Annotated in this window: 46 protein-coding genes (2 of these 46 cut by a window edge); 20 read left to right on the top strand and 26 right to left on the bottom strand. The window is 41.4% G+C overall.

The features are described 5' to 3' along the window. Positions 1–1,518 carry the 5' portion of an insulinase family protein gene (locus tag HWV03_RS16995; RefSeq protein WP_255546887.1) on the bottom strand. The gene continues 1,281 nt to the left of window position 1, outside the view, so the window shows 1,518 of its 2,799 coding nt (coding positions 1–1,518); it begins with the start codon at positions 1,516–1,518; its stop codon lies off the left edge, out of view. A gap of 339 nt (positions 1,519–1,857) precedes the next feature. Between HWV03_RS16995 and sixA the strand changes: the two genes are divergently transcribed. Next, on the top strand, positions 1,858–2,310 hold the full coding sequence (gene sixA / locus HWV03_RS16990; RefSeq protein WP_255546885.1) for a phosphohistidine phosphatase SixA: 453 nt from the start codon (positions 1,858–1,860) through the stop codon (positions 2,308–2,310). 159 nt (positions 2,311–2,469) lie between these two features. Continuing rightward, entirely contained in the window at positions 2,470–2,667 is a 198-nt protein-coding gene (locus tag HWV03_RS16985; RefSeq protein ID WP_211672671.1) for a DUF1107 family protein, read from the top strand. A 105-nt stretch (positions 2,668–2,772) separates the two neighbouring features. Here the strand turns inward: HWV03_RS16985 and HWV03_RS16980 are convergent, their stop codons facing one another. Further along, complete coding sequence (locus tag HWV03_RS16980; protein ID WP_211676961.1) at positions 2,773–3,039, bottom strand: hypothetical protein; 267 nt, start codon at positions 3,037–3,039, stop codon at positions 2,773–2,775. A 7-nt stretch (positions 3,040–3,046) separates the two neighbouring features. Continuing rightward, positions 3,047–3,676: an endonuclease SmrB gene (gene smrB / locus HWV03_RS16975; RefSeq protein WP_211676960.1), complete on the bottom strand. Its 630-nt coding sequence runs from the start codon at positions 3,674–3,676 to the stop codon at positions 3,047–3,049. A 77-nt stretch (positions 3,677–3,753) separates the two neighbouring features. Between smrB and prmB the strand changes: the two genes are divergently transcribed. Together prmB and aroC are read left to right on the top strand one after the other, a co-directional pair. Further along, positions 3,754–4,683 (top strand): 50S ribosomal protein L3 N(5)-glutamine methyltransferase, encoded by a 930-nt coding sequence (prmB, locus tag HWV03_RS16970; protein ID WP_211672668.1) that lies wholly within the window; start codon positions 3,754–3,756, stop codon positions 4,681–4,683. Positions 4,684–4,870: 187 nt separating this feature from the next. After that, entirely contained in the window at positions 4,871–5,959 is a 1,089-nt protein-coding gene (gene aroC, locus HWV03_RS16965; RefSeq protein ID WP_211676959.1) for a chorismate synthase, read from the top strand. A 108-nt stretch (positions 5,960–6,067) separates the two neighbouring features. On the opposite strand, the gene gcvA is transcribed toward aroC, so the two are convergent. The 4 genes from gcvA to HWV03_RS16945 all read right to left on the bottom strand — a co-directional run bounded on the left by gcvA (position 6,068) and on the right by HWV03_RS16945 (position 11,603). Next, a complete protein-coding gene (gcvA, locus tag HWV03_RS16960) occupies positions 6,068–6,949 on the bottom strand; it encodes a transcriptional regulator GcvA (RefSeq protein ID WP_211676958.1) in 882 nt (293 codons plus the stop codon). 250 nt (positions 6,950–7,199) lie between these two features. Further along, entirely contained in the window at positions 7,200–8,741 is a 1,542-nt protein-coding gene (locus HWV03_RS16955) for a CoA-acylating methylmalonate-semialdehyde dehydrogenase (protein WP_274609796.1), read from the bottom strand. A gap of 78 nt (positions 8,742–8,819) precedes the next feature. Beyond that, positions 8,820–9,983, bottom strand: coding sequence for an iron-containing alcohol dehydrogenase (locus HWV03_RS16950; protein WP_211676957.1), 1,164 nt, complete (start codon positions 9,981–9,983; stop codon positions 8,820–8,822). A 60-nt stretch (positions 9,984–10,043) separates the two neighbouring features. Continuing rightward, positions 10,044–11,603, bottom strand: coding sequence for a BCCT family transporter (locus HWV03_RS16945; protein WP_255546883.1), 1,560 nt, complete (start codon positions 11,601–11,603; stop codon positions 10,044–10,046). A 480-nt stretch (positions 11,604–12,083) separates the two neighbouring features. Between HWV03_RS16945 and HWV03_RS16940 the strand changes: the two genes are divergently transcribed. Beyond that, entirely contained in the window at positions 12,084–14,639 is a 2,556-nt protein-coding gene (locus HWV03_RS16940) for a CoA transferase (RefSeq protein WP_211676956.1), read from the top strand. Between the two features lie 141 nt (positions 14,640–14,780). Here HWV03_RS16940 and HWV03_RS16935 read toward each other — a convergent pair whose 3' ends face one another. From HWV03_RS16935 to ebgR, 5 genes are all read right to left on the bottom strand, one after another. Next, complete coding sequence (locus HWV03_RS16935; protein WP_211676955.1) at positions 14,781–16,214, bottom strand: amino acid permease; 1,434 nt, start codon at positions 16,212–16,214, stop codon at positions 14,781–14,783. A gap of 211 nt (positions 16,215–16,425) precedes the next feature. Beyond that, positions 16,426–17,856, bottom strand: coding sequence for an amino acid permease (locus HWV03_RS16930; RefSeq protein WP_211676954.1), 1,431 nt, complete (start codon positions 17,854–17,856; stop codon positions 16,426–16,428). A gap of 174 nt (positions 17,857–18,030) precedes the next feature. Next, positions 18,031–18,483, bottom strand: a complete 453-nt coding sequence (locus HWV03_RS16925; RefSeq protein WP_211676953.1) for a beta-galactosidase subunit beta — start codon at positions 18,481–18,483, stop codon at positions 18,031–18,033. Continuing rightward, on the bottom strand, positions 18,483–21,584 hold the full coding sequence (gene ebgA / locus HWV03_RS16920) for a beta-galactosidase subunit alpha (RefSeq protein WP_211676952.1): 3,102 nt from the start codon (positions 21,582–21,584) through the stop codon (positions 18,483–18,485). Before ebgA ends, HWV03_RS16925 begins: the two co-directional genes overlap by 1 nt. Positions 21,585–21,882: 298 nt before the next feature. Next, complete coding sequence (ebgR, locus tag HWV03_RS16915) at positions 21,883–22,878, bottom strand: transcriptional regulator EbgR (RefSeq protein WP_211676951.1); 996 nt, start codon at positions 22,876–22,878, stop codon at positions 21,883–21,885. 206 nt (positions 22,879–23,084) lie between these two features. Here ebgR and galE point away from each other — a divergent pair, with 206 nt between their 5' ends. From galE to galM, 4 genes are all read left to right on the top strand, one after another. Next, positions 23,085–24,095 carry a UDP-glucose 4-epimerase GalE gene (gene galE, locus HWV03_RS16910; RefSeq protein ID WP_211676950.1) on the top strand — a complete coding sequence of 337 codons (1,011 nt, stop codon included), beginning with the start codon at positions 23,085–23,087 and terminating at the stop codon, positions 24,093–24,095. A gap of 4 nt (positions 24,096–24,099) precedes the next feature. Further along, positions 24,100–25,179, top strand: a complete 1,080-nt coding sequence (locus HWV03_RS16905; protein ID WP_211676949.1) for a UDP-glucose--hexose-1-phosphate uridylyltransferase — start codon at positions 24,100–24,102, stop codon at positions 25,177–25,179. A gap of 142 nt (positions 25,180–25,321) precedes the next feature. After that, on the top strand, positions 25,322–26,482 hold the full coding sequence (gene galK, locus HWV03_RS16900) for a galactokinase (protein WP_211676948.1): 1,161 nt from the start codon (positions 25,322–25,324) through the stop codon (positions 26,480–26,482). Positions 26,483–26,504: 22 nt separating this feature from the next. Next, positions 26,505–27,581, top strand: coding sequence for a galactose-1-epimerase (gene galM, locus HWV03_RS16895; protein ID WP_342357595.1), 1,077 nt, complete (start codon positions 26,505–26,507; stop codon positions 27,579–27,581). Positions 27,582–27,740: 159 nt separating this feature from the next. Here galM and HWV03_RS16890 read toward each other — a convergent pair whose 3' ends face one another. Beyond that, positions 27,741–29,081: an aromatic amino acid transport family protein gene (locus tag HWV03_RS16890; RefSeq protein WP_211676947.1), complete on the bottom strand. Its 1,341-nt coding sequence runs from the start codon at positions 29,079–29,081 to the stop codon at positions 27,741–27,743. Positions 29,082–29,631: 550 nt separating this feature from the next. Beyond that, positions 29,632–30,921, bottom strand: coding sequence for a sphingomyelin phosphodiesterase (locus HWV03_RS16885; RefSeq protein WP_211676946.1), 1,290 nt, complete (start codon positions 30,919–30,921; stop codon positions 29,632–29,634). Between the two features lie 360 nt (positions 30,922–31,281). On the opposite strand from HWV03_RS16885, the gene HWV03_RS16880 reads away from it, so the two are divergent. Further along, positions 31,282–32,649: a sodium-dependent transporter gene (locus tag HWV03_RS16880; protein WP_211676945.1), complete on the top strand. Its 1,368-nt coding sequence runs from the start codon at positions 31,282–31,284 to the stop codon at positions 32,647–32,649. A gap of 265 nt (positions 32,650–32,914) precedes the next feature. Further along, positions 32,915–33,916, top strand: a complete 1,002-nt coding sequence (locus HWV03_RS16875) for a porin (RefSeq protein ID WP_211676944.1) — start codon at positions 32,915–32,917, stop codon at positions 33,914–33,916. 16 nt (positions 33,917–33,932) lie between these two features. On the opposite strand, the gene ybaK is transcribed toward HWV03_RS16875, so the two are convergent. From ybaK to HWV03_RS16830, 9 genes are all read right to left on the bottom strand, one after another. Continuing rightward, positions 33,933–34,403, bottom strand: coding sequence for a Cys-tRNA(Pro) deacylase (gene ybaK / locus HWV03_RS16870; protein WP_211676943.1), 471 nt, complete (start codon positions 34,401–34,403; stop codon positions 33,933–33,935). 5 nt (positions 34,404–34,408) lie between these two features. Further along, complete coding sequence (locus HWV03_RS16865) at positions 34,409–36,295, bottom strand: monovalent cation:proton antiporter-2 (CPA2) family protein (protein WP_211676942.1); 1,887 nt, start codon at positions 36,293–36,295, stop codon at positions 34,409–34,411. Positions 36,296–36,480: 185 nt separating this feature from the next. Further along, positions 36,481–37,287, bottom strand: coding sequence for a tryptophan synthase subunit alpha (gene trpA / locus HWV03_RS16860; RefSeq protein WP_211676941.1), 807 nt, complete (start codon positions 37,285–37,287; stop codon positions 36,481–36,483). Beyond that, entirely contained in the window at positions 37,287–38,477 is a 1,191-nt protein-coding gene (trpB, locus tag HWV03_RS16855; RefSeq protein ID WP_211676940.1) for a tryptophan synthase subunit beta, read from the bottom strand. The genes trpA and trpB overlap by 1 nt, the downstream gene beginning before the upstream one ends. 11 nt (positions 38,478–38,488) lie before the next feature. Beyond that, complete coding sequence (trpCF, locus tag HWV03_RS16850) at positions 38,489–39,877, bottom strand: bifunctional indole-3-glycerol-phosphate synthase TrpC/phosphoribosylanthranilate isomerase TrpF (RefSeq protein ID WP_211676939.1); 1,389 nt, start codon at positions 39,875–39,877, stop codon at positions 38,489–38,491. Between the two features lie 42 nt (positions 39,878–39,919). Continuing rightward, complete coding sequence (trpD, locus tag HWV03_RS16845) at positions 39,920–40,990, bottom strand: anthranilate phosphoribosyltransferase (protein WP_255546880.1); 1,071 nt, start codon at positions 40,988–40,990, stop codon at positions 39,920–39,922. 24 nt (positions 40,991–41,014) lie between these two features. Beyond that, on the bottom strand, positions 41,015–41,599 hold the full coding sequence (locus HWV03_RS16840) for an aminodeoxychorismate/anthranilate synthase component II (protein WP_211672646.1): 585 nt from the start codon (positions 41,597–41,599) through the stop codon (positions 41,015–41,017). A 10-nt stretch (positions 41,600–41,609) separates the two neighbouring features. After that, positions 41,610–43,241, bottom strand: a complete 1,632-nt coding sequence (locus HWV03_RS16835) for an anthranilate synthase component 1 (RefSeq protein WP_211676938.1) — start codon at positions 43,239–43,241, stop codon at positions 41,610–41,612. Further along, complete coding sequence (locus tag HWV03_RS16830) at positions 43,180–43,437, bottom strand: hypothetical protein (RefSeq protein WP_211672644.1); 258 nt, start codon at positions 43,435–43,437, stop codon at positions 43,180–43,182. Before HWV03_RS16830 ends, HWV03_RS16835 begins: the two co-directional genes overlap by 62 nt. 150 nt (positions 43,438–43,587) lie before the next feature. Here HWV03_RS16830 and rnm point away from each other — a divergent pair, with 150 nt between their 5' ends. The 5 genes from rnm to rluB all read left to right on the top strand — a co-directional run bounded on the left by rnm (position 43,588) and on the right by rluB (position 47,628). Next, complete coding sequence (rnm, locus tag HWV03_RS16825; protein ID WP_211672643.1) at positions 43,588–44,460, top strand: RNase RNM; 873 nt, start codon at positions 43,588–43,590, stop codon at positions 44,458–44,460. Positions 44,461–44,524: 64 nt separating this feature from the next. After that, complete coding sequence (locus HWV03_RS16820) at positions 44,525–45,145, top strand: L-threonylcarbamoyladenylate synthase (RefSeq protein WP_211676937.1); 621 nt, start codon at positions 44,525–44,527, stop codon at positions 45,143–45,145. 3 nt (positions 45,146–45,148) lie between these two features. After that, positions 45,149–45,934 carry a segregation and condensation protein A gene (locus HWV03_RS16815; protein ID WP_211676936.1) on the top strand — a complete coding sequence of 262 codons (786 nt, stop codon included), beginning with the start codon at positions 45,149–45,151 and terminating at the stop codon, positions 45,932–45,934. A 15-nt stretch (positions 45,935–45,949) separates the two neighbouring features. Further along, positions 45,950–46,516, top strand: a complete 567-nt coding sequence (gene scpB / locus HWV03_RS16810) for an SMC-Scp complex subunit ScpB (RefSeq protein WP_370629410.1) — start codon at positions 45,950–45,952, stop codon at positions 46,514–46,516. 104 nt (positions 46,517–46,620) lie between these two features. Then, entirely contained in the window at positions 46,621–47,628 is a 1,008-nt protein-coding gene (gene rluB / locus HWV03_RS16805) for a 23S rRNA pseudouridine(2605) synthase RluB (RefSeq protein ID WP_211676935.1), read from the top strand. 100 nt (positions 47,629–47,728) lie between these two features. Here the strand turns inward: rluB and HWV03_RS16800 are convergent, their stop codons facing one another. Next, positions 47,729–49,000: a mechanosensitive ion channel family protein gene (locus tag HWV03_RS16800; RefSeq protein WP_211676934.1), complete on the bottom strand. Its 1,272-nt coding sequence runs from the start codon at positions 48,998–49,000 to the stop codon at positions 47,729–47,731. A gap of 221 nt (positions 49,001–49,221) precedes the next feature. Between HWV03_RS16800 and nhaD the strand changes: the two genes are divergently transcribed. Beyond that, complete coding sequence (gene nhaD / locus HWV03_RS16795; RefSeq protein ID WP_211676933.1) at positions 49,222–50,661, top strand: sodium:proton antiporter NhaD; 1,440 nt, start codon at positions 49,222–49,224, stop codon at positions 50,659–50,661. Positions 50,662–50,769: 108 nt separating this feature from the next. Here nhaD and HWV03_RS16790 read toward each other — a convergent pair whose 3' ends face one another. Beyond that, on the bottom strand, positions 50,770–52,914 hold the full coding sequence (locus tag HWV03_RS16790; protein WP_211676932.1) for an MFS transporter: 2,145 nt from the start codon (positions 52,912–52,914) through the stop codon (positions 50,770–50,772). A gap of 172 nt (positions 52,915–53,086) precedes the next feature. Here HWV03_RS16790 and HWV03_RS16785 point away from each other — a divergent pair, with 172 nt between their 5' ends. Further along, the gene (locus HWV03_RS16785) at positions 53,087–55,519 is read left to right on the top strand and encodes a DNA polymerase II (protein ID WP_211676931.1); all 2,433 of its coding nucleotides are present in this window, start codon (positions 53,087–53,089) and stop codon (positions 55,517–55,519) included. Positions 55,520–55,645: 126 nt separating this feature from the next. On the opposite strand, the gene HWV03_RS16780 is transcribed toward HWV03_RS16785, so the two are convergent. After that, on the bottom strand, positions 55,646–56,272 hold the full coding sequence (locus tag HWV03_RS16780) for an arylesterase (protein WP_211676930.1): 627 nt from the start codon (positions 56,270–56,272) through the stop codon (positions 55,646–55,648). Between HWV03_RS16780 and HWV03_RS16775 the strand changes: the two genes are divergently transcribed. Further along, a complete protein-coding gene (locus HWV03_RS16775) occupies positions 56,271–57,014 on the top strand; it encodes an ABC transporter ATP-binding protein (protein WP_211676929.1) in 744 nt (247 codons plus the stop codon). The genes HWV03_RS16780 and HWV03_RS16775 overlap by 2 nt on opposite strands. After that, positions 57,011–57,671, top strand: the start of a protein-coding gene (locus HWV03_RS16770) for an ABC transporter permease (RefSeq protein ID WP_211676928.1). The gene runs 1,856 nt beyond the window's last position; 661 of the gene's 2,517 nt are visible here — the first part of the coding sequence; it begins with the start codon at positions 57,011–57,013; its stop codon lies beyond the right edge, outside the window. The genes HWV03_RS16775 and HWV03_RS16770 overlap by 4 nt, the downstream gene beginning before the upstream one ends.

The raw sequence follows: 57,671 nt of genomic DNA, 5'->3' as shown, positions 1-57,671 counted from the left end.
TTGCATAAACCAAGTTTTAAAACCTTCACTCTGATCAATTAGCCTTGGTTGCTCAGTTAGGTTGGCTTCATCAAGCGGAAGGGCTTCTAAAGACGAGCTCATGAAGCGGTTTTTTATAGGCAGTGCCAGGCTTTCATCAATCTCTACATTCGCCCAGCGTTGTTGCTGGTAAGGTGTAAATTCATCGACACGATAAGGGGTATCATACCAAGCGGCTGTTTTATTGGTGTCCAAGTTTGGTGCCGATACCATTAACCGCATATTCGTAGCATTAAACTGCTGTAAAAAGAAACGACAAGCCTCTATATCAAAGCCCGTCATCATGTAATCACCATAAATGACATGCTCAGGTGGATAAATATGTAAGTTTTGCGATAGGTGAGAGACATTTTTTATTGCCGGTATTTTTTCTTGGTAGCGAAATGCTTGCTCTAAGAAATTTTTCTTTTCGTCATAACGCCACGCCTGTAAACCTTGTTCTGCGATCAGTTTGATATATTGTAAACAGAATTCGACAATCTCGGTAATATGCTTAAAGCCATCGCTCGTTAAGCCCATAATGACATTGTAATCTTTAAAGTTAGCACCACTTTGACCACTACCTGCAGATAATGCGGTTACCCAACCTTTGCTTTTTAACAACGACAGTAAACTTCCTTCCGTTTCATCACCAAGTAACTGACTAATGTGACTCAATGGTTTGATTTGGTAGTAGGGCACAATATCACCGAGCGGAAAGCAGATGTATAATTTTTTGTGGCCACTGATCGATTCAACCCAAATGGCTTGTTGTAATTGCGCGTCGGTATATAAAGGGGTCGCTAAAGGGACCGCGTTTATGCCTCGGTTAGGGATAGCTGAGAACATCTCGTTAAGCATGTGTTCTTGTTTATCGAGTGAAAGTTCGGATTGTATAACTAACTTCATTAAAGAGGCGCAGTAATGTTGTTCGTAAAATCGCAGCAGTTCTTCACGCAGGGTGTAGGTTTCTGTGTCCGCGAGCGTAGAGAGATTACCCACCGAAAATTTGCTAAATGGATGGGTTGGATTGACAGTTTCTTTATGAACTTGATAAAAACGGCGAACATCATCTTTTAGCTTTAGCTTAAATTCTGAATCAACAGCATGGCGTTCTCGGTCTAACAAGTCGGAATTGAAGCTGGGGGCGATAAAAAATTGAGCGAAACGATCCAACGCATTATGGAAATAGCTGTTGTTAATATCAAAGTAATAGTTGGTGTATTCGGTGCCTGTCCACGCGTTGTTGCTGCCACCATGCATGGAAATAAATGACTGGTACTCACCGGGGTTGGGATATTTATCGGTACCGAGAAAAAGCATGTGTTCGAGTAAATGCGCAAGTCCTTCATGTTGCTGGGGATCATCAAAGTGACCCACAGCGACAGACATTGAGGCGGCGGACTTTTTACATTGATCATCTTGGATCAATAATACCGCTAAACCATTTGGGAGCGTGATGTGACGATATTGTTTGGAATCATTAGGGCTAGTAATCAAGGCGAGTGCTCCATGTAATGGCTGCATAGAAAATAAATTAGATCGGCTTCAAAGAATCGCGAATCTAAAATGCAGTAATGAATACTGGGGTATAACCTTATTAACAATATAAAATCGTGCGATGACGATACTATTTGCTAATAATATATAAGTCAGTATGGCGCTAAAATAGCGGTAAGTAATTATTTTTTGAAAAGAATTTCAAAAAATATAAGCTAAACGTGGTTTTTAATATTTTTGTCATAAAGGCGCGTTATCATGCAATCGTTTTTTGGTGCTGTGTTAATATCTATAAGACTTCAATAGATAATGTAGCGTGGTGGTATGAAGATTTATATTATGCGACACGGTCAAGCAGGCTTATATGCAAACAGCGATGCGGAACGTGAGTTAACGGGTACAGGACGACAACAGTCTGTTGATATGGCCAGTTGGTTAAGTGCGATTGAACCAACTTTAGATTGTGTATTACACAGCCCTTATGTACGAGCTGCACAAACTTGGCAAGTTATCGGGAACTTATTTACCGTAAACAGTGTCGAAGTCTGTGACGATATAACCCCATACGGGGATGCAGAGTATATTGCTGATTATGTTCGTGCACTGGTTGAGCAATATAATTACCAAACAATCTTACTGGTTTCGCATTTACCTGTAGTGAGCTATCTCACTTCAGTATTGACAACCGGTAAGCAAATGCCAGCCTTCGCAACATCTGCGATTGCTTGCTTAGAATTAGATGAAAATAGTTGTAATTTGAAGTGGTTAGAAACACCCGCGAGTATAAAGTAACACACTGGTTTTTAATGACGTTTATAATTAGTGCTTACACTTTATACAAGGCTTAATGCAATGTTAAATATCTTTGCATTACCCTATTGTTAGTATATTATGCCGCCATCTGTTTAAGTACTTGGATGGTACTTATATAAGCGTATAAAGGAGTGCTAAATGCGTAGTTTTAAACAGTTTAACTCATTGCGTATCGCAAGATATGTAAAGAGTTTTTTTCATGGAACCCTCTATGTCACAGGTTTGGGATTGTTAGAGTTCCAGCAAGGTTTGTTAATCATGCCGAGCAATGCAGCGAATAATGTTAAAATGCGTATCTCGGAAGTAAATCGTGAAATTAAAGGATTTGCAGTTTAGCAAAGCGCGCTTGAAAGGTTAGTGTTATACACTAACCTTTTTTTGTGCCTGTCTTTTGGTTCAGTTGGATAGCGAGTTTTGCTCTTACCGATAAAGCATTTGATGTTAGGCGATAAACATCGACACATTAAAGCCTACTGTAATAGCTAAGCCAATCAGCATAATAATGATGACATTGTAACGCTTTAGAAAACTAAGCCTTGGGTGCTTTACGTTAAATATTGCAGCTTTGTCAGTCTTTACCCTTATCTCTTCTGCTTTTATTGCGTGTAATCTATTCTCTTCTATCATTGCTTCTTCAAGCTGCGCCAAACGCTCGTTATTTTCTTTTTCTAGCTCTGCAAACCAGAGATCTTGTTTATCGACCACCATTAATTCATTACCTTAAAAAGTCTTCTTTATTAGTCAACTCAACGAGAATTGATATTGCAGCACTGCCACCCCAAGTTTTGGTTGCTTGGTGAAATGCTTCAATATCAGGATGCTGGGCTAACCACATTGGCAATTGACGCTTAAGAATATTTTTGCCATGACCGTGCATGACATTACAACAGCGGATATGCTGTTTACGGCACTCTGCGATTAATGCAGATATTTCTACCTTGGCGATTTCTTGGGTTAAACCATGCAAGTCCAAAAGCAATTCGGGTTCGTAATCACCACGACGTAATTTCTTCAGCTCATAGGGTGAAACGCCATCACGTATATAACGGGTAGGGCCTTCGTCTGCAATGTGGGGCTCAAATTGATCGGAGAAAAAATGTTCACGTTGCGCTGATTCTTGGCGGATTGAATCATTTGCTTGTGTTTTCGGTTTATTAGCCCTGATTTTTGTTTTGCGTATGGTATCCTGTGTCAAAGGTTTTATACCTTTCATACTATCAGAAAAAAGAGCGTGTTCATCTGGTTTCAGCGCGGCTTGCGATACTTTCACTTGCGCAGCTTGTACCTGTTCTTTTGCTACATCTATTTGCAGCAACATCTTTTTTTTCATTTGTTTATTAAACATAATGTTAGTTACCCAAATTCAACTGCTAAGCTCAGTTGATTAAACATTTTGTTATTTTACCAAAATTGGAGTCAATTGTGGACAGGATTTTTATTGACGAAGCAGTCAAAGAGTTAACGACAATACAAGATATCATCCGTTGGGCGGTTAGCCGTTTTAACGATGCGGGTATTTTTTATGGTCACGGTACTGATAACGCGTGGGATGAAGCTGTACAGTTAATCTTACCGACACTACATTTACCATTAGATATTGACCCTCAAATTCGTCATGCGAAACTGCTTACTTCTGAACGCCAAAAATTGGTTGAGCTGATCGTTCGCCGTGTAAACGAGCGTATCCCTGCAGCATATTTGACTAACAAAGCATGGTTTGCTGGTTTAGAGTTCTTCGTTGATGAACGTGTTTTAGTGCCACGCTCACCGTTTGCTGAACTGATCATGAATGGCTTCCAACCTTGGTTAACACACGAACCTATGCGTATCCTTGATATGTGTACGGGCAGTGGTTGTATTGCCATTGCATTGTCACATGCATTCCCAGATTCAGACATTGATGCAGTTGATATTGAACACGGTGCGATTGAAGTTGCCGAAATCAATATTCAAGATCACGGTGTTGAAAATCAAGTAACACCAATTCAATCTGATTTGTTCTCGAACCTAACTGGGTTACGTTACGACATGATCGTATCGAATCCTCCTTATGTTGATCAAGAAGACATTGATAACTTACCAGACGAGTTCAAACACGAACCTGAAATCGGTCTACAGTCTGGTTTTGATGGACTAGAGCTAACGCTTAAAATGCTAGCACAAGCACCTGACATGCTAAACGACGGCGGTTTACTGTTTGTTGAGATTGGTAACAGCATGGTTCACATGCAAGAGAAATTCCCTGAAGTACCATTTACCTGGTTAGAAATGCAAAACGGCGGTCACGGTATCTTCGTGATCAGCAAAGAGCAGATCTTAGATTCTATGGCAGAGTTTGCTCCGTTTAAATAAATAGTCGCTCCGTTTAAATAATGCGGTAACGAACTATTATAGGTCTTTAACCCATGATAAACCTGTGATCATCTTATGATGATGACAGGTTTTTTTATTCCTTTTTTAGCTATTTTCTATTGTCGCTAAGCCGCGGGTCTTGTATTCTCAAAGGTATTAGTCGGCATTATATAAAGGAAACGCTGTTATGGCAGGGAATAGTATTGGGCAATTATTTAAGATCTCCACATTCGGAGAAAGCCATGGTCCAGCACTTGGGTGCATCATTGACGGCTGCCCTCCAGGACTTGAAATCTCACTCGAAGATCTGCAGTTTGATCTCGACCGTCGTAAGCCTGGCACATCTCGCTATACCACTCAACGACGTGAAGCTGACGAAGTTCAGATCCTTTCTGGTATTTTTGAAGGTAAAACTACAGGTTGTTCAATTGGCCTGATGATCAAAAATACCGATCAACGTTCACAAGATTATTCAAATATTAAAGATACCTTCCGTCCAGGTCACGCTGATTATACTTATCATCAGAAATTTGGTCATCGCGATTACCGTGGTGGTGGTCGTTCATCGGCACGTGAAACTGCAATGCGTGTAGCAGCGGGTGCAATTGCGAAGAAATATTTGAAAGAGCAACACGGTATTGTGATTCGTGGTTATTTATCACAACTGGGCCCAATCAAAGCAGAAGCACTGCAATGGGATCAAGTTGAACAAAACCCATTCTTCTTTCCTGATCCAAGCAAATTAGAAGCGCTTGATGAATACATGCGTGGATTGAAAAAATCAGGTAACTCTGTGGGCGCTAAAGTAACTGTGGTTGCTGAAGGTGTTCCTGTCGGTTTAGGTGAGCCGGTATTCGATCGTTTAGATGCTGAAATAGCTCATTCATTAATGAGCATTAATGCCGTGAAAGGTGTTGAGATTGGTGATGGTTTTGGCGTTGTAGAACAGCTTGGTAGTGAGCACCGCGATGAAATGACACCAGAAGATGGTTTCCTTTCTAATCATGCTGGTGGCGTACTGGGTGGCATTTCAAGTGGCCAAGACATCATTGCTCACATTGCGATGAAGCCAACATCAAGTATTACCATTCCCGGTAAATCAATTGATAAGTTTGGTAATGCAATTGAAGTGGTTACCAAAGGTCGCCACGATCCATGTGTGGGTATTCGCGCAGTGCCAATTGCTGAAGCACAACTTGCTATCACGCTAATGGATCACTTGCTAAGACATCGAGCGCAGAATCTACATGTAGTAACAGACACACCAAATATGTAGTTAAGCTCTCCCTTAAAGTAAAAGGGGAGGAGTTAAAATGTTATTATCAAATACCCATCAGCTTAGGTTGATGGGTATTTTTACATTTAATCGGCTACATAATTACGGTCAACAAATTTCACTTAGAATCCATTGTCTAAATGTTTCAATTTTTTTATTATCAATTTGATTTGTAGGTGTTTTTAAATAAAAACCTTCTGTTGTCGGTATCGTTTGCGAAAAGGGGGCTATTAACTCACCTTTATGTATTGATTTTTTTACCAATGAACTACGTCCGAGTGCAATTCCATGACCATATTTTGCCATTTCAAATGCCGATACTAACGTATCAAATGTCATCCCTTTATCAGTATTAATATCATGAAATCCAGTAGCGTTAAGCCAGTGTCCCCAGCCTTCTTCATAACCAATAACATGCAATAAAGAGTGATCATTAAGTTCACTTGGGCATTTAGGGATTGGCATACCACTTAATAATGTGGGGCTACATACTGGTATTAACTCATCCCAAGTCAACCTGTCAGATCTAAAACCGTCCCAATTTCCATGACCGTATCCCACATTAATATCTGAATCTTTATCAAGATCATCGGCCCAAATATTACTCGTAAAACGGATGAGAATATCAGGATGTTGTTCATAAAAGGATGCCATTTTAGGTGCTAACCATTGGCAAAAAAATACGAGGTTAGAACAGACTGTAATTTTTATTTTTTTGCTATCACCAAAAATCTCATTTGTTGTGGCTGCAAGTTTATTAATGGCTTCGCTAACGGGTGGAAAGTATGATTGTCCAGAATCAGTCAATGTTAAACCACGTGGTAAACGTGTAAATAGAGGCATACCTAAATTAGATTCTAAGCATTTTATTTGAGTACTAATTGCAGCTTGAGTTAAATTCAGTTCATTCGCCGCTTGTGTAAAATTCAAATGGCGAGCTGATGCTTCAAAAGAGCGTAACCAGTTTAAAGGTGGGAGATTTTTTTTCATTTTAGAACCATAAATGAGACATGTTGTCGCGAATGTTATCATGCTAAAATTAACTTTTATTAGACTTAGATCTAAGATAAAAACTTATATTAAGAGCATGCTCAACTTAATTTAATTCGGAATGAAAATAAAAAGTTAGATATGTTAATGGGTTAAAATATATTTTTATTGTTCAAATAATTTGTCTGTAGCACTAAACTTTTTTGCGGCTACAGACAAAAGATAAACAGGCTCGAACTTATTATTCGGCTTATTTTAATGTTGGCATTGCGAATTCAACATTTTCGCGCAGACTTGTTGAAGGCCAGCGCTGGGTAATTGTTTTTCGTTTAGTATAGAAACGAACACCATCTGGACCATACGCATGTAAATCACCAAATAAAGAACGTTTCCAACCACCAAAGCTATGATAAGCAACTGGTACAGGTAATGGTACGTTAATACCAACCATACCAACTTGAATATGATCAGAGAAGTAACGTGCAGCTTCACCATCACGCGTGAAGATACAGGTACCGTTACCGTATTCATGAGCATCGATTAACGCCATTGCTTCTTGCATTGTATTAACACGAATAACTTGTAGTACAGGGCCAAATATCTCGTCTCTGTAGCTCAACATATCTGTTGTTACGTTATCAATTAATGTACCGCCAACATAAAAGCCGTCTTCATATCCAACCACTTCAGGATTACGACCATCAACAACAATCGTGGCGCCATCTTTTTCTGCACTATCAATATACGCATTTACTTTTTCTTGATGTGCTTTTGTAATAACAGGGCCAAAATCATTTTTTGGATTGCTATATGGACCTACCTTTAAGTCTTGCATTGCAATCGTCATTTTTTCAACCAACAAGTCACCAGCTGTGTCGCCCACAGCAACAGCAACAGATAATGCCATACAGCGTTCGCCAGATGAACCAAATGCAGCGCCAACAAGCTGATTTACAGCGTTGTCCATGTCAGCATCTGGCATAATGATGGCGTGGTTTTTAGCACCACCAAGTGCTTGACAACGTTTACCATTAGCAGCTGCTGTAGAATAAATATATTCCGCAATCGGTGTTGAGCCTACAAAGCTAACGGCTTGAACACGCTTATCTGTTAATAGTGTATTAACCGCGGTTTTATCACCATTAATGACGTTAAGTACGCCTTTTGGTAAACCCGCGTCTTGTAGTAACTGAGCAATGAATAGTGTTGCGCTCGGGTCGCGTTCAGATGGCTTAAGAATGAATGTGTTACCACACACGATCGCCATTGGAAACATCCAGCAAGGTACCATCACAGGAAAGTTAAATGGTGTTATACCCGTTACCACACCAAGTGGTTGAAATTCGCTCCAGGAATCGATACTTGGTCCTACATTTTTACTAAATTCACCTTTTAGTAGTTCTGGCGCACCACATGCGTATTCCACATTCTCAATACCACGTTGTAATTCACCCATCGCATCATGAGAGATCTTACCGTGTTCTTGGCCGATAAGTTCGCAGATTTTTTCTGCATTCTGTTCCAATAATTCTTTAAATTTAAACATAACACGAGCACGCTTAATAGGTGCCGTATTACGCCATGCAGGGAATGCCGCTTGAGCACTTGTAATCGCAGCTTCAACAGTTGCAACACTGGCAAGATCAATATTCTTTTCTGACCTACCTGTCGATGGGTTGAAGATAGGCTGACTACGTTCACCATCAATAATCATTTCACCGTCAATCAGCTGACCAATAGTTGTTAATTCTGTGATTGTCGCTTGAGATTTATCCATTACTACTTCACTCATGAGAGATCTTCCCTTTTGATAAGCGAATATTCGCTATATTTAAATTAATATAAAATGCTACATGTAAAAGTTGGGTAGTTAATCAACCCAAATCTCTTTATATATCGCAATCATTTCGTCAATGCTTGGAACCCGAGGATTGTTATTTGGTGAGCCTGACGCTAATGCTTGTTTTGCCATTGTAGGCAGCAAATCAAAGTACTTAGCGCCCTCAATACCAAACTCAGCTGGTGTTGGTACGTTAAGCTCAACATTTAGAGCCTTAAGTTCTAGAATCAATTTTTCATTGGCGACATCAGTTGAATCTGTTTCACTTGCAATGCCCATGGCTTTTGCACAATTAGCATAACGTTCTGGTGCTGCAGGAATAGAAAATGCGGTAACTGCAGGTAATAACATCGCATTAGATAAGCCGTGAGGTACATGAAAAGCGGCACCAATGGGACGACTCATGCCATGAACAAGTGCAACCGAAGCATTTGAAAACGCCATGCCAGCAAGCGTAGAACCTAACATAATGTTTTCACGTGCCGTTTTATCATTACCGTCATGATATGTTTTACGTAAATTTGGCGCGATGAGCTTCATCGCTGAGATAGCTTGTGAGTCACTAAACGTATTCGATTTTCTACTTACATAAGCTTCGATCGCATGCGTTAATGCGTCAATGCCGGTATCCGCGGTAATTCGGGCTGGTAATGAGAGGGTTAACTCAAAATCAACCAATGCTGCAACAGGCATGAAACCAACGCCTGCGCATAACATTTTTTCATCATTCTTTTCATCGGTTATAATCGTGAAACATGTACATTCAGTACCAGTGCCAGCGGTCGTTGGAATTGCAATTAGGGGTAATCCTTGCTCGCTAACAACCCTCGGTACTTTATAATCACGCATTTCACCACCAAATTGTGACAAAACAGAGATTGCTTTCGCGCTATCAATCGGACTGCCACCACCCAGTGCGATTAAGCAATCAAAATCACCACTTTTAGCTTTATTGATACCATTTTGAATCGAAGCGACAGTCGGTTCTGGGACTGTATCATCAAAGATTTCAGCGGCTAAATTTGATAATGCTAATGCATTTTTGATTTGAGCTGCATAACCTAATTTGACCATCATTTTATCTGTAATTATCAAGGGTTTCGATACGCCCAAGTTATTTAAAACGTTCACTATATCTTTACTTGCACCAGCGCCAATTTGCATTATGCGTGGTAATATTACTTGTGATGACATGACTATCTTCCTATTTATAATATAGAGGGGAACCAATAACCCCTCGCTATTTGATTGTTATTACTTTAGCTCGGCAAGTGTTGCTGATTCAGTTGGATAATCCTCATGTAATGCACGGATTAAGCCTATAACAGAAAGTATAATAACGAACGAAAATGGTAGTGCGGCCAATACTGATGCGGTTTGCAATGTCTTTAAGCCTCCAGCAAGTAGCAGCACTGCTGCAGATGCGCCTATCGCACAGCCCCAGAAAATGCGGTATCTTGGTAATGGATTTTTTTCACCCATGCACACCAGTGAACAAATAACTAATGTCGCAGAGTCTGCTGAAGTGACAAAATAGGTCACAAGCATTACGACACAAATGACAGCCATTAAGATGGTAATTATTGAGCCTGAATCCATCGCTTCAATTGTTTTAAACAAGGCCATCGTCATGTCAGTGTTTACCGCATCGATAATACCTGCACCTGCTTGTTCTAAATAAAATGCAGTAGAGCCAAATGTGGTGATCCAGAACGCGCCCATTATCGTTGGTGCAACTAAAACTCCCGCTACAAACTCCCGAATCGTACGTCCTTTTGAGATACGAGCGATAAATACACCAACAAATGGTGCCCAAGATAACCACCAACCCCAATAGAAAATTGTCCAATCACCTTGCCAAGAGTCATCTGGATTAGTGTTAACCCAAAAACCAAGTCCGACAACATTTGTTAAATAATCACCAAAATTAAGTACAAATTCACTTAAAATATAAACCGTCGGTCCGAGTATCAAAAATAATACCAGGATGACAATCGTCAGCTTCATATTGATGGTACTAATGACTTTAATACCTTTATCAACACCTAGTAATACCGAGCCGATAGCGACTACTGACACAATGGCGATAATGATGATTTGATTGACTGTCGATACTTCAAAACCAAGTAAATAGCTCATACCCGCATTTATTTGTTGAGCGCCAAGGCCAAGCGATGTTGCAATACCAAATACAGTGCCAAACACGGCTAGATAATCTGCTGTGTGGCCTATTGGGCCATAAATTTTTTCACCAAATATCGGATACAATGCTGAACGTATCGTCAGTGGTAGTCCTTTATTATACGAAAAATAAGATAAGGCTAAGCCAATAAGAGCGAATATAGCCCAGCCATGTAATCCCCAATGGAAAATCGTCACTCGCATCGCAACTTGTTTTGCACCTTCAGGATCTATCGCGGCACTGACAAAGGGGTTTGATTGGTAGTGATATATAGGTTCTGCGATACTCCAGAATAGAATACCAATGGCGATACCAGCACTGAATAGCATCGAAAACCAAGCGAAATCACTATATTCAGGTCTATCAGTCTCTTTGCCTAAGCGTACTTTACCAAAGCGACTGAAAATCAACCAGATTGAGATAAATAAAAATATGCTCATTAAACCAATGTAATACCAGCTTAAATTATCTGTAATAAATTGTTTTGAATTGTTATAAATGGTATTGGCAAAATCTCCACCAACAATTGTAAAAATAATAAAAAATAAAATTAATAGCCCTGATCCAATCATCATGACTGGATTTGAACCTTTAAAAAATCCTTCCTTCGCGATCATATTTTGATGACTCACAAACAGCTCCTTAGATTATGTATCAATATTATTACCTACCAACAATGTCATATATCACCGTATTGTATTTCGGCTTTTAATACGTAATTTACAACAATGAAACCCCTGTCATAAATGTTAATAAAGTGATGCTGAAACTTAATTGCAGGTCATAAATTCAGTGTTTGCATTGTTAAGCAGTTACCTGTGATTGAAAAGTAATTTAAATCACCTCTATGGCCATAGTTTTTTTATAGTTATAAAACAGTCGCTTGGGGATACCTCGTAGGTGGTACTTTATTGTTTTAAGAAAAATGTCAAAGATTTACAAGTAAGAATATGAGACTTGTCACTTTATTTTTAGCCATAAAAAAAAACACATCTAAGGTTAAATTTTTGTTGCTGGTCTGATTTTTATTTTGCTAATAGTATCCGTTTGAAAGAACACGATATTAATAATTCACATCATAAAATCGAAATTCATATAATTGGAATCTAATCATGACAACTCAAATTCAATTACCACTTAAAGGTATTTCTATTATCGATTTTGGTCAGCAAATAGCTGGCCCAGGTGCTGCAATGATTCTCGCTGACTTAGGCGCAACGGTCATTCACATTGATCCACCGACAGGCCCTCTTTGGGATCACCCTGCCAACGCCATATTGAACCGTAATAAGAGTTGTCTTCGTCTAGACTTGAAAGACCCAACCCAACAGAAAGAAGCGCTGAGCCTAATAGCAAAAGCTGATGTTGTACTAGAAAGCTTTCGCCCTGGTGTAATGAAAAAACTAGGCATCGATTTTGAAACACTACGCCAAGAAAATCCTGCTTTGGTTACATTATCTGTACCTGGGTTTGCAAGTAATGATGAACTGCGTAGTGGCTGGAAAGCAACGGAAGCAATCGTTTCAGCTGCATCCGGTGCGTTTAGTGATATGGGGTATAACCGAGTCTTGATGGGTTTAAATCCAAGTTTTTCTCCATTGCCATTAGGTTCTTCATACGCAACCGTACTTGCCGCAAGCGCTGTTATTTTGGCGCTTTATGCCAGAGAAAAAAGCGGCCGAGGTGATCATATAGAGGTGCCAATTGTTGCAGCGCTAATGGAAGGCTTATCATATAATTCTTATGTTGTTGAAAATTTACCAAATCGTTATAAAACAATGCGTGATCATGAAATTGAATATCGTCAAGCAAACAATATCGAAATGGATTTAAGTTACGAGGACCTTCAAGAGTACTTAGACCCATTTTACCGTACATATTTATGTGCAGATGGCCGCATGTTTTATTGCGTTTGCCCATCACATCGAAATCATGCAAAACGTGCATTAAAGGCATTAGGCATTTATGAAGAACTTATTAGTGATGGTTTACCTGAAGTTGAAAATCTACATTTACCAACAAATGAATGGGATGGAGAAACATCAATCGGTGTTTATCCACTACCTAAAAAATGGGCCGATATTATATCAACAAAAATGAAAGTGGCATTCCTTACAAAGACATCCGAAGAATGGGGGGGGATTTTTGGTGAAGGAAAGATTCCAGGTGCACCACATCGTACCACGCAAGAATGGGTAAACAGTGAACATTGCGAAAAATCAGGTCTTATTGTTAAAGTTGAAGACTCACAGTATGGTTTAATGAAACAGCCAGGCCCAATTGCATGGTTAGAAGAATGTGCAACAGATATGGTCACACCGACAGCACGTATGAATGTGACCGTTGCACGTGCTTTAGATTTATTATCAGTCAACGAAGCTGCGCGTAACTTACCCGAAGCTTCAACAATTGTTAGTCATAAAGGTTGGTTAGACGGTATTAAAATCCTTGATTTAACAAACGTTATTGCAGGACCACATGCTGCGGCATTACTCACACGTTTTGGCGCAGAAGTAACAAAAATTGATACTGTCTCTCCTATGTATGACCCACTGATCGGTACGTTTTTTACTTTCCTAACTAATATGGGTAAAAAGAGCGCGTTAATAGATATAATGTCAAACAAAGGTCGTGAAATATTCAATCGTTTAGTACAAGAAAGTGATATTGTTTTAATTAATGCGCCAAGCAGACAAATGGTACATTTAGGCCTAGATTCAGAAAGCCTATTAGCTATTAATCCAAAAATATTGTTCTGCCGTTTAGATTGTTTAGGTGGTCCATTGGAAGGCCCTAAAACAAACTATATTGGTTACGATGATATTATCCAAGCTAACAGTGGTATCATGAGCAGATTTGGTGGAATAGCAACGCCAGAAGAACATGCTCATCTGGGTACTCTCGATGTTAATTGTGGTTTCGCTGGCGGTTTAGCTATGGCAACATCGTTATTCCATTTACAACGTACTGGTGAAGTAAGCCGTGCAAGAACATCGCTTTCAGCTGTAACAAATTTAGCGCAACTCCCATTTGCTTTTGATTATGAAGGCCGAGCACCATTTAATGAACCGTCTGGTCGTGATGCACTTGGGTATAATGCTTTGTCACACTTCTATAAGACCCTAGACGGTTGGATTTTCATTGACTCTAACATGCAAGAGCAAGATAAATTAGCCACTATCTCAGGTTTAGAAAAACTGACTGATGCTCAAGATAAAAAAGTATTTTTAACAAGCATTTTGGTAACCAAAAAATCTCAAACATGGATCGATGCGCTACACCAGATTGATATTGCAGCCGTCATCCCCCGTAACATTGAAGATTTACGTAAACAATACAGTCGTGAAATTAATGGGACAGCAGGGATAGACAGGGGAAGCTATGCTTTTTCTATCTATCCAAATCACCCTAGTGGCCACAAATTAACACAAGTTGATCATTATGCTATTCGTCCAGTAGAAGCATTTATTAAATCTGTTACTCCAACTGAGAGGTTTGGTCATTCTACACAAGAGGTTTTAGCTGGCGTTGGTTATGATAAAGATGAGATTGCAGCTATGATCGAAGAAGAAATTGCAGGTTTGGGTTGGGGTAAAGAGTTTTTACCAAGTGATGGACTCACTGCAACTGAAAAGGTAGAAATTAGCGAAGCGTTACAACCAGCTTAATTTATTACTAATTACCTATCATTAATTATATTAATGGTAGGTAATTATGACAAAGTAAGAAATTGGAGTCTGTGTGTCAGATAGAAAAAGGCACTGATAATCTCAGTGCCTTCATAAGCTTATTCTAGAAGTAGTCTAGGTTTATTTTGTCGCTGAAGCTAATGTCTGCTTCGCTGTCGTTTCACCTTGTGCTTGCTTCTTTTCAAAGCGAGAGATCCACCACCATGCAATTGCAGAGAACACCATCGTCATGAATACGTTGATAAAGAATGCATTCACTAAATCAACACCTGTTGGGAATGCTGATGCTGTCATACTTACCACAAAGATAACGATAAGAATTGAAACAATAGTCATACCCACTTTACGAGAACCCATGCGGAAATCACGTGGTGTGTCATCGTATTTAAGACGGAAGATGAAGTAAGCAACCATAATAAAGATAGGCGGTAACATCGCTGTACCAGCAGTTAAGTTAATTGCTGTGCTCATCATCTCTTGTACCGATTCAGAACCGAAACCATTAACCACTAACATGATTACCACGAATGCGAACTGCCACCAAGCGGCACGTACTGGTACACCGTGCTCGTTAAGTTCAGTTGTTTTCTCGCCGTATACGCCTTTTGGAATTTCAGAAAAGTGAATTTTAACTGGTGCAGCTGTCCACATCATCATCGAGCCAAACATCGCAATGAACAGAATGATACCAACCAAGCGACCCACTACGTTTTCATTAACATTGAAGTATTGCGCCATACCGGTAAATATTTCAACCATACCGCCAGCATAAGTCAGTGACTCACGTGGAACGAATACGTTTACTAATAGAGAGCCAATTGCATACATAGCACCGATAAGGATACCTGCTGAGATGATCACGCGGATAAACGTTTTCTGACCGCCTTTCACATCTTTCAAATATGCAGCCGCTGTTTCAGCACCACCTGCAGCTTGGAAGATCCAGCACATAATACCAATCGTTGCCCAGTTGATCGTCGGCGTCATTGCTTCCATCGTAATTGGTTGAGCCGGAACATGGTCACTACCGAGTGCCATTACCGCCCCAACAACATAGATACCAAACAGCGCGAATACACCGTAAGCCACAAGTTCAGAAATTCTACCTAACCAAGATGCACCCTTTGTCGAAATGTGCGTTGCCGCAGCAAACAAAACAATCGAGATAATAGAAGTTACCACTGGAGAGAAATTGTACTCATATCCAAGCATTGCATAAGACGCATAAGCAATTACGTTTGGTAGTAGTGATACAAACCAAAATAGGTTCACAAACCAATACAGGAACGAACCAAGGTAGGCATTCTTTGTGCCTAATGGTTTTTTCAACCAGTCATACATGCCTGATTCTGAATCTTTATTGGCAGATACAAATTCAGAAATAATAAACACGAATGGGATAAAGTAAACCAAGGTAGCCAGTAAAAATATAGGCGCTGAACTTAAGCCTAATTCGATATTATTATTAACAATGTTACGGACATTAAATACCGCCGCGAGAGTCATAGATAACAAAGCGAACTTTCCTATCGTGCCACGTACAGATTGAGACATAATTAACGTATCCTATATTAATTAAATTATTAAGTGATCTTTAGTAAATATCCAATTATTAGCTTTACTAAAAATTACTGTGGTTAAGTCATTAAACAGAAAATAAGCAACAGACCAAATGAGTATAATAGAACATGTCGCTGTGCTTACTTATCTGTGTTTAACAAAGGAAGCACCGATGTCACTGGTGCTTCATAATGTAATTCAACGCCTATAATTGAACTGCAGGTTTTGCTTCTTCAGCAAGTTCTTCGTGTGTCAGTGATTGTTCATACTTGTTGTATTTCCACCACGCGTAGCCAAGGAAAATAACAATCCCGCCAACGTTGTAGAAAATAATAGTCATGATGTCTGCGCCAGTTGGGAAGGTTGAAGCAAAGAACCCAACAGTAAAGATAGCGATAAGTACAGACACAATAGCGATACCGGTAAAGCGAGAACCCATGCGGAAGTCACGCTCGAGGTGATCTAATTTTAAGCGTAGGTTGAGGTAAGCAATCATGATGAACAGAGGTGGTAGCATAGACGCTGCCGCTGTCATGTTGATGATAGTGCTCATTAAGTCTTGCACCGTGTCAGACGCCAATGTTGGGATAAACATCAGTGGGATAACAATTAAGAATTGAATCCATGCTGCGCGTACCGGTACACCTTGTTTGTTGAGTGCCACCGTCTTTTCACCAAAAATACCTTTTGGAATTTCAGAGAAGAAGATTTTCACTGGTGTTGCCGTCCACATTAATAATGAACCCAACATGGCAGTAAACGAGATGATACCAACAAAACGGTTCATCATGATTTCTGGTAAACCGAAGTGTCTTGCAAGGCCTTCAAATACTTGCACAGAGCCGCCGGTAAATTTCAATGCTTCACGTGTCACAAAGACGTTCGCTAAGATAGAACCCACAGAGTAAAGTGCACCAATAAAGATACCTGCAAGGATGATGACTTTAACGAATGACTTGTGGCCGCCTTTAATATCATTCACATAAACAGCAACAGATTCTGCGCCACCTGCAGCCATAAAAATCCAGGTGATCACACCGAGGAATGCCCAGTTAAACGATGGTGTCATCGCTTCAATTGAAATTGGGTCCGCAGGTACAATACCGCCCATTAAAGCGCCAGCTGACAGGATGATGTAAGACAGTGTGAGTAACAGCATGAGTGACGATGTAACGGTCGTAATTGGACCCAGTAATTTGGCTCCGTTATTTGATACGTGTGTTGCAACCGCGAAAAGTAAGGTACTTAAAACCGCCGTTGTCATTGGGGTGAATATATACTCAAACCCTAAGAAGGCATACGACGCGTAAGCAATAATTCTTGGTAACAGTGACGTGAAAAAGAAGAGGTTAACGAACCAATAAGTATAAGCTGAGATGAACGCCCAGCGACCACCTAGCGAACTTTTTACCCAAGAGTAAACACCCGCTTCAGAACTTTTGTTGAGTGACACAAATTCAGCCACAATTAAGCAGAACGGGATAAAATAAAAGATGGTTGCGAGAAAGAACATAGGGGCAGACGATAAGCCTATTTCAATATTATTATTAATAATATTATTGAAGCTAAAAACCGCTGCAAAAGTCATGGACAGTAGGGCAAATTTGCCTATCGTGCCTCGTCTAGATGTTGACATAAGGTACTCCGATGTATCGTGTTTCAAATGTAGGTAAGGAGGGATTTGGACGGTTAAGCTCCAATCCCTCTCTCATTTTTAGTTCTGGATACGTGCCCAGATTTTATTATTTAACTATCTATTTGGTTACTGATGTAACTATTTATCTAGCTATTTATTCAACTACTTATTTAATTATTTATTCAAAAAATAGCCGTCTTCGATTGTGACTTTCAGTACCACTTTTCGCACCGTATTATCACCGTGGAATCGGTACGCTTTTGAGTTATCAAATACAGCGACTTGGCCTTCACAAAGTTGCTGTATTTCACCGTGACCTGTCAGGTATTCACGGTCAGTTTCATCGGAGTAAACTTGCACTAACTCAAGATCAGACTTGTCTGCTATTTCTACCGTTTCACGGCCTGCTAAGTAATAATGCACATCAAAGTAACGACGATTGCCTTCAAAGGTTTCGGTATTACGTGCGATGCCATCTTCAATCATGTACACCAACGAATCGCCGATAGAGTACATCACGCCATCTCTTAGATTGCCGATGTTCTCAATTGCTTCAATGCAGCGATGCCATTTACGGCCATCGCGATATACCACTTTGAATTGGTCTAAATTATCTAAAACGATCATTACTTATCTCCGCCAATAAGAGTGTGTGCTTGAATCGCGTCGTCCGTTGTTGTGAACGTATGATTTGCGAGTGCGCTTGACTTGCAACCACCCTGGTGAAAAGGGACTAGCGTTAATGCGTAGTTAAACTTATCCATGTACACACGGTATGAATCTAATACTTCCGAACCCCAAGAGTTTGACCCTAAGCCCATCAATTTGTGGTCAAGGTTCACGGTAATGTAACCGCTCTTTTCAAGTTCAATCGTGTGTTGTGCTTCATGGATGTTTTGGTTGGTGTAGAACCAAGCACTGAAGTTAATTTCTTGCTCTGGTTTCACAAACAAGCCAGTACCTTGGCGGTTTGCTAATGATGCCCAGCGTACATGTTGGCGGTTGCCGTTGTTTTGTGGGAACGGATAGTTCTCAAACATATCTGCAACTGTCGTTTTGTACACATCAATCATGTTAGCTTGCTGGCTGTCTTGGTAGTTTTCTTCAGGACCGCGACCGTAGTATTGCACTTGGTCGAAGTCATTATTGATGCCTAAATCTAAGCCAAGTACTGGGATAACATGTGGGTATTTACCGTAGCGTTCGCCAGCAAGTTGAATGTTGATTTGGCCTTCTTTATTCACTTCGTACACGTAAGTACAACGCATACCAAAATCAAATACCGGTGGTGCAATAATGCTGGTCACGGTGAAGATCGCTTTACCGTCTATTTCTTCAAGCGCAATTGAACGGAAGTGCTCTTGCATTATGTGCAAGTGAGCAGGTTCCCACAAACCATCGTGTTCTTGTTTGTGGTTATCAACCATAGGTTTGAAGAAATTCAGTTTTGGTGAACTGGCAATCAGCTCTTCGCCGTTAACCAACCATGATGTTAATTTACCGTTCACTTTAGAGAAGTTAACTGCAAAATTTAGCCCTTTAACCACATAATTTAAGCGAGATTCAACTACGTCTAATGCAATGGAATTGCTATTCGCGAATGTAGGTAGTTGTTGGGTGTTCTCTTTTAATTGTATTTGGTAAATTGCGATGTCGTGGTTTGCTTCGCTGTAACGCGTGCGAGAGTCTTTGCGTACCGTGAAATTAATGAATACTTCACGACCATCTAACTCTGGCAGGGTAATTTCAATATCACGGCTGCTGTTTTCTGCTAGTTCGATTACTTTAAATGTAGTGCTTTGTAGTGTTTCACCTTCGGCGCGTATTTCAGCTGTAATGGTGTAATCATCAAGGTTTGAGAACCACAGCTTGTTATCAACAGTGAAAATACCGTTTGTCGCATCTTTCGCGCGGATCTTCACAGGTGCAATTACTTGCTTGTATTCTTTTAACCCCGGACCCGGTGTTTGATCTGAATAAACCAGACCATCCATACAGAAGTTATAGTTATTTGGGTAATCACCGTAATCGCCACCGTATTTCAAAAATTCAGTGCCGCTTTCATCTTTAGCCAGAATTCCGTGGTCACACCATTCCCAAACAAAATGACCTTGAATAGAATCATGTTTGTAGAACACGTTTTGGTATTCCGTCAATCCGCCTGGACCATTACCCATAGCATGCGCATATTCACAAATGATGCGTGGTTTGTTATGTGGGTGTTCACCAAAGGCATTCATTAATTGCGCGCGAGAATACATGGTACTGATGATATCAACCACTTCGGCATCACGGTCTTCTTCATAATGCACTAAGCGTGTGTCATCAATTGCTTTTGCAGCTGCATACATAGCTTTGATGTTACAGCCATAACCAGATTCATTACCCAGCGACCACATGATGATAGAGGCATGGTTTTTTTGAGCATGGATGTGGCGTTCGATACGTTCAACGAATACCAGTTCCCAAGCTGGATCATTAGTGATACGGCTCAAGTCATCCACGTTAGCAAAACCGTGGGTTTCCACATCGGTTTCGGCCATCACGAATAAACCATATACATCACACAGCTCGTAAAAACGGGGATCATTTGGATAATGTGCGGTACGTACTGAGTTGATGTTGTGTTGCTTCATCAAGATGATGTCTTTCTCAACACGCTCCATACCGACAGCACGCCCTTTTAGGTGATCGTTATCGTGGCGGTTAACGCCGTGTAACATGACGTATTTGTTATTGATGTAAAACAAACCATCGCGCACTTTAATATCACGGAAACCAACACGCTGCGGGATGATCTCAAGTACCTCGCCTTGTTCGTTTCTTAGTGTCAGTACTAATTGATACAAGTGAGGATTTTCAGCAGTCCAGTGAATAGGGTTAACCAGATCAATGGTAACGTTTACATTTTGAGTCGAAGCAAAATCCAATGACTTGATATTACCTTCTGCCAGCGCTGTTGCATCATCATATAAGGTATATTCGAGTGAATAATTAGCCACTGGATCCGGTGTTAAGTTTTCTAGCACCGCTTTACAAGACAGGGTCGCATTTTGGTAAGTATCATCAAAGTCAGTACAGACGGTAAGATCTTGCACGTGTACTTGTTCTTTACCCACTAAGTAAACATCACGGAAGATACCGCCTGTCCACCACATATCTTGATCTTCAATGTAAGTTGAATCAGCCCATTGCATTACACGCACGGCCAGTAAGTTTTCACCTTGTTGGGAAAATTCTGAGATATCAAATTCAGCCGTTAAGCGACTGCCTTTACTAAAACCAACATAGTGACCGTTAACGTAAACTTCAAAGTAAGTTTCAACGCCATCGAACTTGATGATGGTTTGCTTATTGCTCCATGTATCGCCCAACGTGAATGTACGTTGGTAAGCACCAGTTGGGTTATCACTTGGTACGAAAGGCACATCAATCGGGAATGGGAAACCTTCATCGGTATATTGAAGATCGCCATGGCCTTCCATTTGCCACATATTTGGAACGGTGATCTTGTCCCAGTTGATCATGTACTGAGAATAAAATTCGTCAGGTACAAGCAGCGGATTAGTGAAAAAGTTAAAGTTCCATTGGCCACTTAGAAGTTGATAGTGGCTGCTTAATTCACGTTGGAATGTTCTTGCTGTTTGTACTGAGTCGTATGAGAAAAAGTAAGCACGCGGTGCCATTCTATTTTCATTCAGGCGGAAGAAGTTTTCCCAATTGTTCACGTGTAGCCTCCAAGACGATAGCGATAGTTCTAAAAAATTTAGCAAATTGCTTCTGGTAAAGCATGTTAACTAAAGTTTTAGTAAAACAAAGCGGGAGGTTGTTTTACTTTTAACTGGATCACAGTAGATGCTAATTTTTGTGAGCTAGATAACGTTAACTCAAGGTTGTAATGTAACTAATTTGTATGCTGTAAAGTGAACGGGTAGAGGGAATGTTAAGAAGTCGCTTGAAAGGGGGTAAGAAAGAAGAGGGGGGGGATAGCAGCATAGCGATATGCTGCTTTGATTTTAGTTCATGCTATTTCTTGGTGGTATCGCGTAAACGTAAGTTACTTGGAATATACGCATTAATCGGGATCACACGTTCATCTCGGCGGCGCTCAATCAATAAATTAACCCCTTGGCTCCCCATTAATTCTGAATGAATACGTACCGTTGATAACGATGGAAAAGTAAATTTAGCGGTCGGAATATCGTTAACACTGATCAAGGCTATGTCGTTAGGTATGGATAGACCTTGCTCATGAATAGCGCGTAATACACCGATGGCGATTGAATCTGACGCGATAAAAAAAGCATTCGGATAATCAGTTTCAAGCATCTTTTTCGCGAGTTTATAACCTGATGAACTTGAGAAGTCACCGCGGTATAAATCTGATTCCAATACGACGCCTTTTAGCTGACCATATTCGCTAAAGGCTTGTTCACGGATATCCGGTGTATCAATATCATCCTGACCACCAATAAAGCCAATGCGGCTATAGCCTTGATTGGTAAAGTGATTAATAACTTGCTTGCTGATTCTAGCTAGGTCGATATCGACAGAGTCAAAGGCTTCTTCATGATCTGTGTAATCAATATAAACAATGTTTTTAGTGAGTTTTTTTATCGCCGTTAGTTGTTCTTTACTTTGACGACCAATTAATAAGATCCCGTCTACTTGCGAGTTCTTAATATTGAGGTTGCTCTCGTAACTGTTGGTCAGGGCTATATCAAACTTATCACATTGAGTTTCTATGCCGTGACGAATAGCCAGGTAATAAGGGTCATTTATTTCAGTATCTTGCTTGTAATTATACAGGGCGAGAAAGTGCAGATGCTCTTTTATTTTCGCAGGTAATGCGCTTGCCAGTTTTCGCGTTGAACTGGTTTTGTATTCCAGCTTTTCTGCTATTTCAAAGATACGTCGTTTGGTTTCTTCTTTTACACTTAATGTTGGATCTTCATTTAATACACGCGATACCGTCGCTAATGAAACCTTAGCTTCGTTGGCTATTTCCTTTAATGTTGCCATTCATCCTCCAGCCCATTCATTATTGTTCTTTTATAGTGGGGTATTTTACGGAATAAATGAAATTTTTGATACCTAAATCTCATTTTTAGTAAAACTTTACTAATCGGCGGTTGTTTTTGTGGAAACGTTTACATTTGATCGGTAGGGTACTCAAATATTTTAGAGAACCACTGACTTCGTGTCTTAAAATTGCGGGAGAATTCGTTGTGAAAATATTGGTAACTGGTGGCATGGGCTATATTGGAAGCCATACATGTGTGCAGATGATTGAAGCAGGCATTGAGCCTATTATTATCGATAATTTAGATAACAGTAAATTGGCGGTACTCGATCGTATTGAAGCATTAACGCAGGTTCGCCCTATTTTTTATCAAGGTGACGTGCGTGACGAAACCTTTCTAGACCAAATTTTCACTGAACATACGATCGCATCGGTTATTCACTTCGCAGGGTTAAAAGCGGTTGGTGAATCAGTGCAAAAACCATTGGAATACTACGATAACAATGTAAATGGTTCACTCGTGTTGGCACGCTCAATGCGTAACGCCAATGTGAAAAGCATCGTATTTAGCTCTTCGGCGACCGTTTATGGTGATCCAGAGGTTGTACCAATTACCGAAGATTCCCCGACAGGTGCGACGACCAACCCTTATGGTCGCAGTAAATTTATGGTCGAGGAATGTTTTTCTGACCTTTTTGATGCTGAAAATGATTGGAGCATTACCTTACTACGCTACTTCAACCCGGTTGGCGCTCATCCGTCTGGCACCATGGGTGAAGATCCGCAAGGGATCCCAAATAACTTAATGCCGTTTATTGCGCAGGTTGCAGTTGGTCGTCGCGAATCATTGTCAGTGTTCGGTGATGATTATTCAACACCGGATGGTACGGGGGTTCGAGATTATATCCACGTTATGGATTTAGCCGATGGTCATATTGCCGCATTAACCGCGGTAGGCCAAAAATCGGGATTACATATTTATAACCTCGGCACAGGTAAAGGTTCAAGTGTATTAGAAATGGTGAATGCGTTTGCACAGGTATCAGGCCAACCAATTCCTTACCAATTATGTCCACGCCGCGCTGGTGACATTGCCGAGTGCTGGGCCAATACAGCAAAAGCCGAACAAGATCTCGGTTGGAAAGCCACGCGCACTGTGATGGAAATGAGTGCTGATACATGGCGCTGGCAGTCAACGAATCAACAAGGATATTAATCTCATGTCTAACTCTAAATATAAGTCGGAATCTAGCCAAGAATTTAATCCAATTGATCATCCACATCGTCGTTATAACCCATTAACGGGTCAGTGGATCTTAGTATCACCACACCGAGCAAAACGTCCGTGGAGTGGTCAAGGTGAAGAACCTGATACAGCCGAGTTATCGACGTATGAAAAAACCTGTTTTTTATGCCCGACTAACAAACGTATTTCCGGTGATGAAAATCCAAACTATGACGGCACATATGTGTTTAGTAATGATTTTGCCGCGCTCATGCCTGATTCACCTGAAGCACCAAAATCAACTAACCCGTTGTTTAAGACCGAAGGTGTACGTGGGTTAAGCCGCGTTATCTGTTTTTCGCCGGATCACAGTAAAACATTACCAGAACTACCTGTTGAAAAAATCCGCGGTGTTATTGATACCTGGAATGAGCAAATTGAGGAATTAGGTAAAGATTACTTATGGGTGCAAGCGTTCGAGAATAAAGGCGCTGCGATGGGCTGTTCGCAACCGCATCCGCATGGCCAAGTGTGGGCGAATAGCTTTTTACCTAATGAAATTGAGCGTAAAGAAAAACTGCTTAAAGAATACCAGCAAGAGCATGGTTCGAGTTTATTAGTTGATTACGTTGAATCAGAGTTAAAAGACGGTGAACGTACTGTCGTTGAGACGGAACATTGGCTTGCTGTTGTACCATATTGGGCGGCGTGGCCGTTTGAAACCATGCTACTGCCAAAAACACACATTCGTCGTATGAGTGAATTAACAGATGAACAGCGTGATGACTTAGCGTTAGCCATTAAGAAACTCACTTGCCGTTATGACAACCTCTTTCAATGCTCATTCCCTTATTCAATGGGCTGGCATTACGCGCCATTCTTTGAGGAAGGGACGGATATAGATCATTGGCAATTACATGCACTTTTCTATCCGCCATTACTGCGTTCTGCTTCGGTACGTAAATTCATGGTGGGTTATGAAATGTTAGCTGAAAGTCAGCGTGATTTAACGGCCGAGCAAGCAGCGCAAAAACTGCGTGATGTGAGCGACGTACATTATAAAGAACGTTTATAAACAGCGATGACTGATGGAAAATAGCTGTGATGAAAAACCGCCGTCATAATAAAAAAAGATAGTAAGTAAAGTCGGTAAACGCAGTGTGATGATACTGCGCTCGACGAGAAACTCAGACCCCTACAAAGTGTGGAAGGCACCGATGACCAATTTAATTCAAAACGTAAAAAATGCATTCAATTCAGTTCTTAACTACGCACCGACTCATATTGTGCAAGCGCCAGGTCGTGTGAACCTGATTGGCGAACATACCGATTATAACGATGGTTTTGTATTGCCTTGTGCAATCAACTATCAAACCGTGGTGGCAGCGGCTACCCGTGATGACAATATTGTACGTGTGGTTGCTGTGGATTACGGTAATGAAACGGACGAATTTGATATTACCCAGACTATTATGTTTCAAGACAATAAAATGTGGGCGAATTATATTCGTGGTGTAGTGAAGTGTTTGCTTGAACGTGGTTTTGAATTTAAAGGTGCTGACATTGCGGTAACAGGTAATGTGCCACAAGGTGCTGGACTCAGTTCATCTGCTGCGCTGGAAGTGGTTATCGGTCAAACATTTAAAGATCTATATGATTTAAATATCAGCCAAGCAGAAGTTGCGTTAAACGGTCAGCAAGCTGAAAACGAATTTGTTGGTTGTAACTGCGGCATCATGGATCAAATGGTGTCGGCAGAAGGTAATGAAAATCATGCCATGTTACTTGATTGTCGTAGTCTTGAAACTACAGCGGTATCAATGCCAGAAAACATGTCTGTAGTGATCATTAACTCGAATAAAAAACGTGGGCTGGTGGATTCTGAATACAATACTCGCCGTGAACAGTGTGAAGAAGCGGCACGTATATTTGGGGTGAAAGCGTTACGTGATGTGTCTATTGAAATGTTTAATGCTAAAGTGCATGAACTTGATGTCATGGTGGCGAAACGCGCTCGCCACGTGATCACCGAAAATGATCGTACCGTTGAAGCGGCAAGTGTATTGGCTGCAGGTGATATTAAACGCATGGCAGAACTGATGGCTGAATCGCATGCATCAATGCGTGATGATTTTGAGATCACGGTAAAAGAAGTTGATACCTTAGTTAATATCGTGAAAGACGTTGTCGGTATTAATGGTGGTGTGCGTATGACGGGTGGCGGATTTGGCGGTTGTATTGTTGCCTTAGTGCCACCTGCATTACTTGATTCAGTGCGTCGTGCGGTTGAAGAACTGTATGAGCCAGCGACTGGTTTAAAAGAATCCATCTATGTGTGCCAAGCAAAAAATGGTGCAGGCTTAGTCGCAACACTTTAGATCGTGATAATAGGGCATGATGATGAATGAGCAAACAAACTTGTTCGACAGCATGACTGCTGAGGTGGCTGTTGATGGCCGCCCAGCTCAGTTGTTCGAACTGAAAAATAATAACGGTATGGCTATCGTACTCATGGATATCGGTGCTGCGTGGTTAAGCTGCAAAGTACCTGTAGATGGTGAATTGCGAGAAGTATTGCTTGGTCAAAGTCATATGTCAGACTTTCAATTACAGCAAAGTTATATGGGGGTGACCGTGGGGCGAGTAGCTAACCGTATCGCAAAAGGTCAGTTCTCTATTGCTGGGGTTGCGCATCAAGTCGATATTAATCAGGCTGGTAATACCTTGCATGGAGGCACTTATGGATTTGATAAACGCCGATGGATAGCGACGGATAATTCGGAAAAAAACAGTGGGGAAAACAGTGTTGAATTTGAGCTAGTTTCTCCTGATGGTGATCAAGGATTTCCGGGTGAACTCACAGTTAAAGTTAAATATCAGCTGACTGAAGATAATACGGTGGTGCTCAGTTATCACGGGAAAACCAGCAAAGCGACACCAATCAACTTAACCAATCACGCCTACTTTAATTTACTGGGTGCGGATAGTGGGCAATCAGCGTTAACGCATAGCTTAAGCATTAATAGTGGTGTCTTTGTGCCAACGGATGACGTCGGCATTCCGACTGGTGAGTGGCTGAGCGTTCAAGGCAGTCATTTTGATTTCATCACGACGAAGCTTGTTGCTCAAGATTTCATGCTAGATAAACATCAACAAGCAGCAAAAGGTTACGATCACGCGTTTGTGTTAGATAAAAGCTGTTTGCAAGGGGCGTTAGCGGCAAGTTTAACATCGCCAGATAATGTGGTTACTTTAAGTGTGTTTACCACTAAACCAGCGATGCAGCTGTATACCGGAAACTGGTTAGCTGGCACGCCAAATCGTCGTGGAGGCGAGTATCAAGATTACGCAGGTATTGCGCTAGAAACTCAGTTTGTACCTGATGCGGTAAATCATCCGCACTGGGACCATCCCAATGTAGTTCTTCAACCTGAAAAAACGTATCAACACCAGACGTGTTATCAGTTTACTGTATAAAGAGTTGCTCGCTAAGGTCGACATGTCATTTTTAGCTATAAGAATTATTAATTTTATAAAATGTAAGCACAAAAAAACCGGCGAGATGCTCGCCGGTTTCGTTTTGTATTAACTTAAGTACTGTTAATTGCAGTACTTTTCATTACAGTTAACAGCGGTTTAGAATGCGCCGTAGATAACTGAAGTGATAGCTAGTAGACCACAGATAGTAACAAAGATGTTTGCTGCTTTATTGCTAGCATATTTTTGCATCGCTGGAACTTTCTTGATTGCGTACATTGGCATTAGGAACAAAATAGCAGCAATCATTGGTGCGCCGATTGTTTCAATAAGGCCTAGTACACTTGGGTTGATAATCGCTACAACCCATGTAGTCAGTACGATGAATACGATAGAGAATGTACCGATTTTTTTCTCTGATGCTTTCGGCATAACTTGTTTAACTAGACCGTTTAGACCTTCTTGAGCACCTAAGTAGTGACCGAAGTAGCTAGACGTAATCGCTGCGAATGCTACGAAAGGACCAAAGTATTGAATTAATACTGAGTCATGTACGTTTGCAAGGTAAGACAGGATTGAGATGTTTTGTGCCTTCGCTTCTGCTAGTTGCTCTGGTGATAGTGATAACACACAAGAGAATACGAATAGCATAACGAAACCAAGTAGCATTTGACCTGCACGTTTACAGATAAGGTCTGATTTTACTACTGCGTTGTCACCGTAAGTTTCACGTTGTGCTTTAGCAAACTGGCTGATTACTGGTGAATGGTTGAATGAGAACACAATCAGTGGAATCGATAACCAGATAACAGGTAAGAACGAAGATGCTTCAGGAACAACTGTTAACATCGTTGTGTTCCAGCTCGGGATTAAGAATAAAGATAAACCGAACAGGATGAATACTAATGGGTAAACTAATGCTGATGTCGCTTTAAGCATTAACTCTTTACCGAATAGAATCAGTGCAGTCATTGCTAAAATTAGACCACCAGATAGTAACCAACGTGGAATACCGCTTACTTTATCCATAAGTTGAACACCAGCTTCGTTAAGCATCGGTGCACCATCAGCCGCTAGGCGTGGGATTTCAGTGAAGATATCAAGTTGGTGAACAATGAAACTTTCAAATGTATTTGTAATACCAACACCGTAGATTAATACGATAGGGTAGATAGCAAAGAAATAAGCAAACGTGATTAGTTTTGCTGCGCCTTTACCAAAATGTTCTTCAACAACATCTGTAATATCTGAATTTGGATTTTTTGATGATAGAACGAAGCGAGCAAGTGATCTATGCGCGAACCATGTCATTGGGCCTGCAATCAATGCTAGAAATACTAACGGCCAAAAACCACCTAAACCTGCTTTAATAGGTAAGAATAAAACACCAGCACCTACTGCTGTGCCGAATAGACTTAATACCCATTCTGTGTCTGCTTTGTTCCATTTAGCAGCATTCGTAGTGCCGTTCGTGATTGTTGTAGTGGCTTGTTCTGACATTTCTCTTTCACCTGTAATATTGCGCTGTATCTTAATTGCTGCATAGGATAATGATCTGAATTTTATTTAAAGTGATGCAGATCGCTTTTTTGCCTCGAACCTAAAAAAATACCCGCATTTATCAAAATAATTTGATGTTTTACGTGTTTTTTATTAACTGTTACCGTATTTGTGTGTTTATTGAACTGTTTCTTGTGTTTACTCTGTATTTTTTGATTTTTTAAACTTAATTTAGTTATTTGTGCTTTGGAAGTTGTAAGTTGTGGTTTTATATTTGCTCATATAGTCATCGATAAATAACACATGTAGCTATAAATGGGTAGTTTATAGGTTTTTAACAATTCATTAGCAATTATTTTGTATGTGCAGATCACACTTATATTAAGGGGCTCAAATTAATTTTAGTGCTACTTTTGAGTGTTTCAGGTTAAAAACAATGAAACTGCCTAGTTTTGAATATCCATCTAGTAGTAATTGTGAGTTTTAAGCGGTTATCTCAGCATCTAAAGTGAATAGATGCTGAGATATTAATTAACAGTGTATTCTGCTGTTATTTTTCTGTTGGGTAGATAAAATACCCGCGAGCTGCGTAATGATCAGATAAGTCCCAAATCCCCCACAGTGATTCGGTTACTACGCGAGGCGCGAATATTTCTTGGCTTGCACTGATTGGCTGTAAATGGTCATTTCCTGTTAGTGTGTAATCAAGATATTCTAAATAAGGTTTTTCTGCCCAATAGTTAGTATTGGAATCAAAAGAGAGGTTGTGCCCTTTGTTGTCAGGTTCGGTGGCATTAAGAATATATTCCATTTGATCACGATCGCCGGGTAAGCCTATTTTGTTGACGTTGAAATCACCGGCTAAAATGACGGCTTCGTCAGCAGGGATATTTTGTGCTCGAATAAATGCTCCCATTTCTTCTAGCTGGGCTAAACGCGCAGATCGGTTGCTATCATCATCAGATGATTGGGTGTGAGTTGCAAACAGATGGTAAATGTGACCTTGCTTGTTAATGCGGGCATAAATAACACCACGGGTTGCGGCACACTGAATACCATTACAACTGGTATACTTTAGACTTTTCTCTTCTTCTACAGGCCAAGGCGTTAAAATACGCGTACCTGACAGCATGATTTTTCCTAATTTGAATATTTCGCTGCTGGTAAAACTATATTCTTTACTGAGCTGTTTAAGTAATTTTTTTGTTCTAATTAGATCAAAGACCTCTGTGAGTACCAAGGCATCATAACCGGACATAACTTCTGGCATTTCCGTTAGGCGTGTACCTACTTTTTTAGAACCGAATATTGTGGTCTCCCAAATGTTGTAGCTTAATAAGCTAAATTCATTACCAGGTCCAATAGTAGGTTTCTGATCATGCTGTTGTAATACGTAATTGATTTTGCCACCTTTATTTAGCTTTTCACTATTGAAGGCGATAGTATTTTTTCTGTTGGCAAGTTGGATCTCAAAACGCTGAATTGCGCTGTCCGTTTGTGGTTCGATAGTCAATTCATTACTGTCTAGACCAAAGGCAATCTCACCGCCAGTTACTTTTTGAGTTAAGCTAAAGCTGTAATCTGCGTTACTCAGTGAAATTGCAATATTATCTTCACTGCTTGTTCGGGTTATACCTGCTAGATCCACAGTGCTCAATGGCATCACTTCTGCTGTTAACAATTCGGTATTATTACCTTCTTCAATATACGCATACAGGGTATGTGGCGTGCTATTGGTGAATTGAATAATAGTATGGCGTTCTGTGGGTACTTGGCTCATTGCCATTAAGGCTGGGGTGATCATGTATAGCCCAAGTAAGACTGCTATTTTCCTTAACATAAATATCCTTATTGTTTTTATATTGTATTAAATTAAATACTACCTAGGGGTGAGTATAAATGATTGTTGTACATATTAAGTACGCATAGTAAGCAATTTTGATGATGTTTTGATTAAAGTATTATTTTTTATATTTAAGCGGATTGGTAATAGCTGCCATTTCAGCGATGAATCAATACTGTTCGCGCAATTAAATGTGAACACTTTTGTAAATTGGGGTTTTTAGTTGCTTCTAATTGCTATTTACCTGGAGTTTAACACTGCATTTCAACTACTTCTTGGTTTTTGGTTCCTTTTGTTTTGTCGTTTTTAGGTGTAAATTCTACCTTGAATTTAATTTGGCAAACTTGGTACGGATAAATGGCTGTAATACAGAATAATGATGGTGCATCTCGAGGCCATTTTGGTTCTCGTTTTGGTTTTATAATGGCTGCGGCAGGTTCTGCTGTTGGCATTGGTAATATTTGGGGCTTCCCTACGCAAGCGGCCAGTAATGGCGGCGGTGCATTTTTAATGGTGTATCTGTTTCTGATCTTTGTACTTGGTTACCCTATGTTAGTTGCTGAGCTAATGGTGGGTCGTCACGGTCAAACTAATCCAGCAGATGCGATGGCTAAACTAGGCCGATCTTCTGCAACAAAAATGATTGGTCGTTTGATTGGTCTCGCGTCAATTATCTGTGCTGTGCTGATATTCAGCTTTTATGCCATACTTTCTGGCTGGTTCGTCAGTAACACACTGGCACCGATTGCGGCTATGCTTGGTGCCGAGGAGGCAAGCCGTTGGTTAATCGACTTCTCATTATCTCGTAATATCGTATTTACCTTAGTATTTACATTAATGTCTATTTATGTAATTCAAAAAGGCGTACAAGATGGTATTGAAAAATGGTCAAAGCGTTTAATGCCATTATTATTTGCTATCTTGATTGCGAGCGTGATGTATATCTTGCTCCAACCCGGTGCGAGTGAAGGTGTTGCGGCGTTATTTACGATTGACTTTGAAAAAGTAATGCACTCAGATGTACTCATTGGTGCGCTTGGTCAGACATTCTTCTCGTTATCTATTGGTACGGGGGTGATGATGATTTATGGCTCATACCTTAAACCAAAAGAGAACATCGGTAAGTTAGCGGTACAGGTGACCTTTATGGATACAGGCGTCGCCTTCTTAGCGGCGATGTTAATCCTGCCTGCAATGTATGTAGCTAAGCATAACGGTGTCATTATCTTTGATGCTGACGGAAACTTACTAAGTTCAGATACATTGGTATTTACAGTTCTTCCAGCATTGTTTGCGACGATGGGCGCGGCCGAGCATATTGTGGCTACCATCTTCTTTGCGTTGATGTCAGTAGCTGCATTAACATCGGCAATTTCGGTAGTCGAAGTGCCGACCAGCTATATCGTGGACAAAACAGCCCTGCCACGTAAGAAAGTAACTTGGGTTGTTGGCGTCGGTCTGACAACACTAGCTATGGTTGTTGTGACTAATTTTGATTTGATGTTTGGCTTCATGATCACGCTATCAACCGAAATGATACAACCGCTTATATGTTTAGGTCTGGCTATCTTTACGGGTTGGGTATGGCATCGTAATAGCTTGTTGGCTGAAATTAAAGGTCAAGACGGCGCTGACGTAAATGGTATTTTCTGGAAGGTATGGCCATTGTATGTGAAGTTTGTTTGTCCTGTTTTAATTATGGTATTAATTAGTACATCGCTTTAATGAGACTCTGAGCCTAAATGCGTAACTAGGTTTAGGTTAGATAAAAGCCCAGTAGAGTGATCTACTGGGCTTTTTTGCTTCTAAAATTAAGATGTGGATCACCTTTTTATATCGCGCTGACGGTTTCAACCTCAATTTCATCGCTAAGGACTACTATTCATTGCTAATTGAGCAAAAGTCAGAAGTACGGTATTACCGATAATACTAAAACTTATAACTTGGTAATACGTCACCAATGCAACTTTAAAATACACAGGAAATAATCATGAAAAAGACATTATTAGTAACAGCAATACTAGCTAGTCTTGTTCCGACGGTACAAGCTTCTGTTAATGTATACAAAGATGATGCTCACCTGGTTGATTTGTATGGCCGTGCTTATGCTGCTTATCTTTACCAAGATGGTAAAGGAAAAAAAAGTGATGGTCGCTCAGATAGCTATTTTCGTACTGGTTTTAAGGCCTCTTCAAATTTAACGGAGGATTTAAATGCGCTTGCGCATATTGAGATGCAATTTGAATCCAGAGATAACAGTGACGCTAATTCAACCTCTAAAACGCGTTTGATTTATGCTGGATTAAAAAATGATTGGGGGCAGCTGACCTTTGGTCGTAACTATGCCGCAGATGAAATTATTGCGGATTGGGCTGATGCCGGTACCACTAACTATTCTGGTAATCCCGCACTAGGTAATTTAGGTCGACAAACCAATATTTTAAAACTAGAAACCAAGGTGCTTGATGATGCCCTTAGCTTAGTTGCACATATTCAACCGGAATCCAGTGTTGATGGTAGTAGTGGCAACAATAGTCAATCAAGTTATTCGATTGGTGGTGTTTATGCTTTCGACTTCGGTCTTGAGTTAGGGTCAACCTATACAGGTGTTATGACAAAAGATTATACTGCAGACCCAGATTATGATAGATCCACCTTTCTACTTGCAGCACGTTATAAGTACCAAGGGTTAACTGCCTCTATTGTTGGGGATAGTACCTCTGTTGATACACCAAATAACACATCTGCTAAGAATTCAGATGATTGGACTGCCTATGAGTTATCTCTCGCTTACACCTTGGATAAAATAACAGGCACCTTTACCTATAAACAACGTGATACGGATAATATAAGTAAAAATACCGTTGATGAAACAGCTCTTGGCCTTGCTTATAAGTTTAATCCCAACTTCCGAGTCGTTACTGAATATGCCATTTTAGGTGTTGATGGCGATGAAGATCAGCTGCACGTAGCTGCAAGGTATGACTTCTAGAGCTACGGATTCATTATTATTCACTACTAATAGCAGCAAACTCAGCATTGGTTAGCTGCTTTAGGTCTAACGGGCTTAGTTCGATTTCTAAGCCTCGACGACCTGCACTGACATAAATAGTCTCATGTGTTTCTGCTGAGCTATCAATGACAGTGAGTAAGCGTTTTTTTTGCCCCAAGGGACTAACCCCACCAAGTACGTAACCAGTCGAGCGCATTACATCATTCTTATCTGCCATTATCGCTTTTTTAGCTTTTGCCGCTTTAGCGATGGATTTTAAATTAAGCATTGCCGTTACTGGGACAACTGCAACAACGAGTTTCTTATCTCCGACATCCACCACTAGTGTTTTGAATATGCGTTCGGCGGCGACGGACATTTTCTCCGCCGCTTCTAAACCATAAGACTCTGCATTCGAATCGTGTTTATATTCATGGGTTTTATGGGCTACTTTTGCTTTTTTAGCTAATTTAACTGCTGGTGTCATACTATCTATTCTACCTTATCTATTTCGTTATTTAGCGCTGTTGCAGACTTGTCTCTATTTTTCATCACGTCTGCTAAGCTATCTTCGAGTTGTAAATACAGGTCACGATAAGCGGTATTAAACTTGTCGTCTTCACTGTTATTCAACCAGGTTTGATACAAGGTTGCTTTACTTTGTTTTTCTATTTCTTTAAAGGTGATCTTCAGGTCTTTTGCTTGTTGTTCACTGAAACCCAGGTTAGTCAGCGCGTGTGATCCAAGTATCAAGGCTGAATGGTAGGTCTCACTGACCACATGATCTGCCCCTGCATGACGCAGGGAATAGCCATGTCCACGGTCATAAGCACGCGCTAATATTTTGACTTGTGGATAATGTTGCTTGATGTAACGTACGAGATCAACAGCTCTGACTTTATCATCAATCGCGACGATGAATAAACTGGCGTTCGCGATGCCCGCTGTTTCTAGCAAACTGGGTTGAGTGGCGTCACCAAAATAACTTTTCATCTTAAATGATCGCACTCTTTGGATCATACTGACATCATGATCCAGTACCACTGTTTTAACTCCGTTAGCAACCAACAGGCGATTGACAATTTGGCCGAAACGGCCGATACCTGCCACGATCACATCACCTTGTTCATTGATATCATCGTTTGCTTGTTGATTGGTTTTATCGACGTAGCGGGGCTGGATCACGCGGTCATAAAAGATAAATAACGCGGGTGTTAAGAACATAGATAGGGCAACAGACAGCGATAAGGTCTGTGCTAGATCAATCGGCAGTACGTGGTTGTTCACGGTAAAGCCAATTAATACAAAGCCAAATTCACCCGCTTGCGCCAAGCTGAGGGCTAATAACCAACGGTCACTGCCTTTGATCTTAAAGACCAACGTTAAGATAAATAGCACTAAACCTTTGACCAACATTAACGCGAGTGTAATGGATAAAATGGTACTGGTTTCGTTAAACAAGATATTAAAATCAATACCAGCGCCCACGGTCATAAAAAATAACCCGAGCAACAGGCCTTTAAATGGTTCGATGGTGGCTTCTAGTTGGTGTCTAAATTCACTGGTTGCTAATACTACACCGGCTAAGAATGCGCCCAGAGCTGGGGACAGACCCACTAAGTTCATGATGGCAGCAATACCAATGACAAGCATTAATGAGGTAGCGGTAAAGATTTCTGGTACTTTAGAGCTTGCCACAAATTTAAATAATGGACGACTTAAGTAATGACCGCCGACCACTACGCCGGTGATGGCCACTATGATCACGAGGGCATAATAAATGCCGGAGATATTGGCGACTAAGGATAATTCTTCATGCTGCGTACTGGCTGCTTGTACGGCATGTTGTGCTTGTTCAACCAGTTCAGGAATGGCTAATAATGGGATTAGCGCCAGCATCGGGATCACGGCGATATCTTGAAACAGTAATACCGAGAATGCGGAGCGTGCCCCTTCGGTTTTGGTCAGGCCTTTTTCGTTAAAGGTTTGCAATACGATCGCGGTTGAGGATAGTGAGAATACTAAACCAATAGTGAGGGCAAGTCCCCAGTCTAAATTAAGCGCAAGGCCGATCCCCATTACTGCAGCCGTCGTTAAGCCAACTTGTAAGCCACCTAAACCAATAAGGCGATGACGCATATCCCAGAGCATACGGGGTTCTAATTCTAGGCCAACCAAAAATAGCATCATGACTACACCAAACTCAGCGAAATGCTGAATAGTAGCTGCTTCATTGCCAACTAGCCCTGTCACTGGGCCTATCATAACCCCAGCAATTAAATATCCGAGTACCGAGCCCAGCCCAAGACGTTTGGCAATCGGTACGGCGATAACCGCAGCAAACAGGTAGATGAATGCTTGGATGAAATAACCTGTCATGGTGCTTCCTTGTTCCTTGGTAGGTAATGCGATGAGTGATCTGTAGTATTAAAAAAGCCCTTAGAGCCATTTTATATAACCATCGTATTGCGATAGCATAATAATAGGCATTAAGGGCTTAATTGGTAAAGTGTTATACCCAAGTATCTTGAAGTAGCTTGGGTATATATTTTGTTTATGCTCGACTATTTAATTGTTGCGGCTTTCATTGGCGTCACGAACTCAGCGAGTTCTTGTAGCATTTTCGTATTGTCATTAAGGTTTTTCTCAATGATGTTTACAATCGCAGAACCTGAAATAGCACCCGCAGCACCCGCTGCAACAGCTTGTTTAACTTGTTCTGGTGATGAGATACCAAAACCGAGCAGGCAAGGTGCTGCATTAAACGATTTCAGTTTTGCTAATAATGGACCTACTGGCATTTCAGCTTTGGTTTCTGCCCCTGTGACACCTGCACGGCTAAGTAGGTAAGTATAACCAGAACCTTGCTTTGCCACTTGCTGTAGCGTTGCTTCATCGGCATTTGGCGGTGCGATGTAGATACTTTCGATACCGACTTTATCGCCTGCTTCTTTAAATTGTTGGCCGTATTGTACTGGCACGTCGGCAATCAATAATGAGTCAACGCCAGCAGCAGCAGCTTTAGCCATAAATTTATCGGTACCATTACCGTAAACAAGGTTGGCATACAATAATAAACCAATTGGCATGTGCGGATGTTTAGCACGTATTTCGGTCAGCATTTCAAAACAGGCATCTGGGTTTATACCTGCGTTTAATGCACGAGAGGTGGCTTTTTGGATCGTCGGGCCATCAGCTACCGGATCTGAGAATGGAATACCCAGTTCTAATGCGTCAGCACCAGCTGCTATTAGCGTCTCGATGATCGCCATTGATTGTTCGCGGTTTGGATCGCCAATCGTTACAAATGGAACGAAAGCGCCTTCATTTTTTTCTGCAAGTGCTGCAAAAGCTTGTTGATAACGTCCCATTATAATGCTCCTTCACCTTCTAGAATATCTGCAACGGTAAAGATATCTTTGTCACCACGACCTGATAAGTTAACCACTAAAATTTGTTCTTTATCCATATCCAGTTCCATCATCTGTAGTGCATACGCCAATGCGTGAGATGATTCTAGCGCAGGGATAATACCTTCTTGCGATGATAGTAACTGGAATGCTGTAAGTGCTTCTTCATCTGTTACTGACGGGTATTCAGCACGGCCAGAAGTATATAGGTGTGCGTGCTGCGGACCAACAGATGGAAAATCTAATCCAGCAGATACCGAGTATGATTCTTGGATCTGACCATAGTTATCTTGCATCAATAGTGAATGCATACCAAAGAAAATACCGTTGGTACCTTCGGCAATTGGCGCACCGTGTTCACCTGTCGAAATCCCTTTACCCGCAGGTTCAACACCGTAAAGTTTGACACTTTCTTCTTCGATAAAATCATTGAACATACCAATCGCGTTAGAACCACCACCAACACAAGCAATAACAGCATCGGGTAAGCGACCTTCTGCTTTTAGAATCTGTTGCTTGGCTTCTTCACCGATCATTTTTTGGAATTCACGTACGATAGTTGGGAAAGGATGTGGGCCTGCCGCAGTACCTAGTAGGTAATGAGCATTCTCGTAGTTAGCAGACCAGTCGCGTAATGCTTCGTTACAGGCATCTTTTAATGTGCCTGCGCCAGAGTCAACACCGATAACTTCAGCGCCCATTAACTTCATGCGGAATACGTTTGGCTTTTGGCGTTCCATGTCTTTCACACCCATATAGATGCGACATTTTAGACCCAGCAACGCACACGCTAGTGCTGATGCAGTACCGTGTTGACCTGCACCTGTTTCAGCGATAATTTCAGTTTTACCCATGCGTTTAGCCAGTAGTGCTTGACCCAATACTTGGTTAGTTTTGTGCGCGCCACCGTGTAATAGATCTTCACGTTTTAGGTAAATCTTAGTTTTCGAACCTTTGGTAATGTTACGGCATAGTGTCAACGGCGTTGGACGACCCGCGTATTCATTTAACAGTTGCTGGAACTCTGCTTCGAAGGCAGGATCATTTTGTGAATCGATAAATGCATCTTCTAATTCATCTAATGCAGGTATTAAAATTTGCGATACGTATTGGCCGCCAAATTCGCCAAAAAAGGCATTAAGTTTTGCCATGATAACTTCCTTTAGTAATTTCTAAGCGCGTTAAATGCCGCGATAATTTTGTCTGTATCTTTAATACCGGGTGCTGATTCTAATCCTGAGTTTAGATCCAGCCCTAAGCAACCGAGTTTTGCTGCGTCTTGCACGTTGTCTGGAGTTAATCCTCCGGCCAACATGATTTGACTGCAATCTTCAGATGTTAATAACGACCAATCAAATGGCTGTCCTGTGCCACCTGATTGTCCCGCTACCTTACTATCAACTAAATGACGATCAACCTTGGTCAGACTTAAATCGGGTGCTTGTTCGCTAACCCCGTGTGCTTTCCAAATTTGTATGTCGTTATTGAGTAAGGTTTTTAATATCGCAATGTAGCTTGCATCTTCGCTACCGTGTAATTGTACAGCGGCCAAATCGAGATGATTAGCAAGCTGGGCAACGACGGTTACTTGTTCATTCACAAATACCCCCACGTAAGCCAGTGGTGCTGCTGCAATGACTTCTTGCGCTGTTGCTACGTTAACACAACGTGGTGATTTTGGCGCAAAGATAAGTCCACCATAGATAGCGCCTTGTTCATGTACGACTTTTGCATCTTCTGGGCGGGTAAGACCACAAACTTTATTGTCACCTAAAATCAAACGACGGCAAGCTAAATCGACGTTGTCTTGTGACATTAACGAGCTACCAACTAAGAAGCCGTTTGCGTAGTTCGCTAAATCACGTACTTGTTGGTTATTGTAGATGCCCGATTCTGAAATGATAATACGATCATTTGGGATCTTCGGAGCAATCTCTTTGGTACGGTTTAAGTCAATTGATAAGTCGCGTAGGTTACGGTTATTAATACCGATCACTTTTGCGTCTAGCGCAATCGCACGGACTAATTCTGCTTCATTACTGACTTCGGTAAGCACGCCCATGTTTAAGCTGTGGGCGACTTTAGCTAAGGCAATATATTCAGCGTCATCGAGTACCGATAACATTAACAGCGTTGCATCGGCTTGGTGTAAACGGGCTAAGTAAATCTGATATTCGTCAATGATAAAGTCTTTACAGATCACCGGCTGAGTCACGACATTACGTACTTTAGTGATGTAGTCGAAGTCACCTTGGAAGTATTTCTCATCCGTTAATACAGAGACTGCAGCCGCATAGTTTTTATAGACGCCAGCAATTAAATCTAAATCAAACTCAGGGCGGATTAGCCCTTTTGATGGTGATGCTTTTTTACATTCCAGAATAAACTTGGTTGGTTTACCCGATAACGCGGCATAAAAATCACGATCTGTCGGTACTAAATCAGCAATAAAACTCGCTAATGGTTGACTGGCTTTACGCGCTGCAACCCAAGCCACTTTATCGTCAACAATATTACCGAGAATGGTTTGCTGTAATTCTTGCGTTAACATTTATGTTTCCTTCCTTTCGTTAAACTAAGGCTAAGACCAAGACTAAACTTGTTGACTTTTTACTGCTAGTTGGTGGATCAAGGCTAATGCACGGCCATCATCAATTGCTGTCATTGCTAATTCAGTACCGTGTTTGAAGTCTTTGGCTATTTCAGCAACCACTAATAATGCCGATACGTTGATGGCCACTGCGGCTTTTTGTGCGTCAGTACCGTTACCTGATAGCAGGCGTTCGATAATGACTTTGTTTTCTGCTGCATCACCACCGCGTAGTTCGGCTACGTCATAACGTTCAACACCAAAATCGGCAGGGCTTATTGTGAACTCGGTGATCATGCCATTATTTAACTCGGCAACTTTAGTTTCACCGTGTAGGGCGATTTCATCTAAACCACTGCCGTGAACGACTAACGCACGCTGCACACCTAGTTTATCCATGGTTTCGGCGATTGGGCGAATTAAACATTTATCATACACACCCATTAACTGAACTTGTGGGCGAGTCGGATTCAGCAGTGGGCCTAACACATTAAAGATGGTGCGGGTTTTAAGAGCTTGGCGTACAGGCATCGCATGGCGAATACCTGCGTGGTATTGTGGTGCGAATAAAAAGCAAATACCCAATTCATCAAGGCAGGCTTTTGCTTGCTCTGGGGTTTGGGTTAAATTAATACCAAACGCTTCCAATAAGTCTGACGAGCCCGATTGACTTGATACGCTGCGGTTACCATGTTTAGTCATTTTTAACCCACAAGCAGCAGCGACAAACGCAGCTGTTGTTGAGATATTAATGGTATTCATGTTATCGCCACCTGTCCCACAACAATCGGCATGTAGGCCTTCTACTGCTGGAAAGGGGGTTGCTGCTGCTAATAATGCTTGCGCAGCACCTGCAATCTCATCTGGTTGTTCACCGCGTATTTTTAATGCTGTTAGCACTGACGAAAGTATGATTGGATCCATTTCACCTTGTACTACAGCCGTAAATACCGTTTCTGATTCTTCAAGAGTCAGTACTTGGTTTGCGTATAACTTTTCTAGAATCGCGGTGATTGTTGCTGGTGCCGTGTTTTCCGATACTATTTTTTCCGGTACGATGTTTGATTCTGCCATGACCTACTCCTTAGGGCTTGTGACCTATGCTGTTGCCCATGCTAGGGTGTTTTTTAACAGCTCGGCGCCTTCACTGGTTAATATTGATTCTGGGTGAAATTGAAAACCAATGACTTTATCTTCTGGTTGAATTATTGCCATTGGCATTCCGTTAAATTCTGCATTAACGGTTAAGCTGCTCGGTACTTCAGTTGCGACTAATGAATGATAGCGTGCAACAGGTAAGGGCTGACTCAAACCGGCAAACATTAACTGACCATCATGGTTAATCGATGAGGCTTTACCATGCATGATCTCTTCTGCACGGCCAACTACGCCACCATACTGTTGTACCAGTGCTTGGTGTCCTAAACAAATGCCAATCATTGGATATTGACCGCGACACAAGCGGATCAGTTCCAACAAACAACCGGCTTCTGATGGATTACCAGGGCCCGGCGAAAGCACCACAACGGGGTTGTTTTCACATTGGTCTATTTGCTGTTTAATTGCTTCGGCACTAATACTGTTACGGTAAATTTTAACCTCATGCCCTAGGCTGCGGAATTGATCCACTAGGTTGTAAGTAAAAGAGTCAAAGTTGTCTAATAAAAATAAAGTATTGTTCATGTTGTCTCCGTTACTTAGCGTTGTGAGTTGTTGAGTTAGCTTCTGCCTTCATGATGGCAGCGAATGATGAACCTTGTGCGAGGGCTACGGCGTTTAATACTGCGGCTGCTTTACTGCGGGTCTCTTCGGCTTCGGCTTGTGGGTTTGAATCGTAAACTACCCCCGCACCAGCTTGTACATATGCAGTGCCATCTTTAACAAATGCAGAGCGAATAACAATACAGGTATCCATGGTGCCATCACCCGTAAGGTAACCAACGGCACCGCCATAACTACCACGGCGTTGCTGTTCTACTTGACGAACCAGTTCCGCGGCGCGGATCTTAGGTGCGCCAACTAACGTCCCCATGTTCATGCACGCTTGGTATGCATGTAGGGCATCAAGGTCATTGCGTAGTTTTCCTTTTACACGAGACACTAAGTGCATCACGTGGCTGTAACGATCGACGTTTAATAAGTTAGCCACATAACGTGTACCAGGCTGACTGATACGGGCCACGTCATTACGTGCTAAATCAACCAGCATGATGTGTTCGGCAGTTTCTTTCTTGTCTTGACGCAATTCTAATTCGATACGGCCATCTAAGTCAGGGCAAATAGAACCATCTGCACGGAAACCACGACGACGAGTACCGGCAATCGGATAAATTTCTACATCATTAGTTTGCGCATCATATTTTAATGCACTTTCTGGAGATGCACCAAATAACACAAAGTCAGAATCGTTTAGGTAAAACATGTACGGACTTGCGTTCGTTTGTTTTAGTTTGGCATAAGCGGCTAACGAATCTGGACAAGGCAAGCTAAAGCAACGTGACGGTACAACTTGGAAAATGTCACCTCTACGGATGTAATCTTTTAAATCTTCAACTGTCGCGCAGAACTCACTGTCACTAATATCGACGTTGAGCATTAGTGCTGCTGCTTTAGAGTCTGGTATTGCTGTTAAGACTGTCGCACATTCTGTTTGGATTCGGGCTAATTTTGCTTCTGTTTCGTTAAGTGCTGTTGCAAAGTACTCACCACCAAAGACACTACCGATTAATTTTGATTGTTGAGTTTGGCGATCAATCACAATTAATGTTTCGGCAATATAGAATACAAAATCAGGACAGATATTGGCGCCATCCGGCACACTTGGTAATTCTTCAACACTGGCAATCATGTCATAAGCAAAACAGCCTCCGAGAAATAATGCTTCATGAAAAGGCGTTTCGGGGATGACACGGTTGATAATAGTGCGTAAAGCGTCGAAAGGTGATGATGACTGTAAGCGGGAATCTTCATCAAGGCTATCGTCAGTCGGGGCGAATATTAAAGCTAGTTTGTTATGACTCAGAGACGTAATAGCATCGTTGCCAAGTTGGGTTTTAAATTCATCGGCTAAGAATGGCAGCAGGTTTTCACCATTCAGGGTTAATGCCGTGAATTCAACGGTACGCCCAAAACAGGCGATTTTAACCGCCGCATCGAGCAAAATTAAACTTTGCAGTGCGGTTTTTGTGACTATATCAGCCGACTCTAATAATAAGCTGTTACCGCTTGGGCGATACATGTGGCGATAGAAGGCAAGGGGATCGTCAATATGAGGGCAATCTTGCTGAATCGAATGTAATTTTCCTGGCGCTAATCGTTGCGTCATCGCACTTTCCTTGCTCTAGTTTGTCTAAATTTCCAATAAAAAAGCCCGCTTCAATGAAACGGGCTTTAATGTTTGTTATTTTTTGTAGATTTACATTTACTGCAGATATCACAAAATCACATGCCCGTTTAGAGAGGGATGTGCCACCACCAACTGATTGTTTGGTTTGTAATATTTTGCATTGCGTTTGAGCCATAAAGTTATCTAAGTAGGTTAAACTTAGGCGTTTAGGGCTATTATTGTCAATACATTTATTAATTTTTGTGTGAAATTGTTAAATAAAACTTATAATAGGGCCTTATTGTGCTTTTTTCTGAATTTTTATCGCTGGATACGCTTTATTTTTATGATATACGATTTACATTCTCATACGACAGCCTCTGACGGTTCTTTAAGTCCAGCTGAACTAGTCCAACGTGCGGTTCTACATCGCGTTGATGTGTTAGCGATTACCGATCACGATACTACGGCTGGCCTCCAAGAAGCCCATGATACGATTGCAGCCAATCAATTACCGCTTACTTTAGTTAATGGTGTTGAAGTTTCAACCAATTGGCAAAACCATGAAATTCATGTGGTTGGCTTAAATGTTGACCTCGAGAACCCTGTGTTGCAGGCATTCTTAGCAGAACAGCGTAATAAGCGTGAAGAGCGCGCGGTTGAAATGGGTAATCGTTTAGCCAAAGCGCGTATTCCAAATGCGTATGAAGGCGCGAAAGCACTTGCTGGCGATGCCAGTATTACTCGCAGTCACTTTGCTAAATATTTAGTTGAGCAAGGCGTTGAAAATACCTTTCAAAATGTATTTAAACGTTTCTTAGCTAAGGGAAAAACTGGCTATGTGCCACCCAACTGGGCAACAATTGAACAAACGATCGAAATAATTCATCAATCTGGTGGGCAAGCTGTACTGGCTCATCCGCTGCAGTATAAACTGTCAACTAAATGGTTTAAAAGATTATTAGCTGCCTTCGAAGAAGCGGGTGGTGATGCTTTAGAAGTGGGACAGCCACAACAAGGTATTACCGAACGTACTCAGTTAGCCAGTTATGGTCGTGATTATAATTTGTCTGGGTCTGTTGGTTCTGATTTTCATCGGCCAAGCAGCTGGACTGAATTAGGTCGAAATTTATATATCCCTAAGGATTGTACCCCAGTGTGGTCGTCTTGGCCTGAAGGTGATGCGAAACTTGCCTCCACTGTGGAGCAAGGCGCTTAAGTTTACCAAGTGGTAATTAAGCTGTGTCAACGATGGTCACTAAACAGTTAAGGAGTAATAATTTATGAGTCAATTTTTCTATATACACCCTGATAACCCGCAAGCGCGTTTAATCAGTCAGGCGGTTGCTATTTTACGCAATGGTGGTGTGATCATCTATCCAACAGATTCTGGCTATGCGCTAGGCTGTCATATTGGTGATAAAATGGCGTTAGAGCGTATTTGTAAAATCCGTAAGTTAGATAAAGAGCATAACTTTACTTTGTTATGCCGTGATTTATCGGAGTTGTCGTTATACGCACGCGTTGATAATCAAGCTTATCGCGCGCTTAAAAATAATACCCCGGGTCCTTTTACGTTTATTTTTAAAGGAACCAAAGAGGTGCCGCGTCGTTTAGTGAATCCTAAGCGTAAAACAATCGGTATTCGTGTGCCAGACAACACAATTGCATTGGCATTATTAGATGCACTCGGTGAGCCTATGATGTCGACGTCGTTAATCTTACCGGGTAACGAAGGTGCAGAATTTGATCCAGAAGCGATCCGAGACCAACTTGAAAACCAAGTGGAGCTCATTATCAATGGTGGTTACTTAGGCGAGCAAGCGACAACGGTTATTGATTATTCGGAAGGTGATGCCGTTATTCTTCGTCAAGGTGCCGGTGATGCATCTTCTTTCGTGTAACCTGTGGTAGAGTCTAGCACTGCGATTGCCAAGGTTAATGGCGAGTTATTACGTAAAGTTCCCAAGGATTTGTTTATTCCGCCAGATGCGCTGAGTGTATTCTTAGACGCATTTGAAGGACCGTTAGATTTATTGTTGTATTTAATCAAAAAGCAAAAACTCGATATTTTACAGCTACCGATGCAAAAAATCACCGCGCAATACATGGAATACGTGGATCTGATGACTACGTTGAAAATTGAACTTGCCGGTGAGTATTTGGTCATGGCAGCGTTGTTGGCTGAAATTAAATCACGGTTATTACTCCCTAAACTCGTGGTGGCAGAAGAAGAGTTGGACGATCCGCGTCTCGTGCTGATCCGACAGCTACAAGAATATGAAATCTTTAAGAACGCGGCAGAAAATCTAGATAAGCATCCAAGGATCCAGCGCGATATTTTTGTTGCTAACGCCGAACTGCCAGAAAATATTACGACAACCCCGTTATTAGCTGAAGTATCTCTGCGCGACTTGGCGTATAATCTGCAAAAATTACTCAAGAAAGCAGAACACTTCGAGCATCATCAGATCCAACGTGAAGTATTAACCACGCGTGAAAAGATGACCCATATACTGGCATTACTGCAAGATGGTAAGGTGCGAACTTTCCATCAAGTACTCGATCTTAAAGAAGGTCGACGTGGTATCGTGGTGAGTTTTCTGGCGATCCTTGAGTTACTTAAAGAGTCTTTAATTAGCCTTATCCAGAATAATCCTTTGGGTGAGATATACTTAAGTTTAGCCGAATAAGTATGAGACCTGAGTGTGAATACAACACCTTATAAACAGATTATTGAAGCGGCTATTTTTGTTGCGAAGAAACCGTTATCATTAGCGGCTTTATGCCGTGATGTTCTTGCCGATGAAGGCTTAAGCCGTCAACAAGTGACCGCCTACATTGCCGAGATAAGCGCCGATTATCATGATAAAGGTATCGAGCTGGTGGAAGTAGCCAGTGGTTATCGCTTTCAAGCGCGTTCACATTTAACGCCTTGGTTGCAGCGTATGTTGCAAGATAAGCCCGCGAAATATTCGCGCGCGACATTAGAAACATTAGCACTGATTGCTTATCGTCAACCCGTAAGTCGGGGTGATATTGAAGCAGTTCGTGGGGTTGCTGTGAGTAGCCAAACGATCCATACGCTTGAAGAGCGTGAATGGATCAAAGTGATTGGCCGCAAAGAAGTACCGGGTAGACCGGCTTTATATGCGACAACGACCCAATTTTTGGATTACTTTGCTATTAAAAGTATCCAAGAGTTACCCCCATTGGACGAAGCGTTATTGGCTAAATTAGCCGCCATGGACGAAGAAACATTGTTAGATATTTAACAGTATCAAATAAAAATAACTGTGTTGGGTATCTGAGGATATCTGGCACATACAAAATTTTTTAATTGCGAAATAAGATCGTAACTTAATATTTAGGAAAACTGATGAGTGAAAAGCTACAGAAAGTACTAGCACGTGCTGGTTTAGGTTCCCGTCGTGAGATGGAAGCTGTGATCGCAGAAGGCCGTGTCAGCGTTAATGGTGAGATTGTGACATTGGGTACCCGTGTTGAAGATACGGACAAAGTTCGTTTGGATGGCAATCCGGTACACGTGATCACTGAAGAAGAAAACGTTTGTCGTATTCTTGCATACCATAAGCCTGAAGGTGAGTTATGTACACGTAAAGATCCAGAAGGTCGTAAGACAGTATTCGATCGTCTACCACCATTAAAAAGCGGCCGTTGGATCGCGATTGGTCGTCTAGATATCAATACATCTGGTCTATTGTTATTTACGACAGATGGTGAGCTAGCAAACCGTCTAATGCACCCTAGTCACGAAGTAGAGCGTGAATACTCTTGTCGTATCTTTGGTGAAGTAACACCAAAAATTATTCAAAACCTACGTATGGGTGTTGAATTGGAAGATGGCCCTGCCAAATTCCAAAAGATTAAAGGTGTTGCAGAGGGGACTGGTGGTGAAGGTCTTAACCAATGGTACAACGTATTATTGAGTGAAGGTCGTAACCGTGAAGTACGTCGTTTATGGGAATCTCAAGGTATTCAGGTAAGTCGTCTTATCCGTATCCGTTATGGTTCATTAGTACTTGATCGTCGTTTACCACGTGGCGGTTGGTCTGAACTTGCACTAAACGAAATTAACTACTTACGCGTACTTGTGTCATTACCACCAGAAACGACTGCACGTAACTTAGATCGTAGAGAAACTCGTATTCGTCAAGGCCGTATCCGTCGTTCATTGAAAAATAATGACGCACGTCAAAAGCCGACTAAAAGCGGTCGATTGGGTAAAGAGATCGAAGAAACCAATGAACCTCGTGGTAAAGGTCGTACTAAGCCTACGGGTTCTGGTATACCAATCCACAAAGGTAAGAAAGGCCCTGCTAAACAGCAGCGAGGCCCTAAAGCGAAAAAACGTACTCGTATTTAATAAGACGTTTTTAATTGCAACGCGCTATTTATAACAAAATAGACGTGACTGTATAACGCGTTATCCCTGCCTGCAATCGGCATTGGGTTAACGCGTTTTTTTATGCCTGCGACTGACACTGCTTTATCAGTGACTGTATATCATTGCCACTGGGTTGCTGAAAAGCGTGTAGGCCAAATGCAGGTAATACCGAGAAGATATGATCAAAGATATCTGCTTGTATGTCTTCATAAAAAGCCCAACGTGTTTCATCGGTAAAAATATAGATCTCGATTGGCATGCCTTGTGTCGTTGGTGCTAATTGTCTTACTAATAATGTCATGTCTTTACGTACTTTCGGGTGCTGTTGTAAGTAAGCTAACAAGTATGTGCGGAATGTTCCTATATTGGTCAAACCACGGCCGTTCACCGCTTTCTCGTCTTCATTGAAGTCGAGATTAAAAGTATTGATATCAAAGCTTTTATCCGCAAGGTAGTTTTTTAATAAATGAATCTTGCTAAGACGTTGTAACTCATCTTTGGTTAAAAAATTGATGCTTTGAATATCAATAAAGAGACTACGCTTGATACGGCGGCCGCCTGACTCACTCATACCACGCCAGTTTTTAAACGCGTCAGAGACCAAAGCATAAGCTGGTAGCATGGTAATTGTTTTATCAAAGTTACGTACTTTAACTGTGGTTAACGATACTTCTTCAACCGTACCGTCTGCACCGTATTTATCCATTTGGATCCAATCGCCCTTAGTGACCATCTGGTTCGTGGCTAACTGGATACCGGCGACAAAACCTAAAATGGTATCTTTGAATATCAGCATGATGAAACCAGTCGCTACACCCAAGCCGCTTAAGAAATAAATTGGTGTTTGGTTGGATAAAATAGAGACAGTAATAATGGCTGTTATAAAAAATAAAAACAGTTTAATTAATTGAATAAAGCTAGTGATGGGTAAGCGTTTTGTTGCTTTGTGCTCATCGGCTATTTGTGCAATAGCATTCAATACAGCATAAATCGCGCGTATAAATAAAATCACTAACAGAGCAGTAAGAAGGCGACCAAGAATATCGGAAACAAACGGAGACCATACAGAGAACAGAGGTAGTAGTAGCTCAATAACCAGTAGTGGCACTAATAATGCAAACTTCTCTAATACACCATGTGCAACAAATTTATCATCCCAAGTCGCTTTGGAGCGAGCTGATATGACTTTCATTGCTTTAATCACGACACGTTTCACTATTACATAAGATATCCCCGCTAGACTCAAACATAATACGAGTAGTATTAGGTTGTAAGTATTTGCCCCTGTATTATTTAACGTATCGCTCTCTGAGAGCCATTGTGAAATCATTAACCTTAGTTCTTTATCCAATGTCATTATCCTACTACGGTAATAAAACGATATGATATTCATTATATTTAGTGATTGGCAATAATTATTATCAAATTCCTCTTCTATCCTGTATTTTTTCATTGATGAAGAACATAAAAATCACCATTAGTTCGCTAAAATTGATATTGCCAATAGCTAAAAACAGTTTTATAACATACATTACACAAGTTTTTATCATTTTGAGAGGGAAGGCACACAACATGGCAATGAAGCTTATTTTAATTATCTTGTTTGGATTAGCACCTGCAACGTTTGCGTTTGCATCAGGTGGCGGTGGAGACATTGTTGATCTTACTGCGTCCAGAATAGGCTATTTTGCTGTAATTATCTTTACCTGCGCATACTTGCTGGTAATGGCGGAAGAGCATTTACATTTACGAAAATCAAAACCTGTCTTGGTGGCTGCGGGTATTATTTGGGCTCTCATTGGTTGGCACTATGCTAGCTTAGGCATGTCAGATGTAGCTGAGGCTGCGTTTAGGCATAATCTGTTAGAGTATGCTGAACTATTGCTGTTCTTACTAGTAGCGATGACTTACATCAATGCGATGGAAGAGCGTCAGTTATTTGATGCACTGCGCAGTTGGATGTTAGGTAAAGGTCTCGATCTGAGGGGCTTATTTTGGTTAACGGGTATTCTCGCATTCTTTATTTCTCCGATTGCCGATAACTTAACCACAGCACTGCTTATGTGTGCGGTGGTAATGAAAGTTGCAGGGGAAGATAAGAAGTTTATTAACCTTGCTTGTATTAATATCGTTGTTGCCGCAAATGCGGGTGGTGCGTTCAGTCCATTTGGTGATATTACAACCCTAATGGTATGGCAAAAGGGCATGGTCGAATTTAATGAATTCGCTGCGTTATTCTTACCATCTGTGGTTAATTTCATCGTACCAGCTACGATAATGACGTTCTTCATTCCTAAAAATGCCAAGTTATCTGGTGTACAAGAAATCGTATATACCAAACGTGGTGCGAAGCGTATTGTCTTGTTATTCCTACTGACAGTTACATCAGCTGTTGCTGCACACAGCGTGTTACACATGCCACCAGTATTAGGCATGATGACTGGCCTGGGTTATCTGCAATTCTTTGGTTACTTCCTGCGTAAAACGCTGCCAATCTCGTTAGAGCGTAAACGTGCAAAAGCAGAACTTGCTAACGACGAAAAAGCCTTAGAACAGCTTGGTGGCGTTGTGCCATTTGATGTATTTAACAAAGTCGCGAAAGCGGAATGGGATACCTTGTTATTCTTCTACGGCGTGATCATGTGTGTGGGTGGTCTAGGCTTTATGGGTTACCTCAGTCTGGCTTCTGGCATTATGTATGGCACGTGGGATACTACAATGGCAAACGTGGCTGTTGGTGTCTTGTCGGCGATCGTTGATAATATTCCGGTGATGTTTGCGGTATTAAGCATGGAACCAGATATGTCTTTGGGTCAATGGTTATTAGTGACCTTAACAGCGGGCGTGGGCGGTAGTTTACTGTCTATTGGTTCGGCTGCTGGTGTGGCGCTGATGGGTCAAGCACGTGGACTGTATACTTTTGCGGGTCACTTACGCTGGGCTCCAGTGATTGCACTGGGTTACATAGCTTCGATTCTTTGCCATTTATGGTTGAACGCCGCTATTATGTAATTGCGAGTAAATAAACGGATTAGCTGTGATAAACAAACAGGTTGATCCTTTATCGATACAAAGAACTAATCACATTTACTTGCTGGTTAGTTCTTTTTTTTATCTGCTTTAACTATTCTTATCAATCTCATCCGCTTGCGTTTGTACTGCATATTGTAATTGCTCTTCTAGTTCATCATGTTCTGGTTTATCCTTGATCGACACACTCAATTCACTGTCATCGAAAACGTCAGAGCATTGTAAGATCTCGACCATATCAGAAGCGATATCAGGAACTGAATCAACCATAGTACTGGCGATATCAACGGCATATTCAGGGATAGTTTCTGCAATTTGAGTGACGTATTCATTGACCGCAGTTTCGATATTAGCTGTGGTATCACCCGGTGCAGCTTGCTCTGCTTCAATGAGGTTAGCTACGTACGCTTCGGCGACCACGTTCGATGATTCTGGTAGCGCTTCTGATACTGCTAAGGCTAACTCGGCAGACTGTTCAGGTGATACGTCTGTTAAACGGCTATACAACTCAGTTGCGGTCTGTTCAGATGCGGCAGCAGCACGATCGACAGGACGCATTTCATCTAACGAATTAGATAGACTAGTCATGTATTGATCTGTCATTTCTAACAATTCTTCTTGGTGATCTTCAACCATATTTTCAGCCGCAACTTCCATTACATCAATACCGTTGTCTGGCATTGAGTTGGCGATGGCAACAATAATATTGGTAAATTGCTCGGGACGTTCAGTGGTGATCCAGTCGACTAATTCTTCAGCTTGTTCAGGCGAGGCATTGGTCAGTGCTTCTGCGATATGAAGACTCATCTCTGGTGCGGCTGCTGTGATGGCGCGATACAGACGGCTAATATCAATTTCGTCAATGGTACTTAGTGCTGCGGCTAAGTTCGAGGCATCATTTGGATCGCGCATAGCTAAAGTTTTTGCCATGTTCACGGCGGCGGCTGGATTGTTAGCGGCTAAACTAATCGCCACTTCAACTTCTGACGTTGGTTCAAAAGAAGGTTGTGCATACTGGGTTCGTGGATCCAGTTCTGATGCAACACCTGAGGGGGTTTGCATGATGAAGTTTTCTTGTTCATCGCGTGGTAATGCGGTCTGATTGACCATATTACCAATGATCAAAGCCAGTAATGTCATGGCCGTCATGCTCGTAAATGAAAACAATGCAGCACTGCCAAACATGTTCATGGCGATCGACGCAAGATTGGGACCCAGGATACTACCCAGTGCGTAAATGAGTAGTAAGGATCCCATTGCTGCTAGGATTTGTTCTCTTAATACTTTATCGAAGGTTTCTGACATGCTCATTGGGTAGAGGCAAGCGGTTAGCCCCATCACGATCGCAATCGTTAACAAGGTGAGATTAAATTGTGATGAGCTAATCAGTTGCGGCACGAATAAAGACAATGCTGCAATGGTTAATACCATACCGATCATGGTTTTACGACGGTCAAAACGGTCGGATAAATAGGCGATCGGATATTGGAAAATGATGGCGCCAAAGATAGATGCCCCCATGAATATGGATAAACTGAAACCTTGAATACCATTATCATTGGCAAAAACAGGCAGCATGTTGACTAAGCCAGCATAAAGAAAACCACCATAAAAACAGCAGATAACACCGAGCGGTGACAGCTTCATAATGGTCATTAAGGACATGGACTGACTGTCTTCAATCTGCGGCCCTTGATGCTTACTTATCACCATGGGGGTTATAGAAAGACTAAATAGAATACCGGATATAACAAACAAGGTGACATCGCTAATCGGTGCCACGTTCAACAAAAATTGACCAGAGAACAGCGCAGACATGATCACCATCTGGTTAATCGATAATATTCGTCCACGGCTTTCTTCTGTAGCGCTATGGCTTAACCAGCTATCGAGTGTGGCATTGGCACAGGCCATACAAAACCCAGTGAGCATACGCATTGCAGCTAACATTAACGGCTCTGGATACAGGCCTGAAAGCAAGATTGCCACCGAAGTTAAGCTACCGCACATGGCAAATATACGAATGTGGCCAACCCGCTGTAATAGTGTTCGACTATAGAGAGCACCGAGTAAGAAGCCCACTGACAGCATAGATAAGATGATACCTATGTTGTCGACGCTGATACCGTCATTTTGCATGCGTACAGGCAATAGAATATTACTTAAGCCATAGCCAAGCATGAGCAAAAAGCCACTGATAAGTAGCAATATGAAAGGTTTCAGGGTCGTGGTCACAAGCGTGTTCTCTTTTCTATTTTATCTAAAATTGTTAATTAGTAATTCCAGTAAGCTTTATAACATATAACTAACAAATGATGGCATCAGATTACGACTTTGTGTAAATATTTTCACGCCTCTAAAAATGCTGTACACTTAACCAGTCTTAAACAACTTTTTCTGGTTAATTTTGTCTGCTACATATCTGGGTTTTTTATTATCGCGCCATAGCCGTGATCGTAATGGTAACAATGAATTAAGCTACTGGTTAGCATCTGAAATGGGTGCGGTTAAACTGATCCCGGCAACCCAGCCGCTGGTGATGTTCATTCCTCAAGACCAATTGACTACAGCACTGGCTTGCTTAAGTGAATTGAATCCACGTTTTACTTATAAAAACCTGAAAATGCGCAGTTTTGATTTAGAATTCATGAGTGCCTTTTATTTCCGCACTTCGCATGATTTTCACCGCGCACAAGAGTTATTAAGACGTAAGCTGGTCACTGTATTAGAAGCCGATATTCGCCCGCCTGAGCGTTACTTAATGGAGCGTTTTATCAAAGGCGCAGTCGAGTTCATGGGCACGCCTGTACAACGTAAAGGCTATGTTGAATTTCAACAAGCGCAGCTTAAACCAGCGGAACTGCCTGATAACTTAGTCGATAAAATAAAACAGATCTCACTGGATATCGAATGTTCAGAACACGGTGAGCTTTACTCTATTGGTTTGTATTCATTAAGCCCAGCCTATTGCCCTGATGGTCAGCCCTTTAAACGGGTATACATGATAGGTGAGCAGCCTGAGCGCGATTTAGCACAAACTCCTGAAAGCGAACCGTTAATCCATTGGGTTGCCGACGAGAAAAGTTTATTACTGGCGCTGCAAGCCTTTGTGATCAGCTACGATCCCGACATCTTTATTGGTTGGAATGTAATTAACTTTGATTTCCGTTTATTAGCCCAACGTGCCACATTCCATAATCTTAAATTAGCATTGGGTCGAGGTGGGCAAAACCTGCATTGGCGAGATGGCCGTACCCCACAACAACAAGGCTTTCTGACTTTACACGGTCGTGTAGTCGTTGACGGTATTGATAGTCTAAAAACCGCAACTTATAGCTTTCCCAGCTTTAGTTTAGAAAACGTGGCGCAAGAGATACTTGGTGTCGGTAAAGATACTGACGATGTGGATAACCGCATGGAACAGATCAACCACGATTTTTATTTTAACAAGGTCAAGCTAGCGAAATACAACTTGCAAGATTGCGTCTTAGTGTGGGATATTTTTGTTAAAACCCGTTTGTTGGATTTCTTGTTATTACGCTCACAGTTAACCGGTTTAGAGCTAGATCGTAACGGTGGATCGGTATTGGCGTTTACCAACGTATACTTGCCTAAGTTACATCGAGCGGGTTATATCGCGCCAAATCTGCGTGAGAGTGGGGTAATGGCAAGTCCTGGCGGTTATGTGATGGATTCATTTCCTGGCTTGTATGATCATGTCATCGTACTGGATTTTAAAAGTCTGTATCCGTCAATTATTCGCACCTTTAAAATTGATCCGGTAGGGTTGCTAGAAGGGGTTCAAAACCCTACTGAGGCGATTCCGGGTTTCCGTGGTGGTTTGTTTGATCGTGAAAAGCATTACCTTCCCGATATTATTACCGAACTGTGGTCGCAGCGCGATCAAGCCAAACTCGATAAAGATGCTGCCCGTTCACAGGCCATTAAAATCTTAATGAATTCGTTTTATGGTGTGTTAGGGTCGGGCGGTTGTCGTTTTTATGATACCCGTTTAGCCTCGTCGATCACCATGCGTGGGCAAGAAATCATGCAGACTACCGCAAAATGGATCGAAGAGCAGGGATATAAGGTGATTTACGGCGATACCGATTCCACCTTTGTATTACTCGATGCCGCCAAGTTTACCGAGGGTGATCGTAGCGAACAAGCCGATCGCATGGGCAAAGAGCTGTCAGAATATATTAACCAGCAGTGGCAACGACACCTACGTGAAGATTACGATATCGACTGTTTCTTAGATATTGAATACGAAGTGCATTATCACAAGTTTTTAATGCCGACTATCCGTGGATTAGATAAAGGCAGTAAAAAGCGCTATGCCGGATTAGTGAATACCAAAGACGGTGAAAAACTGATTTTCAAAGGGCTGGAAACCGTACGTACCGATTGGACTGACTTAGCAAAGATGTTCCAAATGGAGTTATACCATCGGGTATTTCATGGCTTAGCAGTCGAAGATTATGTGCTGGAAATTGTAGAAAGGACCTTAGCTGGTGAATTTAACGATAAGTTGGTTTATCGTAAGCGTTTACGCCAAGAATTGTCTGCTTATGTGAAGAACGTGCCGCCACATGTAAAAGCGGCGCGCGCTGCTGATGAGAAGAATCGCCAATTAGGGCAACCGTTACGTTATCAGCATAAAGCGTGGATCAGTTATGTGTTAACCCTGAGTGGCCCTGAAGCTGTCGAGCATCAACATTCGGTACTCGATTTTGAGCATTACATTGAAAAACAAATTAAACCTATTGCTGATGGTATCTTGCCATTTATTGGCTTGAGTTTTGATTTGATAACCGATCAACAAATGGGATTATTTTAATCCTACCACAACTCCCCCTGACAGTACTTTACCCGCATTTGTGAAACGTATCCTGACATATTAAGACAAACTAGTTTATCTTAATATGTTATGGATTTATCAACATGGGTTATTCAGTCATCAATATTAGTTATGCTCACTATAAATGACGGCTAATTGCTTTGACATAATATCGGCAATTTTAGGTTGTGCAGTGCGGTTAGGGTGAATACCGTCATTCTGCATTAAGCTTGGGTCGATAGCGATCTGCTCCATGAAAAATGGTAACACGGTAATGTCTTTTTCACTGCCAACCTGCGTAAATACATCGGTAAACATTTTGCTGTAGCGTGGACCATAATTAGGTGGAATACGAATATTCATCACATACACAGGAATATTCTGCGCGTGTGCTAGCTCTATCATCTTAGTCAGATTTTTTTTGATTAACTTGGGTGGAAAACCACGTAAACCATCATTAGCACCGAGTTCGATAATCAGTGTATCAATTGATTGCTTAGCTAAAATACCCGGTAACCGAGACAGGCCGCCAGCGGTAGTTTCACCACTGATACTGGCATTGATAATATTATACGGGGCATTTTGCTTTACTAACTGTTGATTAAGCAGGGTTACCCAGCCTTCACTTTGTGTCATACCATAACTGGCACTAAGGCTATCACCCAATAACAAAATTTTATGGTTAGCTGTGGCATGTGCTGCAGGTAACAAGGTAACCATCAATAATAATACTTTAAAGGCATTTTTAAACATGAAGCTAAATTCCGACGTTATATTAAAAGTAAGTGCCTTAACTAAATCAGTTAAAACAGAGGCTAAAACCCTCGATATATTACATCCGATGGATTTAACTGTGGTAGCAGGTGATTCATTAGCGATTGTTGGTGCGTCTGGCTCTGGTAAGTCTACCCTATTGTCTATTATAGCGGGACTCGATTTACCTTCGAGCGGTGAAGTTTTTCTTAAAAATCAGCCATTGCACCAATTCAATGAAGAAAAACGAAGTGCGGTTCGTGCGAAACATGTTGGTTTTATTTTTCAGCAGTTCTTACTTATAAATAGCTTAACAGCATTGGAAAATATCATGTTACCGGCTGAGTTAGCAGGTATGAATAATCCCGAACAATTAGCGCGAGAATTATTAGCTAAAGTTGATTTAACCGATAGAGCCGAACATTACCCGTCACAATTGTCGGGTGGGGAGCAGCAGCGAGTGGCGATTGCCCGTGCCTTTATTTCTAAACCCGACATACTTTTTGCCGATGAGCCTACAGGTAACTTAGACACCAAAACGGGATCACACATTGCTGAGTTGTTGTTTGAAATTAACAAGCAAGAGGGTACCACCTTAATATTGGTCACTCACGACCCTAAATTAGCCGCACGTTGCCAGCGCCAAGTGAGCATGGACAGTGGCGAGTTAACAGAAGAGAATGTTGAGTCTTTAGTTACAGAGCCTTTAGCGACAAAACAGCAGTTAAGTGAGTCGTTATGAGTTATTGGCGAAACCACTCCCTGCGTTTATTAAAACACGAATTAAAACGCGGTGAATTGACCATTATCTTACTGGCGATCGTATTAGCTGTGTCTGCGGTATTTGCTTTATCGGGTTTTTCTAGTCGTGTTAAACAAGCATTAACCGCCGAGAGTAGTACCTTTATTGCAGCGGATCGAGTATTGGATACCGGCAGTGTTATTGATCCTGCGGTATTAGCCAAAGCAACAAGTTTGGCGTTAATCCAAGCTCAACAGATACAAATGTCATCGATGGTATTCACTGATGATCAGATGGCGTTGGCGGCCTTATCGGCGGTATCGGATACCTATCCATTACGCGGTGAATTATTGGTAAGTCCGTCGTTAGATGCCTCACAAGCGGTTGCGGCTAATTCACCGAAATACGGTGAAGCTTGGTTAGAAGCGAAGGGATTAAGACAGTTAGGCATTAAGCTTGGCGATAGCATTGAAGTCGGCGTCATGCGTTTTAAAGTCACTGGGGTGATCACGCAAATACCGGATGCGTCGTTTAGTGTGTTTAGTTCTGGTCCTGTGGTGTTTATTAATACTCAAGATGTACAGCGAACCGAGCTTATTCAACCGGGTAGTCGACTAAGTTATAAATACCTGTTCGCCGGAGAAGCCGACAATATTA

It is taken from the genome of Moritella sp. 36 (assembly GCF_018219415.1).
Lineage (GTDB): Bacteria > Pseudomonadota > Gammaproteobacteria > Enterobacterales > Moritellaceae > Moritella.
This window is presented reverse-complemented; position numbering and strand designations above follow the sequence as displayed.

Bases quoted from the DNA above. Each gene is read 5' to 3' on its own strand.
- sixA (WP_255546885.1), top strand. From the start codon at position 1,858: ATGCGACACGGTCAAGCAGGCTTATATGCAAACAGCGATGCGGAACGT.
- HWV03_RS16985 (WP_211672671.1), top strand. From the start codon at position 2,470: ATGCGTAGTTTTAAACAGTTTAACTCATTGCGTATCGCAAGATATGTA.
- HWV03_RS16980 (WP_211676961.1), bottom strand. From the start codon at position 3,039: ATGGTGGTCGATAAACAAGATCTCTGGTTTGCAGAGCTAGAAAAAGAA.
- smrB (WP_211676960.1), bottom strand. From the start codon at position 3,676: ATGTTTAATAAACAAATGAAAAAAAAGATGTTGCTGCAAATAGATGTA.
- aroC (WP_211676959.1), top strand. From the start codon at position 4,871: ATGGCAGGGAATAGTATTGGGCAATTATTTAAGATCTCCACATTCGGA.
- gcvA (WP_211676958.1), bottom strand. From the start codon at position 6,949: ATGAAAAAAAATCTCCCACCTTTAAACTGGTTACGCTCTTTTGAAGCA.
- HWV03_RS16955 (WP_274609796.1), bottom strand. From the start codon at position 8,741: ATGAGTGAAGTAGTAATGGATAAATCTCAAGCGACAATCACAGAATTA.
- HWV03_RS16950 (WP_211676957.1), bottom strand. From the start codon at position 9,983: ATGTCATCACAAGTAATATTACCACGCATAATGCAAATTGGCGCTGGT.
- HWV03_RS16940 (WP_211676956.1), top strand. From the start codon at position 12,084: ATGACAACTCAAATTCAATTACCACTTAAAGGTATTTCTATTATCGAT.
- HWV03_RS16935 (WP_211676955.1), bottom strand. From the start codon at position 16,214: ATGTCTCAATCTGTACGTGGCACGATAGGAAAGTTCGCTTTGTTATCT.
- HWV03_RS16930 (WP_211676954.1), bottom strand. From the start codon at position 17,856: ATGTCAACATCTAGACGAGGCACGATAGGCAAATTTGCCCTACTGTCC.
- HWV03_RS16925 (WP_211676953.1), bottom strand. From the start codon at position 18,483: ATGATCGTTTTAGATAATTTAGACCAATTCAAAGTGGTATATCGCGAT.
- ebgR (WP_211676951.1), bottom strand. From the start codon at position 22,878: ATGGCAACATTAAAGGAAATAGCCAACGAAGCTAAGGTTTCATTAGCG.
- HWV03_RS16905 (WP_211676949.1), top strand. From the start codon at position 24,100: ATGTCTAACTCTAAATATAAGTCGGAATCTAGCCAAGAATTTAATCCA.
- galK (WP_211676948.1), top strand. From the start codon at position 25,322: ATGACCAATTTAATTCAAAACGTAAAAAATGCATTCAATTCAGTTCTT.
- galM (WP_342357595.1), top strand. From the start codon at position 26,505: ATGAATGAGCAAACAAACTTGTTCGACAGCATGACTGCTGAGGTGGCT.
- HWV03_RS16890 (WP_211676947.1), bottom strand. From the start codon at position 29,081: ATGTCAGAACAAGCCACTACAACAATCACGAACGGCACTACGAATGCT.
- HWV03_RS16885 (WP_211676946.1), bottom strand. From the start codon at position 30,921: ATGTTAAGGAAAATAGCAGTCTTACTTGGGCTATACATGATCACCCCA.
- HWV03_RS16880 (WP_211676945.1), top strand. From the start codon at position 31,282: ATGGCTGTAATACAGAATAATGATGGTGCATCTCGAGGCCATTTTGGT.
- HWV03_RS16875 (WP_211676944.1), top strand. From the start codon at position 32,915: ATGAAAAAGACATTATTAGTAACAGCAATACTAGCTAGTCTTGTTCCG.
- ybaK (WP_211676943.1), bottom strand. From the start codon at position 34,403: ATGACACCAGCAGTTAAATTAGCTAAAAAAGCAAAAGTAGCCCATAAA.
- HWV03_RS16865 (WP_211676942.1), bottom strand. From the start codon at position 36,295: ATGACAGGTTATTTCATCCAAGCATTCATCTACCTGTTTGCTGCGGTT.
- trpA (WP_211676941.1), bottom strand. From the start codon at position 37,287: ATGGGACGTTATCAACAAGCTTTTGCAGCACTTGCAGAAAAAAATGAA.
- trpB (WP_211676940.1), bottom strand. From the start codon at position 38,477: ATGGCAAAACTTAATGCCTTTTTTGGCGAATTTGGCGGCCAATACGTA.
- trpCF (WP_211676939.1), bottom strand. From the start codon at position 39,877: ATGTTAACGCAAGAATTACAGCAAACCATTCTCGGTAATATTGTTGAC.
- trpD (WP_255546880.1), bottom strand. From the start codon at position 40,990: ATGGCAGAATCAAACATCGTACCGGAAAAAATAGTATCGGAAAACACG.
- HWV03_RS16840 (WP_211672646.1), bottom strand. From the start codon at position 41,599: ATGAACAATACTTTATTTTTATTAGACAACTTTGACTCTTTTACTTAC.
- HWV03_RS16835 (WP_211676938.1), bottom strand. From the start codon at position 43,241: ATGACGCAACGATTAGCGCCAGGAAAATTACATTCGATTCAGCAAGAT.
- HWV03_RS16830 (WP_211672644.1), bottom strand. From the start codon at position 43,437: ATGGCTCAAACGCAATGCAAAATATTACAAACCAAACAATCAGTTGGT.
- rnm (WP_211672643.1), top strand. From the start codon at position 43,588: ATGATATACGATTTACATTCTCATACGACAGCCTCTGACGGTTCTTTA.
- HWV03_RS16820 (WP_211676937.1), top strand. From the start codon at position 44,525: ATGAGTCAATTTTTCTATATACACCCTGATAACCCGCAAGCGCGTTTA.
- rluB (WP_211676935.1), top strand. From the start codon at position 46,621: ATGAGTGAAAAGCTACAGAAAGTACTAGCACGTGCTGGTTTAGGTTCC.
- nhaD (WP_211676933.1), top strand. From the start codon at position 49,222: ATGGCAATGAAGCTTATTTTAATTATCTTGTTTGGATTAGCACCTGCA.
- HWV03_RS16775 (WP_211676929.1), top strand. From the start codon at position 56,271: ATGAAGCTAAATTCCGACGTTATATTAAAAGTAAGTGCCTTAACTAAA.
- HWV03_RS16780 (WP_211676930.1), bottom strand. From the start codon at position 56,272: ATGTTTAAAAATGCCTTTAAAGTATTATTATTGATGGTTACCTTGTTA.